The organism is Clavibacter michiganensis (assembly GCF_002151125.1).
In the GTDB taxonomy this organism is placed as follows: domain Bacteria; phylum Actinomycetota; class Actinomycetes; order Actinomycetales; family Microbacteriaceae; genus Clavibacter; species Clavibacter michiganensis_C.
In genome coordinates this window covers 1-45988 of record NZ_MDJZ01000008.1, presented here as the reverse complement: position 1 = coordinate 45988, position 45988 = coordinate 1, and the positions used below count along the sequence as shown (strand labels likewise).

Below are 45988 nucleotides of genomic sequence, written 5' to 3'. Positions count from 1 at the left end.
GAATATGGGATCCCGGCGCGCGCGGGCGCGACGGCGTCGGCGGGATCCGGGGCGCCGGCCGCGCCGCGCGTCCCGACCGCGGTCATCCGCCCGGCCGCGCGCCCGCGGCGTGGGCGCCCGTGCCGCCGGCGCTCGCCGACGGCGCCCCCGCGTGCCCGTCGCGGGGCGGCGCGGTCTCGATCAGGATCTGCGACAGCACGCTCGTGGGTGTGACGCCGTCGAACTCGGCCTCGGGATCCAGCAGCAGGCGGTGCGCGAGCACGGGCTCGGCGAGCGCCTTCACGTCGTCGGGCACCACGTAGTGCCGGCCGTCGGCGGCGGCCCAGGTGCGCGACGCGCGCACGAGCGCGAGGGCGCCGCGCACGCTCGCGCCCAGCCGCACCTCGGGCGCCGTGCGGGTGGCGTCGACGAGGCGCACCACGTAGTCGGCGACCGCGGGATCCACGTGCACGGTCCCCGCGCGCTCCTGCAGCGCCCGCACGGCGGCGGCGGACGCGACGGGCGCGAGCGTGACGTCGTGGGCGCTCACGGCGGCGCCCTGCAGGATCCGCAGCATCGACTCGTGGTCGGGGTACCCGATGGAGGTGCGCAGCAGGAACCGGTCGAGCTGCGCCTCGGGCAGCGCGTAGGTGCCGGCCTGCTCGATGGGGTTCTGCGTCGCGATGACCATGAACGGGTGCCCGACCTCGTACGGGGTGCCGTCGACCGTGACGCGGCCCTCCTCCATCACCTCGAGGAGCGCGGACTGGGTCTTCGGGCTCGCGCGGTTGATCTCGTCGGCCAGCACGATGCTCGCGAACACCGGCCCGCGGTGGAACTCGAACTCGCCCGTGCGCTGGTCGTAGACGCTGACGCCCGTGATGTCGCCCGGCAGCACGTCGGGCGTGAACTGCACGCGGCTGTGCGTGCCGTCGACGGTCTGCGCCATGGCCCGCGCGAGCGAGGTCTTGCCGGTGCCGGGCACGTCCTCGAGCAGCAGGTGCCCGCCCGTGACCATCGCGGTGAAGGCGAGGCGCACCACGTGCGACTTGCCGAGCAGCACCCTCTCGACGTTCCGCACGAGCGCGGCGAACTCCTCCTGGAAGGCGCGGGCCTCGTCTGGCGTCATGGTCATGTGCGGGTGCCTCTCGGATGCGGCATCGGGTCCGGCGTCGGGACCGCGGGAACGGCCGTCATCCGCGGTGGGCGTACGTGTACAGGGTGCCCGAGTTCGCGGTGACGCGCACGTCGAGGATCCGCTCACCGCCGGCGGCTACGCGGCAGGATCCGGCCGCGCCCGACGACGCGTCGGTCCACGCGCCCTGCCCGCCGCAGCGCCACTCGCTGCGGGCGTACCCGCCGCCGTCCGCGACCCGGGCGCCGCGACCGGCGGCCGGCGGCATCGAGGTCCACGAGAAGGTCGTGACACCGGCCGCGTCGGTCTCCGACCGCACCTCGCCCGCGCGCGCGTCCACGGCGGTGCCGGCGGAGACGGGATCCGACCAGCCGCTCGAGCGCTGGCGCCCGTCGCCCGAGTCCTCGAGGACGCGCAGCTGGATCGTCGCGCCGACTCCCGTGCGCGGCAGCGTGAGCGCCTGGCCGACGCCGATGGGGACGCCGTCGCCCTGCCCGTCGACCCGGTACAGCAGCAGCGCCGACGCGGACGGGTCACCCGGCCGGTAGCGCGCGTCGGCGAGGAACGCGCGGAAGACGCCGTCGGCCGAGCGGTCGGGGCTCGGCAGGTCGACCGTGACGACGGGCGTCGACGGCGCCGTGCGCGGCGTCAGCTGCCCGGCCTCGACGACCGTGCAGCCCTGGCTGTTGGCGGCGAGCACCGCGAAGGCGACGGGCTCGTCGATGGCGAGTCCCGTGAAGACGTGGCTGGTGGCCCCGCCCACGTCGACCGCGGGGCCGTGCTCGGCGGCCCACGGCGCGACGCCCTCGGTGGCGACGGAGCAGCCGGGCGCGGATCCAGGCGCGTACGCGGCGACGAGGTAGCGGATCCCGTCGACGCCCTGGCCCTGGAACGCCGGCCACGACACGGTGACGTTCGTCTCGTCGACCCCGTACGCGGTCGCGGTCGGCGCGCCGGTCGCGGTCGGGGCGCCCCGCGGCGTGCCGCTCGCGGTGGCGGCGAGCCACGCGGATGCGTCCTGCACCTGGGCGCTGTTGCGCGCGGCCACCGACACCGCGACGGGCACCTCGGCGACGAGCGACGGATCCCGCACCTCGACGCTCGTGGCGTCGGCCGCGACCTGCCGGGTGATGCCGCCCACCCCCACGACGTACTGCGTGACGGGGCTCGACGACGACGGCACGGCGGACGGCTGCCACGAGACGCGCAGCCCGTCGACGAGCGGCTGGATCGCGAGGCCGGCGGGGGCGGCCGGGAGCACGTCCGACCAGAGGCCCGAGATCGACACCGGATCCGAGGTGCCCACGCCGTTGACGGCCGCGACCTCGATCTGCACCGCGTTCGCCGGGCCGTTGCCGGGCGTCGGCACGGTGCACGTCGTGGACGGGCAGGTGACCGTCGCGGTCGCCGTGCCGCCGCGGAGCACGCGCACCTGGTAGCCCGTGATGGCGGATCCGTTGAAGGCGCCCGCCTCGAACGCGACCGTGAGCGAGCGGTCCTCGAAGCCCGACGCGCGGAGGGCGGAGACGGGTCCGGGCCGGTCCTGCACGCGGATCACGACGGTGCCGAACGCGGCCCGCCCCGCGTCGCCCGTGGCGTCGCGCACCTCGTACTGCACGCGCACGTCGCCGGGCTCGGCGTCGGCGGACGCGGTGACGGCGAGCGTCGCGCGGTCGTCCGACGGGGTCACGGTCACGCCCGCGGGGAGGCTCGCGCCGTCGGCGCCGCGGATGGAGGCGACCGTGAGCGGCGTGCCCGGGAAGGGGTTGCCCGCCTGGTCGTTGGCGAGCACGTCGATGGAGGTGGAGGATCCGCGGGTCACCTCGCCCTCGTCCGTCGCGGGCTGCGCGAGCGGTCGCGTCGAGGGCACCAGGCGGAGGTCCACGCGGCCGGCGCGCCCGGTCTGCGACGCGTCGCGGACGGCCACCGGGAACGACGCGGCCGCGCCCGTCTCCACGCCCTCGTCGGCGGAGATGCGGAGCGTGCCGCCGTCGATCGACGCGCGGAACCCGGCGGCGACGGATCCCTGCAGCGCGAACGCGAGCTGCCCGCGGTCGTCCGCGTACGGGTAGGTGGTGAGGCGGCCGAGGTCGACGTCCTTGGACTGCCCGGGCTCGAGGTCGATGACCGCGCCCGTGAACACGGGCGGCTGGTTGTCGGCGGGCGTCACCGTGATGGGCAGCACGAGCGCGGCCGTGCGCCCGTCCGCCCCGCGTCCGTCGGTCACCGTGAACGAGATCGCCGCCGGCCCGAAGTACCCCGGCTCGCTCCGGTACGCGATGGTGTCCTCGTCCACGAGCTCGACGGGTCCGTCGGCGTGCGTCGCGGACAGCGCGTTCGGATCCGCGATGCGCACGGCCCGGCCGCCCGCCGCGACCACCTGCCGGTCGAGGTCGACCACGAGCCGCTCGCCGCTCGCCACGGTGGGACGCGGCTCGCCGACGCGCAGCTGCGGCAGCGTGTCCTCGAAGCCGGGCACCCAGATGAAGGCCGTCGCGGAGACCGCCGGGTCGTCCGGCCGCGCGACGGTGAAGGGGACGATGCGGCGCTCGTCGCCGACCTCGACCCGGATCCGGCCGTCGTCCGTCACGCGCGCCACGTCCTCGTAGCCCGCGCCGACGCCGAGCACGAGCGACGACACGTCGCCCTCCGCGGAGAAGACGCCGCGCATCACGTCGACGTCCACGCTCGACCGGTCGAGCACGTCGGAGAGCTGGAGCACCGTGTCGCGCGCGATCGGCCGGGTGGGCGGCGCGGCGGGATCCACGATCACGGTGAGGAACGCCTCGTCGCTGCCGCCGCGCGCGTTGCGCACCCCGTAGACGTAGCCGTAGCGCCCGGCCGCGTCGGGCGCCTCGACGCGCACGGTGTCGCCGTCGAGCCCGGCGACGAGCCCCTCGGCCTGCGGCTGCACCGACACGAGCGAGAGGGCGCCTCCGTCGGGATCCGTGTCGTTCGCCAGCACCTGCACGCGCAGCACGCGGCCCGGCCGCACGGTCACGGTGTCGGCGGTCGCGACGGGGTTCCTCGCGCCCTCGACGCGCGTGCTGATGCCGACGCGGATCGTGCCGGTCGCCCGCGCGCCCAGCCCGTCGACCACCGCGTACGCGAAGGCGTCGGTGCCGGTGGAGTAGTCGCCCGCCTGGTAGTCGATCCAGTCCGGCCCGACCTCGACGACCTGCCCCCTCTCGGGCGCCGTGTCCTGCCCGAGGAGCCGCACCGAGTCGCCGTCGGGGTCGATGCCGGTGAGCGGGACGGGGATCCGCACGGTCTCCCCCGCGAGCACGCGCGCCGTCAGCGGACGCGGCACGGGCGCCGCGTTGGTCTCGACGTCGGCCTCGCGCACGGAGACGGTGAGGGTCGCGGTCGCCCACTGGCCGTCCGGCGCGACGGCCCGGTAGACGGCGGTGTAGTCGCCCGTGCGGTCGGGCGCGAGGTAGCGCAGGCGGTCCTCGCTCGCGAAGAGGAGGCCGGCGCCCTCGGGCAGGGGATCCACCAGCTCGGGGTCGAGGCGCAGCGGGTCGCCGTCGGGCTGCTCGTCGTTGGCGAGCACGGGGATGTCCACGGCGTCGCCGACGCGCACGGCCACGCGGTCGTCGGTCGCGACGGGCGGCTGGCGCACGGCGGGCTCGGGCACCTCGATCACGGTGATCACCCCGGTCGCCTCGGCCACGCCGTTGCTCACGCGGTAGGCGACGTCCACGGGCCCGTCGAGCGGCCGCGTCAGGCTGATCCGCACGAGACGCTGCCCCACGACCTCGGCGCGCACGCCGACCGCCTCGTCGGGCGAGGTCGCGTCGGTGATCACGAGCACGCCGCCCGCGGGGTCGAAGTCGGTGGCGAGCACGTCCACGTCCGTCGCCTGGAGCGCGCGCACGAACACGGTGTGCGGCACGGTCACGGGCCGGCCGTCGGACTCGGGGGCGCCGCGCACCTCGACCCGCACCACGCCCGTCGCCGTGGTCCGCCCGTCGGTGACCGTGTACTCGACGAGGTGCGTGCCGGCCTGGCCGCCCTGGAGGCGGAACGTGCCGGCCTCGAGGTCCGGCGTGATCTGCACCCCGGCCCGCGCGGGCACGGCCGCCAGCCGGATGGCCCCGCTCCCGCCGCGCGCGTGCGTCAGCGGCTCGACCGTGATCTCGCGCCCGATCGACGCCTGCACGACGAAGCCCTCGGCCACGAGCGGCACGTCGCCGGCGCGCCGCACGGTGACGACCAGCTCGCCGGATCCCTCCTCGCGCCCGTCGGACACCTGCAGCGCGACGGTCCGCGTGTCGCCGCCGGCCCCCGCGTCCGTGTAGACGACGCGGCCCTCGGGCTTCCAGCTGACGGCGTCGGGCGCGGCGACGCTCGCGCGCGTGAGGAACATCGGATCCCCGTCGGGGTCGTACCAGCCGCCCAGCACGTCGGTCTGCAGCCGGTCGCCCTCCGCCACCGTGCCGGTCGCGGGCCGCGCCTGCACGGGCGGCGCGTTCTCGTCGGCGTCGCGCACGGCGACGCGCACGTCGGCCGTCGCGGTGCCGCCGCGCCCGTCGCTCACGACGTAGGAGAGCCGCACGACCCCGGACGCGCCCGCGGCGAGCGCGAGCTGGAGGCCCTGGCCCTCGTCCACGATGTCGACGGCGCCGACCTCGGCGTCCACGGGCGTGACGGAGTCGATCACGAGCACGTCGCCGTTGGGGTCGTGGTCGTTGAGGAGCACGGGCAGGGCGGTCGTGCGGCCGGGCCGGGCGCCGAGGTCGTCGTCGACCGCGACGGGCGGCTGCTGCACGCGGTCGGTCTCGGGCGGGGTGTCGGCGGTGTTCTGCTCGACGACGGTGTCGGAGCGGTCGCGGTCGATGAGGTCCGACCAGTTGTCGATGCGGCCCGCGTCGCGCTGCACGGCCCAGGCGGTGCCGCCGCGCGTGTCGTTGAGCACCACGCGCGCGCCGTCCACGACGAAGCGGAGGGCCGCCTGCGCGGGCATCGAGCCGAGGCCGGCCGTGGCGCCCGCGGCCGTGCGGCGCGCGTCCCCGGCGCCCTCGTCGGCGATCGTCGCGGGGGCGAGGCAGCGCTGCCAGCCGGATCCGTCCGTCCAGCCCGCGTACTCGCAGCCGGCCACGCGCACCGGCCGCGCCGGGTCGCCGCGCACCGCGTCGTCCACGACGACGGGATCGCCGCCCGCGACCGGCACCTCGACGAGCCCGCCCGAGTGCGCGACGAGCACGCCCGTCCCGTCGGTCGACGCGCGCTGCAGGGCGACGCGCGCGTCGGCGGCCACGGATCCGGCGAGGTCCACCTTCCGCCCGTCCACGAGCAGGGCGCGCGCGTCGGCGTCGTAGAGCGCCCAGCGGCCGTCGACGGAGGTGAGCGCGAGGCGCTGCCCGGCGGGGCGGCCCGCGTCCCCCGCCTGCACGGTCTCGCCCGCGAGCGCGGCGGCGGGATCGGCGGCCGGGGCGTCCGCCTCCTCGGCGCGCGCGCCGACGGGACCCACGTCGACCGTCTCCTGCACCGTGTCGTCCGTGGCCGCCTGGATGCGCGACAGCGTCCCCGTGGCGGCCGAGTACACGAGCAGCGTGCCGTCGTCGCCCATGGACGCGACGGCGTCGGCGCCGAGGATGAGCGTGGGCGCGCTCGCGGCGTCGAACGCGGAGAGGCCCGCGACCGGCACGAGCCACAGCTGGCCGGTGGCGGGCACGAGGATCGCGGCGCGGGATCCGGCCAGCATGACCTCGGCGCCCGCCGGCAGGGGCGCGGTGTCGACGACCTCGCTCGTCGCGTCGTCGACCACGTCGAGGCGCGAGCTGCCGCGGTCGGCGAGCAGCACGGTGGATCCGGCCTGCAGCACGTCGATGTCCTCGCTGCGGGAGTCGACGACGCTGTCGAGCTCGAGCACCGCGGTGTTGGCGCGGCCGATGGCCTGCTGCGCGGAGTTGACGACCCACACGGATCCGTCGTCGAGGTCGACGCGCTGCGCCTGGTAGCCGTCGGAGACGAGCGCGAACCCGGTGAGGAGCGCGAGCACGACGGCGCCGCCCGTGACGGTCGTCGCGGCCTGGCGGTGGCGGCGGATCCACTCGCGGATCATCGCGGCAGCTCCGCGCACTTCTCGGTCGACGCGTCCCCGGCGACGCCGTCGCGCGTGACGGTGACGGTGATGCAGGCGCGCTCGCCCGGCCCCGCGGCGTCCGACGCACCCGCCGTCACGCGGAACGTGGTGTCGCGCTGCGTGCTCGGCAGCCCGCCGTCGCGCACCACCTGGTACGCGTCGCCGGCGCCGAGGCCGGGGTCGCTCCACGAGAACAGCACGCCCTCGGCGGTGGCGGCGGCCTGGATCTCGCCCACGACCGGGATGTCGCGCGGCGCGGTGCCGCCGCCGGATCCGCCGAGGAGCGCGCCCACGAGCACGCTGGCGGCGACCGCGCCGGCGGCGGCCGCGACGATCGCGATGCGGTGCCGGGCGAGGAACGCGCGGCGGCCGGGGACGGCGGGCCGCGCGGGGGTCGAGGCGCCGACGGGCCCGGATCCGGACCGGCCCAGGGACGTGGACGCGGATCCCGCGCGCACCGGCTCGGACGCGGCCGAGGGCGCACCGGGGCGCGGGGCGCCCGCCGTCGCGCGCACGCTCGCCGGGGCGGCCTTCCGCCGGGCACGCCGGACGCCGCCCGCGCCGCCCGGCCCGGTCGTCCCCGGATCCACCTGCACGATGCCGCGCACGCGCGTGGGGTCGTCGTCCTCGTCGACGCCCGCGGCCACCGCGGACGCCCACTCCTCGCTCGCGACCTCGAGCGGCGTCTGCGCGAGCCGCAGCTCCGCCTCCACCGCCTGCAGCTCGCGCACGAACGCGAGCGCGGACTCCGGCCGGGCCTCCGGCTGCCGGGACATCGCGCGGCGCAGCACCAGCTCGAGCCGCTCGGGCACGTCAGGGCGCCCGGTGGGCAGGGGCCTGGCCCTCTGGATCCGGGCCACGAGGTCCGCGGGCGCGTTCTGCCCGCCCGGCACCTCGAACGGGCTCCGGCCGGCGAGCAGCGAGTACACGGTGGCCGCGAGCGACCACACCTCGCTCCGCACGGTGCCGGGGCTCTCGTCCGCGAGCACCTCGGGCGCCGACCACGGGATCGACAGGCCGACGGCGTCGGTCGCGGCCGCGTCCTCGAGCGTCGAGGCGATGCCGAAGTCGCTGAGGACGGGGTGGCCGAACGCGGTCGTGAGGATGTTCGCGGGCTTGATGTCGCGGTGCAGCACGCCCGCGCGGTGGGCCGTCTCGACGGCGCTCGCGATGCGGATCCCGACGCGCAGCACCTCGGCGACGCCCAGCGGCTCGCGCCGGTACCGGTCGCTGAGGCTCGACGAGCAGAGCTCCATCACGAGGTACGGCCGGCCGTCGGCCGCGACGGACGCCTGGTGCACCGTGAGCACCGACGGGTGCGCGCTCAGCTGCGCCATGAGGTCGGCCTCGGCGCGGAACATGGCGCGGAGGCGCTCGGTCACGATCTCGGCCAGCATCACCTTCACGGCGACCTGGCGGCGCGGCATGTCCTGCTCGTAGAGGAACACGTCGGCGAAGCCCCCGGAGCCGAGGACCGTCACGTACGTGAACCCCGGCAGCACCGGCGGGGAGGACGGCAGGCGTCTGGCCATGGCCCCCTCTTCGGGTCGGGACCGACGGCAGGGGCTGTTGCGGGCGGCGGATGGATCTCTCGCTGTGAGACGAGTCTAGGTCGCCGATCCGCGCGGGAACACGGGTCGGCGGTCTCCGGACGCCCCCTCTTCGGGAGCGGTCGTGACGGCCGCGCGACCGCCCCGTGACGGCCCCTAGGGAGCGTCGCGCGGCGGCCGCAGGGCCGGTCGGGTCAGTCGCGCGGCGGCAGGTCGCGGGCGCCCTGGCCGATGTAGAGCTGCTGCGGACGGCCGATCTTCGTGGCCTGGTCCTCGTTCATCTCGCGCCAGTGCGCGATCCAGCCGGGCAGGCGCCCGATGGTGAACAGCGCCGTGAACATGCGCGTGGGGAAGCCCATCGCCTTGTAGATGACGCCCGTGTAGAAGTCCACGTTGGGGTAGAGCTTCCGCTCGATGAAGTAGTCGTCCGCGAGGGCGACCGCCTCCAGCTCCTTGGCGATGTCGAGCAGCGGGTCCTGGATGCCGAGCGCCTCGAGCACCTCGTCGGCGCTCTCCTTCACGAGGCGGGCGCGCGGATCGAAGTTCTTGTAGACGCGGTGCCCGAAGCCCATGAGGCGGACGCCGTCCTCCTTGTTCTTCACGCGCTCGACGTAGCGGTCGACGCCCTCGCCGGAGTCGCGGATGCGGCCGAGCATCGAGAGCACGGCCTCGTTCGCGCCGCCGTGCAGCGGGCCGAACAGCGCGCCGATGCCCGCGGAGACGGAGGAGAACATGTTCGCCTCGGTGGATCCGACGAGCCGCACGGTCGACGTCGACGCGTTCTGCTCGTGGTCCTCGTGCAGGATCAGCAGGCGCTCGAGCGCGCGGCTGACCACCGGGTCCACCTCGTAGGCCTCGGCGTTGTTGCCGAAGTTCAGGCGGAGGAAGTTGTCGACGAAGCTCAGCGAGTTGTCCGGATAGAGGAACGCCTGGCCGAGGCTCTTCTTGTGGGCGTACGCCGCGATGACCGGCAGCTTCGCCAGGAGGCGCAGCGTCGAGATCTCGACCTGCTCGGGATCGTGGACGCTCAGCGAGTCCTCGTAGTAGGTGGAGAGGGCGGACACCGCGCTCGAGAGCACCGACATGGGGTGCGCGTTCGTGGGCAGGGCGCGGAACAGGCCCTTGAAGTCCTCGTGCAGGAGCGTGTGGCGGCGGATGTCCTCCTCGAACCCGCCGAGCTCGTCCGCGGTGGGCAGCTCGCCGTGGATGAGGAGCCAGGCCACCTCGAGGTAGCTCGACTGGCGCGCGAGCTGCTCGATCGGGTAGCCGCGGTAGCGGAGGATCCCCTGCTCGCCGTCGATGTAGGTGATGGCCGAGCGGGTCGACGCGGTGTTGACGAAGCCGTTGTCGAGCGTCGTGAGGCCCGTCTTCTTCGTGAGCGCGGAGATGTCGATGCTGGACGCGCCGTCGACCGCGGGGAGGATGGGGAACTCCACCCGGCCGCCCGGGTACGTCAGCGTCGCCGTCGGCTTCTCGTCCGTCGTCGGCTTCTCGTCCGCCTGCTGCCCGCCATCGGTCACGGCGCCTCCTCGAGTCTGGTGTGGATGACCCGGGGGATGCGCGCCGCCGGGCGCTCGTGGCGCCGTCGCGGCGTCGGGATCCGAGCCGACTACAGCCTAAAGGGCCGACCGGGACACTGTCGCCTCCGCCAGCATCCGGCCGGATCCGTTGGAGGTCGTGCGACGCCGCGTGCTACGCGGTCGCCCCGGCGCGGAGCCGCGCGGCCGCCTCGGCGATGCGCTCGTCGGTCGCCGTGAGCGACAGGCGCACGTGATCGGGCGACGCGTCGCCGTAGAAGGGGCCGGGCCCGCCGAGGATCCCGAGGTCGGCGAGCTCGGCGATGCCCTCCCAGGCGTCGCGGCCGCGGGTCGCCCAGAGGTAGAGGCCGGCCTCGCTCGAGTCGATGCGCCAGCCGGCGTCCTCGAGCGCGGGCCGCAGGGTCGCGCGCCGGGCGCGGTACAGCTCGCGCTGGGCGTGCACGTGCTCGTCGTCGCCGAGCGCCACGGTCATGGCGTGCTGGAGCGGCGCCGGTGGCAGCAGCCCCGCGTGCTTGCGGACGCGGATCAGCCGGGCGATGAGGTCCCGGTCGCCCGCGACGAGCGCGGCCCGGTACCCCGCCAGGTTCGACTGCTTGCTGAGCGAGTAGAGCGCGAGGACGCCCGCGTGGTCGTCGCCGACGACGCGCGCGTCGAGGATCGAGGGCGTGGGGCCGTCGGCCCACTCCCCCTCCCAGCCGAGCTCGGCGTAGCACTCGTCGCTCGCGATCACGGCGCCGAGCTCGCGGGCCCGGGCCACGGCGGCGCGCAGCTCCTCGACGCCGAGCACGCGGCCGTCGGGGTTGCCGGGCGAGTTGAGCCAGACGAGGCGCGTCGTCGCGGGCCAGTCGGCCGGGTCGTCGGCGGGCACGGACTCGGCGCCCGCGAGCGCCGCGCCGATCGCGTAGGTCGGGTAGGAGACGGTCGGGTGCACGACCGCGTCGCCCTCGCCGAGGCCGAGCATGAACGGCAGCCAGGCCACCATCTCCTTGGACCCGATGGTCGGCAGCACCTGGTCGGCGCCGAGCGTCGCGTTCCGGCGCCGGGCATGCCAGTCGACCATCGCCTGCCGGAGCTCGGGCGTGCCCACCGTGGTCGGGTACGCGTGCGCGTCGGTGGCCCAGGCGAGCGCGTCGCGGATGAGGGTCGGGGTGGGATCGACCGGCGAGCCGATGCTCAGGTCGACGATGCCGCCCGGGTGCCGTCCCGCCCGCTCGGCGTAGGGGGCCATCTGGTCCCAGGGGTAGTCGGGGAGCTCGCCGAGGGCCACGCGCGTCAGCCGTTCTGGGGCGGGAGCGCGGCGATGACGGGGTGGTCGCCCGCGGTGACGCCGACCTTGGTCGCACCGCCCGGGGATCCCATCTCGGCGAAGAACTCGACGTTGGCCGTGTAGTAGTCCGACCACTTCTCGGGCAGGTCGTCCTCGTAGTAGATGGCCTCGACCGGGCACACCGGCTCGCAGGCGCCGCAGTCCACGCACTCGTCGGGGTGGATGTAGAGCGACCGCTCGCCCTCGTAGATGCAGTCCACCGGGCACTCGTCGATGCAGGCGCGGTCCTTCACGTCGACACAGGGCAGGGCGATGACGTAGGTCACTTCGGGCGGGTCCTTCCGGGAGCGGTGGGGCCCGACGAGTCTACGCGGCGCGCGAGCCCGTCCCGGCCGGGGCCGGGGCGTCGGATCCCGCGGCGACGGCGGCATCGGGCCGCGCGTCGGCGCCGGGCGCGCGCGCCGAGAACCGCGGCCAGACGACGATCGCGGCCACGAGGATCGCGGGCGCGATGGCCCAGACCTGGCTGATCCCGTCGGCGGGGAACAGGACGGATCCGCTCGGCCCGCCCGAGCCGAGCACCGCGACGGCCGCGACCGCGCCGATCCCCAGGCAGAGCGCGTGCAGGCGGTCGACGAGCAGGAGGCGGAACGCGACGAGCAGGCACGCGAGCGTCGCGAGCGCGAGCGCGAGGCCGACCGGCAGCGCGACGCCGCCCACCGGCAGGGTGGCGCGGTGGGCGGCGGTGCCGACCGCGCCGACGAGCAGGCCGAGGACGAGCGCGGCGGCCGCCGTGCCGAGGCGCTGCACGCCGCGCGGGGGCCGGGGCGTCCCGTCGTCGGGCGCGGCACCGGCGGGGCGGTGCATGCGGAACAGCTCGACGGCGGCGATGGGCGCCCCGACGCCGTGCGAGAGCGCGAACTGGTCGCCGTCGACGACGGTCTGCGTGCGGTGCGCGGCGATCGCGCGGATCTTCGCGTCGAGCACCTCGGACGCGTCCACGGCGAGGTCGACGTCCTCGTCCGGCAGCACGAGCGCGCCGGCGGGATCCGCGTCGGGCGCGGGGAACCGGCCGCGTGCCACCACGAGCTCGTGCGCCTCGCGGGCCGACGACGCGGTCGTGGTGACGAGGTACGCGGGGACCCCCGCCTCCTCCGCGGCCCAGGTCGCGATGACGTGCGTGCGCACGTGGTCCGGGTGGCCGTAGCCGCCGTGGTCGTCGTAGGTGACGACGCTCGTGGCGTCGACGTCGGCGATCACCGCGAGCACGTCGCGCGCCTCGTCGGCCTCGTCGCCCGCGCACAGCGAGTCGGGATCCAGCGGGCGCAGCGCCACGGGCACGCCGTCGTCGCCCCACTCCATGCCGGAGTCGACGTAGCGCCGGGGCTCGAGGCCCTTCCAGCGCGCGTCCGCGTCGCCGAGGAACCGGTGGTCGGTGACGCCGAGGGCGGCCATGGCGTCGGCCAGCTCGGTCTCGCGGTGGTCGGCGAGCGCGCGCGGGTCGCCCTCCAGGTGGCGGAGCTCCGCGGGGATCACCTCGCCGCGCTCCCCCCGCGTGCACGTCAGCACCGTGACGGGCACGCCGTCGCGCACGAGCTTCGCGATGGTCCCGCCCGTGACGATGCTCTCGTCGTCGGGGTGGGCGTGCACGAACAGGACGTGCTCGCGCTCGGGACGCGGGGTACGGGCAGCCCGATCGGGGCGTCGGGACGTGCCGGGGATCATCGGGCGATCCTATCCGCGCGCCGGAGGCCGCTCCCTGGGCGCCGGAGCCGGGAGGGCGACTGGACGCCCGGGTGCCCGCGCGCTACTGTGCACGAGGTAAGGCAAGCCTCACCTAAATTTCCCCATATCCCGCAATAGGGCGCGTCCCCTCGCGTCCGCCGCCCGGAGAGGCGCACGCGTGCTCGCGAACTACCTGATCGGCCTGCGCGAGGGCCTCGAGGCCGCGCTGGTTGTCACCATCCTCATCGCCTACGTCGTCAAGATCGGCCGCCGCGACGTGCTCGGCCGGCTCTGGCTCGGCGTCGGGCTCGCGGTCCTCCTCGCCCTGTCCGTCGGCGCGATCCTCACGTACGGCGCCTACGGCCTCACGTTCGAGGCGCAGGAGGCCATCGGCGGATCCCTCTCCATCGTCGCGACGGGGCTCGTGACCTGGATGGTGTTCTGGATGCTCCGCACCGCGAAGGACATGCGGTCCGAGCTGCAGGGCGCCGTCGACCGGGCCGTCGCGGGAGCCGCCTGGGGCCTGGTCGCCGTCGCCTTCCTCGCCGTCGGCCGCGAGGGGATCGAGACGGCCCTGTTCCTGTGGTCGGCCGTGCAGGCCACCGGCGCCACGACCGTGCCGCTCGTCGGCGCGGCCCTCGGGCTCCTCACCGCCGTCGCGCTCGGCTGGCTCGTGTACCGCGGGGTGCTCCGCATCGACCTCGCGCGCTTCTTCACCTGGACCGGCGCCCTCCTCATCGTCGTGGCGGCCGGCGTGCTCGCGTACGGCGTGCACGACCTCCAGGAGGCGGGGATCCTGCCCGGCCTCGGCGCGCTCGCGTTCGACGTCTCCGGGGCGGTGCCGCCCGGATCCTGGTACGGCACGCTCCTCAAGGGCACCGTCGGCTTCTCCCCCGCCACCACCTGGCTCGAGGCGACCACGTGGGTGCTGTACGTCGTGCCGACCCTCACCGCCTACCTCGTGCTGGCGCGCCGCGGTCGGCGGGCGCGGCCGGCGCCGGCCGCCACGGCCCCCTCCGCCCCGGCCGCCGCCGACCCCGCCCGCGTCGCCGACGCGACCTCCGCTCGCTGACCACGGCGCACGCCTCCCGCTCCCCCTCCCTCCCCCGCTCCATCCACCGCCCGGCACCCCGGCCCGCTCCCCCGAAGGACCCATGAAGCGCTCCACCCTCCCCGCCGCCGCCCTGCTCGCCGGCGCCGCCCTCGCCCTCTCGGGCTGCGTCGCGAACGCCCCGACCGGATCCGCCGGCGACGGCGCCTCCTCCGCGGAGTCCGGCGTCACGCAGCTCACGGTCGACAGCTCGGCCGACGCGTGCACCGTCTCGGCCACGACCGCCCCGAGCGGCACCGTGTCGTTCCACGTCACGAACTCCACCGACCAGGTGACCGAGTTCTACCTGCTCGCGGACGACGGCCTCCGCATCGTGGGCGAGGTCGAGAACGTGAGCCCCGGGATCGAGCGCGACCTCGTGCTCACCGCCCAGCCCGGCAGCTACTACACCGTGTGCAAGCCCGGCATGGTGGGCGACGGCGTGGGCCGCGCGCCCTTCACCGTCACGGGCGACCAGGTCGGGCTCGCCGGCGACGCCGAGCAGCAGGGCCAGGACGCGGCCGCCGCGTACCTCGCCTACGTCAAGGACCAGGTCGGCCGCCTCCTCCCGGCCACGCAGGGGTTCGCCGACGCGTACCTCGCGGGCGACGACGAGCGCGCGCGCTCCCTCTACCCCACGGCCCGGGCGTACTACGAGCGCGTCGAGCCCGTCGCGGAGTCGTTCGGCGACCTCGACCCGGAGATCGACTTCCGCGAGGCCGACGTCGAGCCCGGCACCGAGTGGACGGGCTGGCACCGCATCGAGAAGGACCTCTGGCAGCCCGCTCCCGCCGCGAACGGCGGTGAGGCCTACGCGCCGCTCGACCAGGCGGATCGCGCGCACTTCGCCCAGGAGCTGACCGCCGACACCCAGCGCCTCTACGACGCGGTGCACGCGGACGGCTTCGCGGTCGACATCTCCACGGTCTCCAACGGCGCGGTCGGGCTGATGGACGAGGTGGCCTCCGGCAAGATCACCGGCGAGGAGGAGATCTGGTCGCACACCGACCTCTGGGACTTCCAGGCGAACCTCGAGGGCGCGCGCGTCGCGTACGAGGGCGTGCGCGACATCGTGGAGCCGAAGGACCCGCAGCTCGTCGCCACGCTCGACGCGCGGTTCGCCTCCCTCGAGCAGGACCTCGCCGCGTACGGATCCCTCGAGGAGGGCTTCACGACCTACGACCGCCTCACCACGGACCAGGTCAAGGGCCTCGCGGACGGCGTGAACGCGCTGGCCGAGCCGCTGTCGGAGCTCACCGGCACGCTCGTCGGCTGATGACCGACGACGTGACCACGGTCCCCGCCGACCGGCCCGCTCCCGCGACGCCCCCGTCCGCGGAGCCCGGCCCCGCCGGCATCTCCCGCCGCGGCGTCCTCGGCCTCCTCGGCGCGGGCGCGCTCGGCGGCGGCCTGGTGGGCGCGGCGGGCGGCGTCGTGGCCGACCGCGCCTTCGCGGGCGCGCGCCAGGCCGCGGGCGGCGCCACGTACGCGTTCCACGGCCCGCACCAGGCCGGGATCACGACCCCCGCCCAGGACCGCCTGCACTTCGCCGCCTTCGACGTCGCCGACATCGACCGCGCCGGCCTCGTCTCGCTCCTCGAGGACTGGAGCGCCGCCGCCGCGCGCATGACGGCCGGCGAATCCGCGGGCGCGCTCGGCGCCGTCGACGGCCCGTACGACTCCCCACCGGACGACACGGGCGAGGCGCTCGACCTGCCGCCCTCGGGGCTCACCATCACGTTCGGCCTCGGCCCGTCGCTGTTCACGACCGCGGACGGCGTCGACCGCTTCGGCATCGCCGACCGCCGCCCCGCCGCGCTCGTCGACCTCCCGCGCTTCCCGGGCGAGGCGCTCGTCGCCCGGGCGACGGGCGGCGACCTCTGCGTCCAGGCATGCAGCGACGACCCGCAGGTGGCCGTGCACGCGATCCGCAACCTCTCGCGCATCGCGTTCGGCCGCGCCTCCATCCGGTGGTCGCAGCTCGGCTTCGGCCGCACCTCGTCGACGAGCCGCGCCCAGGTCACGCCGCGGAACCTCTTCGGGTTCAAGGACGGCACCGCGAACGTGAAGTCCGAGGACACGCGCCAGGTCGAGGACCACGTCTGGGCCGACGCGGGATCCACCCCCGCCGAGGCGTGGATGCGGGGCGGCTCGTACCTCGTCGCCCGCCGGATCCGCATGACCATCGAGACCTGGGACCGCTCGTCGCTCCGCGAGCAGGAGCGCGTGGTCGGCCGCACGAAGGGATCCGGCGCGCCCCTCAGCGGCGGCGACGAGCACACGGCGCCGGACTTCGCCGCCACGGGCCGCGGCGGCGCGCCGCTCATCGACCCCGCCTCGCACGTGCGCCTCGCGCACCCGGACGCGAACGACGGCGCGGTGCTCCTCCGCCGCGGCTACAACTTCGTCGACGGCAACGACGAGCTCGGGCGGCTGGACGCGGGCCTGTTCTTCCTCGCGTTCCAGCGGGATCCGCGGACGCAGTTCATCCCCGTCCAGCGGAGCCTCGCCCGCGATGCCATGAACGAGTACCTGCGCCACGTGGGCAGCGGGATCTGGGCGGTGCCGCCGGGCGCGACGCGCGACGGCTACGTCGGGGAGACGCTCTTCGCCTCCTGACCGCCCGTGCCCCGCCGCCCAGGCCGCCTGCCTCAGCGCCGGGGCAGCACCACGTAGGTGGCGACCGGCGAGCCCGGATCCGCCGACACCGTCACGATGACCGTGTAGGCGTCCGACTCGAACCGGCCGTAGCCGCTCTGCGCGTCGCTCGCCACCTCGCTCGACGCGTAGCCGGTCGCCTCCAGCCGCGCCTGCGCGTCCTGGAACCCGCCCTCGACGTCCGGCACGGCGACCTGCGCCACCCAGCCGGTGCCCTCGGGCGCCGCTCCCCCGCCGAGCAGCTTCCCCTCGGGGAAGGGCACGGCATCCGTCGGGAACGAGTCGGGCACATGGCCGTCCGTGGACACCTGCACCTTGCCGAGCGTGTCGCCGATGACGTCCTCGACGCTGTGGCGCATCTGCTCCGCGCCCTCGTGGGCGGCCTCGCGGACGACGTCGCCGACCTGGCTGCAGCCCGCGAGCCCCAGCCCGGACCCGAGGGCCGAGACGAGGACGAGCCCGGCCGCCAACCCCCCCCTGCGGAGGGACCGGACGGACGGGCTCGTCGGGGTCATGCTGCGCTACGCGTTCTGCTTCTTCAGTCGCGACGTCTTGCGCTGTCGGGCGTTCGCGTCGAGCTCGACCTTGCGGATCCGCACGAACTCGGGCGTGACCTCCACGCACTCGTCCTCGCGGGCGAACTCGAGGCACTCCTCGAGCGTCAGGTTCCGCGACGGCGTCATGCGCTCGAAGGAGTCGGAGGTGGACTGACGCATGTTGGTCAGCTGCTTCTCCTTGGTGATGTTCACGTCCATGTCGTCGGCGCGCGAGTTCTCACCCACGACCATGCCCTCGTAGACCTCCTGGGTGGGCTCCACGAAGAACGACATGCGCTCCTGCAGGGCGACCATGGCGAACGGCGTGGCGACGCCCGCGCGGTCGGCGACGATCGAGCCGTTGACGCGGGTCGTGATCTCGCCCGCCCACTGCTCGTAGCCGTGCGACACGGCGTTGGCGATGCCCGCGCCGCGCGTGATCGTGAGGAACTCGGTGCGGAAGCCGATGAGGCCGCGCGAGGGGACGACGAACTCCATGCGGACCCAGCCGGTGCCGTGGTTGCTCATGCCCTCCATGCGGCCCTTCCGGGCGGCGAGGAGCTGCGTGATCGCGCCGAGGTACTCCTCCGGCGAGTCGATGGTGAGGTGCTCGTAGGGCTCGTGCACCTTGCCGTCGACCTGCTTGACGACCACCTGCGGCTTGCCGACGGTGAGCTCGAAGCCCTCGCGGCGCATCTGCTCCACGAGGATCGCCAGCGCGAGCTCGCCACGGCCCTGGATCTCCCAGGCGTCCGGGCGGCCGATGTCGACCAGCTTGATGGAGACGTTTCCGATGAGCTCGCGGTCGAGGCGGTCCTTGACCATGCGCGCGGTGAGCTTGTGGCCCTTGACCTTGCCGATGAGCGGGCTGGTGTTGGTGCCGATGGTCATCGAGATGGCCGGGTCGTCCACCGTGATGGTGGGCAGCGGGCGGACGTCTTCCGGGTCGGCGAGCGTCTCGCCGATGGTGATGTCCTCGATGCCGGCGACGGCGACGATGTCGCCGGGGCCCGCGGACTCGGTCGGGAAGCGGTCGAGCGCCTTGGTGATCAGCAGCTCGGTGATCTTCACGTTCTTGACGGTGCCGTCGTGCTTGACCCACGCGACCTGCTGGCCCTTCTTGATCGTGCCGTTGAAGACGCGGAGGAGGGCGAGGCGGCCGAGGAACGGCGACGCGTCGAGGTTGGTGACGTGGGCCTGCAGCGGGTGCTGGTCGTCGTAGGTGGGCGCCGGGACGTGGTCGAGGATCGCCTTGAAGAGCGGCTCGAGGTCGTCGTTGTCCGGCAGCGTGCCGTTCTCGGGCTTGTTCGAGCTCGCGGCGCCGTTGCGGCCGGACGCGTAGACGACGGGCACGTCGAGGATCGCGTCGAGGTCGAGGTCCGGGTGCTCGTCCGACATGTCGGAGGCGAGGCCGAGGAGGAGGTCCTGGCTCTCGGCCACGACCTCGTCGATGCGCGCGTCGGGGCGGTCGGTCTTGTTGACCAGGAGGATCACGGGCAGCTTCGCCTCGAGCGCCTTGCGGAGCACGAAGCGCGTCTGGGGCAGCGGGCCCTCGGACGCGTCGACGAGGAGCACGACGCCGTCGACCATGGACAGGCCGCGCTCGACCTCGCCGCCGAAGTCGGCGTGGCCCGGGGTGTCGATCACGTTGATGACGATGGGCGTGCCGTCGGCGTGCTTCCCGTTGTAGAGCACCGCGGTGTTCTTCGCGAGGATCGTGATGCCCTTCTCGCGCTCGAGGTCGTTCGAGTCCATCATCCGGTCCTCGCCCTCGAAGTGGGCGTCGAACGAGTTCGTCTGCTTGAGCATGGCGTCGACCAGGGTCGTCTTGCCGTGGTCCACGTGGGCCACGATGGCCACATTGCGGAGGTCGTTGCGCGCGACTAGCGCCATAGTGCTGTCCTTCAGTGGAGAGGGTGCCGGCCTTGTCATCAAGGGAGGAGGGCGAAGAGCCGCCGTCTGCTATTCCCAGCGAGCACCAGCCTACCGTGCGGATGCAAGCCGGGCTCAGGGAGCGTCGGGGGCGAGCGTCCAGCGCCAGGCGTCGTCGAGGATCCCGGCCTGGTGCGGCGACACCTGCACGCCGCCCACGCGGGCCTGCACGCCCGCGAGCGCGGGGCGCTGGTAGAGCGGCAGGCCGGCCCGGTCGCCGTACATGCGGCGGTCCAAGCGGAGCAGCAGCTCGGCGCGCGCGTCCTCGTCCTCGGTGCGGCTGAGCGACGCGAAGAGGGACGCGACGTCGGGGTCGACCGTCGTCTCGCCGTCGCGGGCGTCCGCGCGGGCCTCGTACGCGGCGCGGATCCCCGCGACGGACGGGTACGCGTCCTCCGAGGAGAGGAGCGCGACGTCGTACGCGCCCGGCTGGTCGAGCACGTCCTCCCACTGCGGCGTCGAGCAGTCCGTGACGACGAAGCCGGCCTTCTCCGCGGAGTCGCGGATGGCGTCGAAGGCGGCCACCCGGCGGGGATCGGCCGGGTCGAAGAGCACGCAGACCTCGGGAGCCGTCTGGCCGACCGAGGCGAGGAGCTGCCGCGCCTCGTCGAGGTCCACGTCCTCGAAGCGGCTGGACCCGTTGGCGCGCACCTGGTCCGGGTACCCCTCGGTGCCGGGCGCGAGGACGAAGGAGTCGCGCGTCGTCGCGTCGGGATCCGCGGGCAGCGCGGCCTCCCGGACGATCGCGTCGCGCGGGACCGTGGAGAGGAACGCGGTGCGGACGGCGGCATCCGACATGGCGGGGTCGCGCGCGCCGAGGGTCTGCAGGTCGAGCCGCTCCCAGGTCGCCGAGGATCCCCGGACGACCTGCACGCCGTCGATCCCGGCCAGCGCGTCGGCCACCTCGCCGTCGGCCTCGGGCGCGATGACGTCGACCTCGCCCGCCGCGAGCGCGGCGACGGCGGCGTCCGGATCCTCGATGGTGGACACGACGATGCGCTCGACCGACGGCCGGTGCGTCCCCGTGTAGTAGCGGTTGGCGCGCAGCGTGATGGAGGTGCCCGGGTCGATCGACTCGATGGCGTACGGGCCCGAGCCCACGGCGCGATCGGGGTGCGCCGCGATCTCGGCCACGCCGAAGCCGCGGTTCCACGCGTCGGAGATGGGCGAGAGGAGCTCGGGCGCGCGATCCTGGACGGCGTCCACGAGCGATTGCTTGGCGCGCCCCGGGCTCGACATGTCGAGCGCGAGCTGCACCACGCTGTGCGCGGGCAGGCCCACCTCGAACGCGAGGCGCCAGTCGGGCGTGTACTCGTCGAAGACCATGGTGATCGACCGGCCGCCGTCCCCGATCTCGGGTGTGCGGGTGACGTGCGTGAGCGCCTCGTCGGCGGCCGCGTCGAAGAAGACGGTCTGCTCCGGAAGCGGCCCGGTGTAGCCGCCCGTCGCCTCGTCGACGTAGCCGGCCGGGTCGAACCCGGGGGTGTCGAGGGCGCCGGATCCGGCGGCCCACGCGAGCAGGAGGTCGGCCGCGTCGACGGGCTCGCCGTCGGACCAGCGGACGCCCTCGGCGACGGTGTACTCCACGGTGAAGGGGTCGCGCGAGACGACCTTCGCGGATCCGAACCCCGGGTCCGCCGCGACGGTGCCGTCCGCGGACACCTCGGAGAACCGCGAGTTCGTCGCATGCACGATCTCGCGGTTGCCGTCGGTGCCGCCGGTGCGCGACGTCGCGTTGTAGGAGGTGAACGACGTGGGGATGGCGGCGCGGATCTCGGTGTCGGCGACCGTCCCCGTGGTGGGCGAGCAGGCGGCGAGGCCGGCGACGAGCGCCAGGGCGACCGCGGCGGACGCGCCGCGGACGGCCCGGCGGATCCCTCGCGGGCGCCGGGCTCGAGCGGCCCCGGGGCCTCGCGTGTCGCTGTCCATCGCCGTCGATCCTACGCGAGCGCCACGACGAGGCCCGCCGCCCGCGCGCCCCCTGGAGGGGGTGCGACGGGCGGCGGGCCGGGTCGTGCGGGTGCGGATCAGGCGGCGGGCGGCTGCTCGTCGCGCAGCGCCTCGCGGAGCTGGCGGCGCTGCTGCTGCTGGTCGGGATCCGGCAGCGGCACCGCGGCGATCAGCTTCTGCGTGTACGGGTGCTGCGGGTTCCGGAGGATCGTCTCGGTCGGCCCCTGCTCCACGATCTTGCCGTGGTTCATCACGACGATGCGGTCGGCGAGGAGGTCGACCACCGCGAGGTCGTGGCTCACGAAGAGGCACGCGAACTGGAGCTCCTCCTGGATCTCCTGCAGCAGCTGGAGCACGCGGGCCTGCACCGACACGTCGAGCGCCGAGGTGGGCTCGTCGGCGACGAGCACCTTGGGCCGGAGCGCGAGCGCGCGGGCGATGCCGACGCGCTGGCGCTGGCCGCCGGAGAGCTCGTTCGGGTAGCGGTTGCGGAAGCTGCGGGGCAGCTCGACCTGCTCGAGGAGCTCCTCGACCCGGTCGCTCTGCTGCTTCTTCGAGAACTGCCCGGAGAGCTCGAGCGGCTCGCCGATGCTCTGGCCGATGGGCCAGCGCGGGTTGAGCGAGGAGCCCGGATCCTGGAACACGATGCCGATCTCGCGGCGGACGGCCCGGAGGTCCTTGGCCGAGATGCCGGTCATGCGGCGCCCGGCGACGGTGAGCTCGCCGCCCGCGACGGGCAGCAGGCCGACCGCGGCGCGCGCGATGGTGGTCTTGCCGGATCCCGACTCGCCCACGACGCCGACGACCTCGCCGGGGTGGATGTCGAACGACGCGCCCGTGACGGCCCGGAACGCCGGCACGCGGCCGAGCTTCGGGTAGTCGATGTCCACCTCCTTGAGGGAGATGGCGGGCTCCGTGGTGCGCTCGGCGATCTCGACGTGCGAGGCCTCCCCCGTGCCGAGGTGCGGCACGGACGCGAGCAGCTGCTTCGTGTACGGGTCCTTCGGCGACTGGAAGATCTCGCGCACCGATCCGCGCTCGACGATGCGGCCGCTCTTCATCACGATGACGTTGGTCGCGAGGTCGGCGACCACGCCCATGTCGTGCGTGATGATGACGATCGCGCTGTTGAGGCGCTGGTGCAGCTTCCGCAGCAGGTCGAGGATCTCCGCCTGGATCGTCACGTCGAGCGCCGTGGTCGGCTCGTCCGCGATGAGCATGTCGGGGTCGCACGAGAGCGACTGGGCGATCATCGCGCGCTGGCGCTGGCCGCCCGAGAGCTGGTGCGGGTAGGAGTCGAACGCCTTCTCCGGATCCGGCATCTCGACGAGCTTCAGCAGCTCGAGCGCGCGCACCTTGGCGACCGACGGGATGATCGAGTTGTGGACCCGCAGGGCCTCCACGATCTGGAAGCCCACCGTGTAGACGGGGTTGAGCGCGGTCATGGGCTCCTGGAAGATCACGGCGATGTCGTTGCCGCGCGCCTTCCGCAGGGTCGCCTGGTCGGCGCCGACCATCTCGACGCCCTTGAGCTTCGCGCTGCCCTGGACCCGGCCGTTCTTGGGCAGCAGGCCGAGCAGCGACATGGAGCTGACGGACTTGCCGGAGCCGGACTCGCCGACGATCGCGAGCACCTCGCCCGGGTTGACCGTGTAGTCGAGGTCGACGGCCGCGGGGATCCACTCGTCGCCGACCCAGAAGTCGACGCCGAGGCCGGTGACCTCGAGGATGGGGACGATCGGGTCCGCCCCGTTCGCGTGAGCGCTCATGCTGCGGCCTCCTGGCTGCTGGGAGTGGTGGTGTCGAGGGGCGCCCCCGCGGGCCGTGGGACGATGAGGCCATGGACCAGCCCGTCGTCATCCGCCCGTCGTTCGGACGCCTGCTGACCGTGATCGTGTCGGCGATCGCGGTCCTGGTGCTCGTCAGCACCGTGGTCGGCGGGAGGGCCGACCTCCTGCCGACGGCCGTGTGGGGCCCGGTCATGCTGGCCTACGCGTCGTGGCTCGTCTTCTGGCACCCGCGGGTGCGCATCGCGACCGAGGGCGTCGAGATCCGCAACGTCTTCCGCACGCACGAGATGTCGTGGCCCGCGATCCGCGACGTGGACACCAAGTGGGCCCTGAACATCACGACCGCGCACGAGCGCGTCACGGCGTGGGCCGCTCCGGCTCCCGGCCGCCACTCGAACGCCTACATCACGACGAAGGAGGAGCGGAACCAGCCGTACCTCAGCGCCATGATGCAGGACGCGCGACGCGGCGACCTCCCGCGCACCGACTCCGGCGACGCGGCCACGGTGATCCGGCTGCGCCTGGCCGACCTCCGCGAGGCGGGCCACCTGGGCGGCCCGGTCGAGGAGGAGGGCCGGCGCGTCCGCACGCACTGGGCGGAGATCGCCGTGCTCGCGGTGCTCGTCGCGGCCACGGTGCTGACCGGCCTGCTCTGACGCCCGACCGACCGGACGCACCCGGCTGAGCGGCCGGCGCGAGTCGGTGATCGTCATCGGCCGTCCGTGCTGTCGGGCGCCTGGCCGTCGGCGGGACCGTCGGCCTGGGCGTCCGGCCGCGCGGACCCGACGGGCGGCGGCACGCGCACGCCCTCGGCGCCGGACCCGACCTGCGGGCCCTGGTCGCGGCGGTCGCGCCCGGTGAGCATCGCGAACATCTGCTTGTACGGGCCCTGTCCGCCCGGCATGCGGCGCTGGCGCGGGTCGAACGCGTCGCGCAGGCCGTCGCCGATGAAGTTGATGGACAGCGCGATGATGATGATGAACAGTCCCGGGAACCAGAACAGCCACGGCCGGGTCGCGAAGGCGCCCTGGTACTCGTTGATGATCTGGCCGAGCGAGACGTCGGGCTTCACGATGCCGAACCCGAGGAAGGACAGCGCCGCCTCGAGCAGGATGGCCGCGCTCATCAGCAGGGTCGTGGAGACGATGACCACGCCGATGGCGTTGGGCAGGATGTGCCGGAACACGATGCGGCTGTTCGAGGCGCCGGCGACGCGCGCCGCGTCGACGAACTCGCGCTCGCGCAGGCTCAGGAACTCGCCGCGCACGAGACGGGCGAGCGACGGCCACCCGATGAGGCCGAGCACGATGCCGAGGACCACCGCGCCGAGCCCGCCGAAGGTGCGGCCGAGGACGGCCGCGATGACGATCACGGGGATCACGATGATGAGGTCCGTGAAGCGCATGAGCAGCGAGTCGATGCGGCCGCGGAAGAAGCCCGCGACGGCGCCCACGACGATGCCGATGAACGCGGCGATGATGCCGTAGAGCACCATCACGACGATGGACTGCTGCGTGCCGCGCATGACGCGGGCGAAGATGTCGCGGCCGATCTCGTCCTGGCCGAACGGGTGCGCGCCGAACTGGAAGGGCAGCACCCACGTGGGGTTGCCGCCGTTGACGATGGCCGACGCGTCCTCGTAGCCCCACATCCACCATCCGGGGATCCGGAGGCCGAAGAACTGGATGCCCACGGACGAGTACACGAGGATCACCATCAGCAGGAGGACCACGAGCGCCGTCATCGCGCCCTTGTGTCGGAGGAACCGGCGGCGGACCACGGTGCCCTGGCTGAGGCCCTCGACCTCGCGCTGCTCGATCGAGAGCTCGGAGTTCGCGCCGCCCTCGGGGAGGTGCGGGTCGTTGTGGGGGTCGTTGGGGTTCCCCATCAGCGAATTGGTCATGTGTCAGCTCACCCGGATTCGAGGATCGAGGACCGAGTACAGGATGTCGGCCAGCATGTTGAAGATGACGGTCAGGATGCTGGTGATCAGGATGAATCCCATCAGCGGGTTGAGGTCGGTCCTGGTCAGGGCGTCCTGGAACACGGACCCCATGCCCTTCCAGGCGAAGATCGTCTCCGTGATCACGGCGCCGCCGATCAGGCCTCCCACGTCGAAGGCGATGACGGTGGCGACGGGGATCATGGCGTTGCGGAACGCGTGGCGCATGATCACGGTGCGCTCGGTGAGGCCCTTGGCCCGCGCGGTGCGCACGTAGTCCTGGTTCATCACCTCGAGCAGGCTCGCCCGCGAGTAGCGCGAGTAGCTCGCGACGGAGATGAGGAGGATCGCGATGGTCGGCAGCAGGAGGTGCGTGTAGCTGTCGAGCATGCCCTGCCACACCGAGCCCTGGAGGCCGGGCGTCACGGCGCCGACGGTGGCGATGGGGCGGCCGCGGGTGTTGGTCACGTAGTCCGGCCACACCTGCATCACGCGGTCGACGATGATCAGCATCGCGACGAGGCCGCCGGTGATGCCGGCGCCGCGGGCGACGATGGGCTTGTCGTTCTGGCCGACGACGTAGCCGACGACCACGCCGACCACGATGAACCCGACGATGAGGACGATGGTGATCCACCAGGGGGCGGAGACCGTCAGCACGTACTGCAGCGGGTACCAGAGCGCGGCACCGAGGGCCGCCATCGCGAGGGCCGAGTAGAACGCCCGGCGGTTGCGCAGCCCCGTCGACAGCGACGTGATGAGCACCGCGACGAGCGCGCCGAGCGCGGCGATGAGCACGATGCCGAGACCGGGGCGCGAGAACCAGTCCGTGGCGACCAGGTAGACGAGCACGACCGCGGTGATGACCGTCGCGGAGCCGAACACGATGAGGCGCGGCTTCGGGTCGCCGCCGATGATGCTCATCCAGACGAAGCCCGACACGAGCGACAGCACCACGATCATGATCGGCGGGATCGACGGGTTCACGAGGAAGTCGTTGAAGCCGATGGCGACGTACTGCTTGAGGAGCACGGCGACGAAGAAGATCGGCAGCGAGAAGAAGAGGAACGACGCGAAGGTGACCGTGTAGTCGTAGCCGCTGTACTGGCGGAGCGCGGTCGTCATGCCGATGGAGACGCCGATGAGCACGGCGATGATGGTGGCGATCGTCACGAGCTGGATCGTCTGGCCCGCGGCGTTGGCGATGAGGTCGTTGACCTCGCGGCCGTCGATGGCCCTGCCGAGGTCGATCTGGCCGATGAAGACCTTGAACACGCCCCCCAGCCAGAGGAAGTAGCGCAACGGCGACGGGACGTCGAGGTCGAGGAGGTCGGTCCGGGCGGCGATGAGCGCGTCGCGGTTGGGCGACGGGTTCTCGCGCAGGTCGCCCAGCGGATCACCCGAGTTGGCGGCCAGGTTGTAGATGATGAAGCTGGCGCCCAGGAGGACGAAGAACGACGCGACGAGACGTCTCAAGACGAAGGTAAGCACAGGGCGACGACGTCCCTTTCTGTGTTCGGCCAGGGCTCGTGACCCGGCCCGACGAGAGCATACGCGGCCGGATCCGCGGATCACGAATCGGCAACGGACATGGAGAGGGTGCCGAGGCCAGGTGGCCTCGGCACCCTCGCACCCTCCCGTTCAGGGGACGGCGCTCACTGCTTCCGTGCTACTCGGCGGCGCTGTCCGCCGGGGCCCACTCCCAGAAGTTCCAGAAGTAGGTCGGCGACAGGAACGCCGGCTTGACGCCCGTGACGGTGTCGCTCCAGGCGGTGAGGCCCGGGAACTGGAAGATCGGCGTCGTCCAGCCCTGCTGCTGGATGATGGTCTCGGCCTGGATGACCAGCTCGCGCTGCTTGTCCTCGTCCGTCTCCGTGTCCAGCTGCTTGAACAGCGAGTCGACCTCGGGGTTCGACCAGCCGTAGTAGTTGTTGATGCCACCGGTCTGGTAGTTCGGGCCGGACTCGCCGACACCCAGGCTCACCGACTGCCATCCGAAGAGGGCGATGTCGTAGGAGTCGGGCTTGCTGGAGAGGTCGGCACCCCACGTCGCGCTGTTCACGTCGATGAGGTTGAAGCCCGCCTGCTGAGCCGACTGGCGCATGAGCTCGAACTCCTGCTGGCGGCGCGTGTTGCCCTGGCCGTAGATGACTCGGGCGTCGATCGTGCCCGTGACGCCGGCCTGCGCGAGGAGCGCCTTGGCGCCCTCGATGTCGACCGCCTGGTCCTTGTAGCCGTTCGCCTCGACCGACGCCTCGTAGTTCTCCGTGCCGGGCACGTAGACGTTCGAGTTGCGGAGCTCGGCGTCCTCCTGGAGGGGCTTGATCAGCTTGTCGAGGATCTCCTCGCGCGGAAGCGTCTTGAAGAACGCCTGGCGGACGAGCTTGGCCTTGTCGGCGTCGCCGCCGTACTGCGCGGGGTCGAACGGGCCGCCGTTGGTGACCTGCAGGTCGACGTGCTCGTACGTGCCCTCGGCCTGGCCCTTGTACTCGATGCCGCTGAGTCCCTGGACCTGCTGGAGGAGGTCGGCCGTGGGCTGGCCGGACGCGATCTGGACCTCGCCGTTGGAGAGGGCCTGGATCTGCGCCTGCGGGTCCGAGATGAAGCGGACCGTGATCTTCTCGTACTTCGGCTTGCGGTCGCCGGTGTACTCGGGGTTCGCCGTCAGGGTGATGTACTGGTCGGCCTTGAGGTCGGTGATCGTGTACGCGCCGTCGCTCAGGGTCTTCTGCGGCTCCGTCGGCATGTCCGAGTAGCGGTAGCCGTCGTTCCAGACCTTGGAGACCGGGGCGAGGACGCTGGCGTCCTTGTCCTGGATCGCCGTGATGAGCTTCTCCTTCGCGTCCTCGGGCGAGAGGTCCTCGTCGGGGAACGCGAGCTGCGTGGTGCCGTGGGCGGAGACGCCGACGCCGTTGCCGGTCGCGATCTCCCAGTCCACGTACGGCTGGTCGTACGTGTAGGTGAGGCTGCGGCCGTCGTCGCCGATCTCGGGGGTCTGGGTGACCAGTCCGAGGCGGGTGTCCGGCACGGCGCCCGAGTTGAAGAAGACCTGGTCGTCGCCGGTGGAGACCGTGCCGTCCTCGTTCGTGGTGACCTGGTCGCCGGCGGCCGTGTTCACGTTCGTCGTGTTCGCGGCCCAGTTCAGGAGCATGTCCGCGGCGTCGACGGGGGTGCCGTCGCTCCACTTGACGCCCTCGTTGATCGTGAACTTCACGACGAGCGGGTCGTCGGAGACCTTCTCGTACGTGCCGAAGTCGGTGTCCTTCTGCAGCGACGGGACGTCGTCGTAGTAGTTGAACGACCGGTTCGTCAGGTAGACGATGTTCGTGTTGGCGGTGGCGTTGCCCGTCGCCGAAGCGTTGTTGTACTCGAGGAACGGGTCGTTCCAGGCCACGGTGATCTCAGTGCCGGCGATGACCTCGGACTCCTGGGCGGGCGCAGAGCAACCGCTGAGGACGAGGGCACCGGAGACGATGACGGCACCAGCCGCTGCAAGGCGTCTGATTTTCAAGGTTCCTCCTGTGCATGGGAATGGCGCGGACCCACCGTGCGTGCGGTCGACCGCGCAGATAAGAATGACCCTAGGTACGGCTGGGAGTCTTTGCAAAAACTGGGCCCAAACGTTACATACCGGTAACTCGGACGCGCGGATCCGCGCGTCGCGGTCCGGATCCGTGCGTCTCGACGGCGGGGATCGCGCGTTACCACCGCCCTCGGCGACGGATCGCGTCGTCAGGGGCCTCACCGGCCACGTCCGGCGTCCGGGCGGCCGCTCGGCACCGCGCGCCTAGGATCGGCCCGTGCCCGACGCTCCCGCCATCCCCCGCGCTCCCCGACCGCCGCTGCGGCGGGCCCTCCGGACGCGGCTGCGGTGGGAGATCGCGATCGTGCTCGGGCTGTCGCTCGGGGCGAGCGCCGTCTACTCGGTGCTCCGGATCGTCGACCTGTCCACGCGCCCGGAGGCGCTCGGATCGCAGAGCGCCACCATCAACCGGAGCCTGAACGACCGGCAGGCGTTCGACCTGCTGTACCAGCTGCTCGACGTCGCGACCGCGCTCGTGCCGGTCGCGCTCGTCCTCTTCCTGCTCTGGCAGCCGGGGCGCAGCGCGTTCCGGCGGATCGGCCTCGACCTCGCTCGTCCGGGGCGCGACGTGGCGGCCGGGTTCGGGCTCGCGGCGCTCATCGGCGTCCCCGGGCTCGGCCTCTACTTCGCCGGACGCGCGCTCGGGATCACCGTCGACGTGGTGCCGACCGCGCTCGACTCGTACTGGTGGACCGTGCCGGTGCTCGTGCTCGTGGCCCTGCGCGCAGCGCTCCAGGAGGAGGTGATCGTGGTCGGGTACCTCTTCACCCGCCTGCGCGAGCTCGGCTGGGGGCACGGGCGGATCGGGATGTGGAGCGTCATCCTGGTGGCGGCCGTGCTGCGCGGGAGCTACCACCTCTACCAGGGCTACGGGCCGTTCCTCGGCAACGTCGTGATGGGGGTCGTGTTCGGCTGGTGCTACGTGCGCTTCGGCCGGACGGCGCCGCTCGTGGTGGCGCACCTGATCCTCGACGTCGTGAGCTTCGTGGGCTACCCGGTGGCGCTCGCGCTGCTGCCGGGGCTGTTCGGCTGACAGGTGCTCGCGCGCGGACCGGGGGCGTGGCCCTGGCGCATCACCCCCACCTGTGCCTAACCTGGGAACGCCGCACGACGAGGTGCGGCCGTATCTCGAGGAGATCACATGGGCGACGCCGCTCATCCGTCCGGGGACCCCCGGCCGGCCATCGACTACCTGGAGGTCGAGGACTCGGCCCGGTTCACGGAGCTGAAGCGCGCGCACCGCAGCTTCGTCTTCCCCCTCGCCGTGGCCTTCCTCGTCTGGTACTTCGCGTTCGTGCTGCTGTCCGACTACGCGCACGAGTTCATGTCGACCCCCGTCATCGGGAACGTGAACCTCGGGATCCTGCTCGGGCTCGGGCAGTTCGTCACGACGTTCGCGATCACCACCTGGTACGTGAGCCGCGCGAACTCGCGCTTCGACCCCATCGCCGCGGAGATCCGCGCCGACCTGGAGGAGCGCGAGCGCGTCGCACTGGAGGGGCCGCGCGGATCCACGCCGCCGAAGCGCCGGAAGGGCGGCCGGCGGTGATCGCCGCGACCGGCGCCGTGATGGCGACGACGCCCACGACCGACACGGGCGATCCCGTCCTCAACATCTCGATCTTCGGGGCGTTCGTGGTGATCACGCTCGTGATCGTCTTCCGCGCGAGCCGCAATAACTCGACCGCGGCCGACTACTACGCGGCCGGCCGCTCCTTCACCGGGCCCCAGAACGGCACCGCGATCGCGGGCGACTACCTCTCGGCGGCGTCCTTCCTCGGGATCGTCGGCGCCATCGCCATCAACGGGTACGACGGGTTCCTCTACTCGATCGGATTCCTCGTCGCGTGGCTCGTGGCGCTGCTGCTCGTGGCCGAGCTCATGCGCAACACGGGCAAGTTCACGATGGCCGACGTGCTGAGCTTCCGGCTGAAGCAGCGGCCCGTCCGGCTGGCCGCCGCGACCACCACGCTCGCGGTCTGCTTCTTCTACCTGCTCGCGCAGATGGCCGGCGCGGGCGGGCTCGTCTCGCTCCTGCTCGGGATCGACGACCGGCTCGGGCAGTCGCTCGTGATCGCGGTGGTCGGCGCGCTGATGATCGTCTACGTGCTCGTCGGCGGGATGAAGGGCACGACCTGGGTGCAGATCATCAAGGCGTGCCTGCTCATCGCGGGCGCCGCGGTCATGACCGTGTGGGTGCTGGCGATCCACGGCTTCAACGTGTCCGAGCTCCTGGGCGCGGCCGCCGCGGTGGCCGACAAGCCGGTCCTCGAGCCCGGCAACCAGTACGGCGCCACGGGGATCACGAAGCTCGACTTCCTGTCGCTCGCGCTCGCGCTGGTGCTCGGCACGGCGGGCCTCCCCCACGTGCTCATGCGCTTCTACACGGTGCCGACCGCGAAGGAGGCGCGCCGCAGCGTCGTCTGGGCGATCTGGCTCATCGGCGTCTTCTACCTCTTCACCCTGGTGCTCGGGTACGGCGCGGGAGCGCTGCTCGGGAGCGAGCGGATCCTCGCGGCCCCCGGCGGCGTGAACTCCGCGGCGCCCCTGCTGGCGCTCGAGCTCGGCGGGCCGATCCTGCTCGGGATCATCGCGGCCGTGGCGTTCGCGACGATCCTGGCGGTGGTCGCCGGGCTCACCATCACGGCGGCGGCGTCCTTCGCGCACGACGTGTACGGCAGCGTCATCAAGAAGGGGCAGGTCTCGGCGAACGGCGAGGTGCGCGTCGCGCGGATCACGGTCGTCGTCATCGGGATCGTCTCGATCATCGCGGGCATCGGCGCCAACGGGCAGAACGTGGCGTTCCTCGTGGCGCTCGCGTTCGCGGTGGCGGCGAGCGCGAACCTGCCGACGATCCTCTACTCCCTCTACTGGCGGCGCTTCTCCACGCGGGGCGCGGTGCTCAGCATGTACGGCGGGCTCGGGACGGCGCTCGTGCTGATCGCGTTCTCCCCCGTGGTGTCGGGCGCGGAGACGTCGATGATCCCGGGGGTCGACTTCTCGTGGTTCCCGCTGAGCAACCCGGGGATCGTGTCGATCCCCGTCGGGTTCCTGCTCGGCTGGATCGGGACCGTGACGTCGACGCGCAAGGAGGATCCGCTCATCGCGGCCGAGATGGACGTCCGGTCGCTCACCGGGCACGGCGCGGAGAAGGCGACCGAGCACTAGGCGCGAGCAGCGCGGGCGCCTCCGTGGGAGGCGCCCGCGCTCCGTCAGTCGCTGAGGGCGTCGCTGAGGATGGTGAGGACGCCCGCGCGGGTGTCCACCGCCGTCGCGCCGAGCCGGTCGGCGACGATCTCCACCAGCGACTCCAGCACGATCACGTGCGGGACGCGCGAGGTGTGCTCCACCTCGTGGCGGAAGCCCGCCTTCGCGGGAGCCACGACCAGGGCGACGTCGGCGAGCGCGCCGATGGGCGAGGTCGCGAACGAGGTGACGACGACGATCGCCGCGCCGGAGGCCCGGGCGGAGCGCGCGGCGCGGAGGCTCAGCTCGTTGGCGCCGCTGCCGCTGATGACGAGGACCACGTCGTCGGCGCCCAGCCGGCTGACGGCGATCTGCTGCCCGATGGGATCGGCGACGTGCTCCGCGGGGCGGCCGACGGCGGTGAGGCGCATGGAGAGGTCGAGGGCGAGCGGCGAGGACAGGCCGCTCGCGACGATGACCAGGCGGCGGGCGCCGACGACGCGGGTGACGGCGTCCTCCACCTCCGCTTCCGTGAGGACGCTCGCGACCCGGGGCAGGGCGGCGGCGAGCGCGTCGAGGTCGGAGCGGATCCGGCCGAGCGCGCTGGAGCCATGCCCGCGGTCGCCCGCGGCGGCGGACGTGCGGGCCGAGCTGCGCGCGAGCTCGCGGGTGAGCGCGACGCGCAGCTGCGGGTAGCCGCGGTAGCCGAGGCTCTGGCAGGAGCGGACGACGGTGGACCGGGCGACGCCCGCCCGGTCGGCGAGCTCCTGCGCGGTGATCTCCACCACGCCCTCCGTGTCGTCGAGGATCAGCTGCACGACCCGGCGCTCGCTCGGCTGCAGGGCGTTGACCACCGTCGCGATGCGGGTGGTGGGCCCGACGTCGTCACTCCACTGCACGGACCCTGGCCCCCTCGGTGATCCGGCGGCGGATGGCACCGGAGATCGCGTCGATCGACATGGTGACGGCGACGACCACGATGAGGAGCACGCCGACGGTGGGCCACTCCCGGTACTGAGTGTAGGAGGTGAGCATGTCGCCGATCCCGCCGACGCCGATGAGCCCGAGCACCGCCGAGGCGCGCACGTTGATCTCGAAGCGGTACAGCCAGAAGGAGAGGAACTCGCCGCTCGCCTGCGGCCAGACGCCCCAGCGGATCAGCGACCAGGCGCCGCCGCCGGCTGCGCGCACGGCCTCGAGCGGCCCGCCGTCGACGCCCTCCACGGACTCGTACCCCCACTTGCCGAGCGTGCCGACGCTCGACACGGCGAGCGCGAGCGCGCCCGTGAGCGGCGTGAGTCCGGTGACGGACAGGATGACGATCGCCGTGATGATCTCCGGCACCGCCCGGATGGCGGAGAACAGGATCCGCAGCGGCCAGCGCACGGCAGCGGGCGCGAACCCGCGGGCGGCGACGAACGCGAGCGGCACCGACACCACGATGCCGAGGACGGTGCCGACCCAGGCCATGAGCACGGAGACCCACGTCTGCGCGAGCGCCTCGGGCAGCTTCGACCAGTCGGGGCTGGCGAACATGAGCCAGAGGTAGCGGACGACCTCGGCCGGCAGGTCGCCGAGGCGGTCCCACGCGATGTCGGCCGACCAGCAGGCGACCGCCACGACGACGGTGATGCCCGCGGCGGCGATGACGCGTCCGGGACGGCGGGGGCGGGCGGGCACGGCGAGGCTCATGCGATCCTCTTCCTGATCTCGTTCGAGACGAGGTCGATCACGATGACGATCACGAGGATCTCGAGCACGATCAGCGCGAGCTGGTCGTAGCGGTAGAAGGTGCGCACGGCGTCGATGAGGAGGCCGATGCCGCCCGCGCCGACGAGGCCGAGGACGGTGGACGCGCGCACGTTGAGCTCGAGCACGTAGAGCGTCTGGCCGACGAATCCGGGGAGCACGTCCGGGAGGGCCACGGCGCGGTCGACCTGCATCCGCGTGCCGCCCGCCGCGCGACCGGCCTCGAGCGGACCCGCGTCGTTCGACTCGATGGCCTCCGACACGAGCTTGACGATGATGCCGACGTTGAAGAGGACCAGCGCGATGATGCCGGGCAGCGCGCCCACGCCCACCATCGCGACGAGCACCGAGGCGTAGAGCAGCTCGGGCACCGCGCGGACGACGTTGAGGATCGCGCGGAGGATCCCACGGCTCACCGGATGCGGGTTCGTGAGCCGCGCCGCCCGGAGGCTGAGCGGCAGCGCGACCGCGGCGCCCGCGACCGTGGCGACGACGGCCATGGCGAGCGTCTCGAGCATGGGCGCGACCGTGCGCGGGAAGAACGCCCAGTCGGGCTGGACCAGGCGCACGAGCTTGTCGGCGCCGTTCCGCCAGTTGCGCGCGATGGCGTCGAACCCGAACGCGACGCCCAGCTGCGGGCTCATCGCGACCGCGGTGATCGCGAGCACCACCGCGAGCGCGAGCCACGGCTTCCACCGGCCCGCCGGCCTGGGCGGCAGCTCCCGGACGCTCATCCGAGGGTGTCCTCGGGCCGGATCGACCGGCCGTAGATGGCCTCGAACACGTCGTCGCCCGCGGTCGCCGCCGGGCCGTCGTAGACGACCTCGCCGGCCCGGAGGCCGATCATGCGGTCGCCGTACTCGCGCGCGAGGTCGAGGAGGTGGAGGTTCGTGAGCACAGTGATCCCGAGCTCGCGGTTGATGCGACGGAGGTCGCCCATCACGCCGTGCGCGGTCGGCGGGTCGAGGCTCGCGACGGGCTCGTCGGCGAGGACGAGGCGCGGCCGCTGCGCGAGCGCCCGCGCGATGGCGACGCGCTGCTGCTGCCCGCCCGAGAGGGTGGACGCCCGGTCCCAGACCTTGGGCAGGATCCCGACGCTCTCCAGCGCCTGGAACGCGATCTCCCGGTCGGCCGCGCTGTGCAGGCCGAGGAAGGTCCGCCAGCCGGGCGTGTGCGCGAGCCGGCCGACGAGCACGTTGTGCAGCACGCTCGCGCGCTTCGCCAGGTTGAAGCCCTGGAAGATCATGCCGACGTCGCCGCGGAGGGCGCGGAGCGGGCGGCCGGCGAGCCCGTCGACGCGCGTGCCGCCGACCTCCACCTCGCCGGAGGTGACGGGGACGAGTCCGTTGATCGTGCGGATGAGGCTCGACTTGCCGGATCCGGACAGGCCGACGATGGAGACCATCTCGCCGCCGGCGATGTCGAGCGAGACGTCCTTCAGCGCGACGACGCCGTTGGGGTAGCGGACCGTGACGCCGGCGAGGCGCACGGCCCACGGCGCGGAGGCCGGCGCGAGCGCGCCGGCCTCCGCCAGGGAGCGGGTGTCGGGCACGGGCTACTGCAGACCGAGCGACTCGGCGGCGCGGGCGACGACGTCGAGCGACGACGGGTCGGCGGGCGCGAGCTTCGTGATCGAGTACACGGCGGTGAGGGCCGCGGATCCCTCGGGCGTGGCCGAGTAGTCCGCGAGCGCCGTCGTGATCTTCTCCTGGAGCGCAGGCGACAGCGAGCCGGAGACGGCGACGCCGTCGTTCGGGATCTCGTCGGTCATGGCGAAGACGACGACCTTCTGGCCGACGTCCGGCTTGTCCTTGGCGACGATGGTGCGGGCGTCCCAGAAGCTGAAGCCGACCTCGGCGTCGCCGTTGTAGACCGCGAGCACCGAGGCGTCGTTGGCGGTGACGGGGATCTGCTGGATGTCGGAGTCGATGTCGAGCCCCGCGTCCTTGAGGGCGAGCATCGGGTAGATGTAGCCGGCGGGAGAGCCCGGGCCGAGGACCGCGACCTTCGCGCCCTGCACCTTCGTGATGGAGTCGAGGCCCTGCGGGCCCGCGAGCGCGTCGGCGCCGTTGCAGAAGAGCATGCCGTCGCGCTCGACCGGGGTGTCGTCGCAGTACTTGTCGGGGTCGTTCGTCATGAACTGCGCGGGATAGGTGATGTTGCCGTTGCGCTCGGTCTGCAGCACGACCTTCGCGCCGTACATGTCGCTCGCCTGCCAGAGCTGGAGCGACGGGAGGAAGCCGATCTGCGCCTGGTCGGCGCCCATCGCCTCGACGGCCGCCTGGTAGTCCTTCGACACCACGCCGGTGACGGGGATGCCGAGCGCCTTCGTGAGCATGTCGGTGAGCGGGGCCGCCGTCTCGACGAGGCCGTCCTGGTCCTGCGACGGGACCAGCGCGAGCGTGAGGGAGGTGGGATCCGCGGCGGCCGCGGGCGTGCCGGACGCGTCGGACCCGGCACCGGCGGAGCAGCCGGTGAGCGCAAGGGCGGTCACGGCCCCGAGGACGAGGAGCGGGAGGGCGGGCTTCTTCATGCGTGCATCTGCTTTCCGTGGGGAGCGGCGAGGGAGGAGGTGGTGGTCGAGGGGGCGCCGTCGAGCCAGGCGCGGATGTCCGCGTAGAGGCCCGCGACGGTGGCGGCGCGGAAGGTGGGCCGGTCGTCCGCCGACGCGCCCGGTCCCACGAGCGCGGTGCTGAAGCCGCGGGCGTGCGCGGGCTCCAGGTCGTTGACCCAGAGGTCGCCGACGCTGAGGAGGCGGGCGGCGGGCGGACCCGCGGCGGGACCGGGATCCGCGCGGTCGAGGACCTCGCCCATCCCGGCGGGCTTGCCCGCGCCCGTGACGACCTCGTCGAAGGCGCCGGCGATGCCGAGCGCGGCGAGCGCCTCCGGGATCCGGACGGCCGGCGAGTTCGTGACGAGCACGCGCGTCGCCTGCCCCGCGAGGCCGCGGAGGAAGCGGCCGAGGCCGGCGGGGCCGACGACGGGGGCGTGCGGGCCGCCCAGCTCGGCGCGGCTCGCCAGGAACGCCGCGGAGACGAGCCGCGCCGGCACGTCGTGCTGCACGGCGAGCGCCTGCACGAGCGCGTATCCGTCGACCGCCCCGTCGGGCCCGCCGACGTCGTCGAGGCCCGCGGCCACGGCGGCGGCGAAGCGCGTGCGCGCGTCGTCGCCGGGGAGCGTCTCGGCCACGTGGTGCGCGTAGCGGAGCACCGGGCCGTCCCCGAGGGAGACGGTGCCGTCGAAGTCGAACACGAGCGTCCGGCCGGGGGTGGTCACGGGTGGCGCTCCTCTCCGCGTCCGGTCCGGTCCGGGGATCCCGCTCGGGATCCTGTGGACGCAGCGTCCACCATAGGTACGCGCTGTCGACGCTTCGACCCCAGGCGATGGACGGCGGGTGAACGCGAGCGGGCGGGCAGGGGCGGGACGCCGCGAGGGCGGCGGGACCGGGTGGTCCCGCCGCCCTCGGCGGTGGTGCGGTGGCGCGGTGGCCCGGTGGCGCGGTGCGTCGCGCTCAGGCTCCGCGGATCAGGCGAACGCCTCCGGCGGCGGGCAGGCGCAGAACAGGTTGCGGTCGCCGTAGGCCTGGTCGATGCGGCGCACGGGCGGCCAGTACTTGTCGCGCACGAGGGTCGACACCGGGTAGACGGCGCGCTCGCGCGTGTACGCGTGGTTCCACTCCCCCGCGATGACCGACTCGGCCGTGTGCGGCGCGTTCCGAAGCGGGTTGTCGTCCGCGGGCCACTCGCCCGCGGCGACGGAGTCGGCCTCCTGCTTGATGCCGATCATGGCCGCGATGAAGCGCTCGACCTCGGTGAGGTCCTCGCTCTCGGTGGGCTCGACCATGAGCGTGCCCGGGACCGGGAAGCTCATGGTGGGCGCGTGGAAGCCGTAGTCGACGAGGCGCTTGGCGACGTCGTCCACCGTGATCCCGGTCGCGGCCGTCAGCGGGCGCAGGTCGAGGATGCACTCGTGCGCGACGAGGCCGTCCTCCCCCGCGTAGAGCACCGGGTAGTGGTCGCGGAGGCGCGCGGCGATGTAGTTCGCCGAGAGCACCGCGGCGCCGGTCGCCTGCTTGAGCCCCTCGGCGCCCATCATGCGGACGTAGGCCCAGCTGATCGGGAGGATGCTCGGGGATCCGTAGGGCGCGGCCGACACGGGGGCGCCGCCGTGCTCGATGGTCGAGACGACGCCGTCCTGCACGAGGGCGTGCACGTTGCGCTGCGCCTGCGGGTGGCCGGGCAGGAAGGGCGCGAGGTGCGCCTTCGCCGCGACCGGGCCGACGCCGGGTCCGCCGCCGCCGTGCGGGATGCAGAACGTCTTGTGCAGGTTGAGGTGCGAGACGTCGCCGCCGAAGTCGCCGAACCGGGCGAAGCCGAGCAGCGCGTTGAGGTTCGCGCCGTCGACGTAGACCTGGCCGCCGGCCTGGTGCACGGCCTCGCAGATCGCGCCGACCTCGTGCTCGTAGACGCCGTGGGTGGAGGGGTACGTGATCATGAGGCCCGCGAGCTCGTCGCGGTGCGTCGCGATCTTCGCGCGCAGGTCGTCGAGGTCGACGTTGCCGAGCTCGTCGCACGCCACGACCACGACGCGCATCCCGGCGAGCACGGCGCTCGCCGCGTTCGTGCCGTGCGCGCTCTGCGGGATGAGGCAGACCGTGCGCGCGTCGTCGCCGTTCGCGAGGTGGTAGCCGCGGATGGCGAGGAGGCCCGCGAGCTCGCCCTGGCTGCCGGCGTTCGGCTGGAGGCTCACGGTGTCGTAGCCCGTGACGTCGGCGAGCCAGGTCTCCAGCTGGAGGACCAGCTCCAGGTAGCCCTCGACGTCGTCGGCCGGCGCGAAGGGGTGGATGGCCTGGAACTCGGGCCAGGTGACGGCCTCCATCTCGGTGGCCGCGTTGAGCTTCATGGTGCACGAGCCGAGCGGGATCATGCCGCGGTCGAGCGCGTAGTCCTTGTCGGAGAGGCGCTTGAGGTAGCGCATCATGCCGGTCTCGGAGCGGTGCGTGGAGAAGACGGCGTGCGTGAGGTACTCGCTCGTGCGGATCGAGCCGTGAGGGATGGACGACAGGTCGCGCGTCGCGCCCTCGTCCTCCGCGAGCTCGGCGCCGAAGGCGCGCGCGACGACCGCGAGGTCCTCGGGGCGCGTGGCCTCGTCGACGCTGAAGCCAAGGGTGTCGGCGTCCACACGGAGCAGGTTGACCCCGCCCTCCGCAGCGGACGCGAGGATCTCGTCGGCGCGGCCGGGCACGGAGACGCGCACGGTGTCGAAGTACGACGAGTGGATCGGCTCGATGCCGACCGTCGCGAGCGAGCGGACGAGGCGGCGAGCGCCCCGGTTGGCCTGACGCGCGATCACGCGGAGGCCCTTCGGCCCGTGGTACACCGCGTACATCGAGGCCATCACGGCGAGCAGCACCTGCGCCGTGCAGATGTTGCTGGTGGCCTTCTCGCGGCGGATGTGCTGCTCGCGCGTCTGCAGCGAGAGGCGGTAGGCGGGGTGGCCGGCCGCGTCCTGGCTGACGCCGACGAGGCGGCCGGGCATCTGGCGCTCGAGGCCGGCGCGCACCGCGAGGTAGCCGGCGTGCGGACCGCCGAAGCCCATGGGCACGCCGAAGCGCTGCGAGGTGCCGACCGCGATGTCCGCGCCGAGCTCGCCGGGCGACGTGATCACGGTGAGCGCGAGGAGGTCGGCCGCGACGACCGCGAGGCCGCCCGCCTCGTGCACGCGGGCGATGACCGCGCTCGGGTCGAAGACGCGGCCCGAGGCGCCGGGGTACTGGATGAAGGCGCCGAACGCGTCGGGCAGCTCCGCGGGATCCACCGTGGCGAGGTCGTGCGCGACCAGCTCGATGCCGAGCGCGGCGGCGCGGCTGTCGAGGAGCGCGCGCGTCTGCGGCAGGGCGTCGGCGTCGATGAGGAAGACGGGGGTCTTCGCCTTGGAGGCGCGGCGCGCGAGCAGCATGCCCTCGACGACGGCCGTGGCCTCGTCGAGCATGGACGCGTTCGCGGTCGCGAGCCCTGCGAGCTCCGCGACCATCGTCTGGAAGTTGATGAGCGCCTCGAGGCGGCCCTGCGAGATCTCCGGCTGGTAGGGCGTGTAGGCCGTGTACCAGCTCGGGTTCTCGAGCACGTTGCGGGTGATCACGGCGGGCGTGATCGTGTCGTGGTAGCCGAGGCCGATCATCGAGGTGCGCACGCGGTTGCGGCCCGCGATGCGGCGGAGCTCGGCGAGGGCGTCGCGCTCGGTGGCGGCCTCGGGCAGCACGGAGTCGCCCTCGGTGCGGAAGCGGTCGACCTGGATCGTCTCGGGCACGGCCTTCGCCAGCAGCGACGGGATGGAGTCGTGGCCGAGGACGCCGAGCATGGTGGCGCGGGCCTCGGAGTCGATGCCGATGTGGCGGGCGCCGAACGCGCCGGGGGCGAAGGCCGAGGACTCCTCCGCGACGTCGGGCACCGCGGCGGGGGCGGGTGTGGCCGGGCGCGTGCCGGCGTCGACGGCGGTCACTCGCCCACCAGCGCGAGGTACTCGTCGTGGCTGAGGAGCGTGGGCAGGGCCTCGAAGCGGACCCTCACGAGCCAGCCGGCGCCGAACGGGTCGCTGTTGACGAGGTCGGGCGACGCCACGACGTCGTCGTTGACCTCGGTGACGGTGCCGTCGATGGGCGCGAACAGCTCGCCGACCGACTTGGTCGACTCGATCTCGCCGACGACCTCGCCGCCCGAGAGCTCGTCGCCCACGGCGGGCAGCTCGACGAAGACAACGTCGCCGAGCTTGTCGGCGGCGTAGGCGGTGATGCCGACGGTCGCGACGTCTCCGTCGACCTGCACCCACTCGTGCTCGGCGGTGTACTGGAGGCTGGTCTGGTCGGTCATGAGGAGGCCTTTCGCGAGTAGAAGGGGAGGGTCACGACGGTGGCGGGCACGCGCGTGCCGCGGACGTCGACGGTGAGGCGCGTGCCGGGGGCGGCGAGCGAGGGATCCACGTACGCCATGGCGACGGGGTGGCCGAGCGTGGGCGACAGGGCTCCGCTCGTGACGATACCGACGGGCGGCACGGCGCCCTCGGTCGCGTCCATCACGGCCTCGAGGGCCTCGGCGGAGTCGCCCGCGGCCTCCTCGGCGTAGACGGGGTAGTCGGCGCGGGGCGCGCGGCGGCCCTCGGTGACGAGGCCGACGAGCACGCGGGAGACGGGATCCGGCCCCGCCTCGATCGCCGAGCGCCCGCGGAAGTCGCCCTCCTTGGCGAGCGCGACCACCTTGCCGAGGCCGGCCTGCACCGGGAGCGTGTGGAGGCCGAGCTCGTGGCCGTAGAGCGGCATGCCCGCCTCGAGGCGGAGCGTGTCGCGGCAGGCGAGGCCCGTGGGCAGGAGGCCGAGCGGCGTGCCGGCCGCGACGAGCGCCTCCCACAGGGCGACGGCGTCCTCGGCGGCGACGTAGAGCTCGTAGCCGTCCTCGCCCGTGTAGCCGGTGCGGGCGACGAGCACGTCCTGCCCGGCGAAGCGCGCGGCGGTGGCGCGGTAGTAGCGGAGCGCCTCGGGCGGCGTCTCGGTCTCGAGGCCCGCGGTGGCCTCGAGGATCGCGCGGGACACCGGGCCCTGGACGGCGATGAGCGCGACGTCGTCGCTCGCGTCGTCGACCGACACGTCGTCGAGGCCCGCGGCGGCCTCGGCGAGGACGGCGAGGACGGGATCGTGGTTGCCCGCGTTGGCGACGACCAGGAAGGCCTCCTCGCCGGTGCGGTAGACGATGAGGTCGTCGACGATGCCGCCCGAGGGATCCAGCAGCAGCGTGTACTTCGCCTGCCACTCGGCGATGGCGGACAGCTTCCCCGCGAGGACGGAGTCGAGGAACGCGCCGGCGCCCTCGCCCTCCACGGCGATCTCGGCCATGTGCGAGATGTCGAAGATGCCCGCGGCCTCGCGCACGGCGCGGTGCTCGGCGAGGTCGCTCGTGTAGCGCACCGGCATGAGCCACCCGGCGAAGTCGGTGAAGGAGGCGCCGGCCGCCTCGTGCACGGCGTGCAGCGGGGATCGGCGGGGCGGGGCCGAGGCGGCGGTGGCGGCGGTGGCGTCGGGTGCGTCGGGCATGGAGTCCTCCGGTCTTCTCCGACGCGGACGCCGGATGCGGGACTCCCCCTCTGTCATGGGCCTGAGAGCTTCGCGCCGTCCGAGGACGGTGCTTTCACCGTGGGCGAGCCGTGCGGGACGGCTGCTTTTCAGAGTGGCCAGTGCATCGCGGTACGTGGACCTGAGAGATTGGCGGGGAGGCTTGCTCCTTCGGTGCCCCCGGAGGAGCTCTCCCGCGATGCGTGCGCGGCCGTGTTACGCGTCCCAGCATATCGAGCGGGACGTTTCCACCGTGTGACGATTCCCGGCCGACTCCGGCGCCGGACGCGACGACGCCGCCGCATCCGGGATGCGGCGGCGTCGGGTGGTCGGGTCGACCGGCGGTGTCAGATCGCGTCGGGCGAGGGCGCGGCGGGCGCCTGGGGCGCGCCGTCCTCGTCGGTGTCGATGACGCGGCGCACGTCGTCGGCGAGCTGCGCGACGCCCTCGGGCATCATCTCGAAGCCGTCGGTGGTGCCGACGTTGATGACGAGGCCGGTGCCCTCGGGGATCGCCTGCACGAGCTCGGCGGCGGGGATCGTGGCGACGTGGTCGGCGACGCTCGTCACCTTCTCGTCGATGCGGTCCTCGTGCGTGAACGCGGCGAGCATGGGCACGCCCTCGCGGTCGAAGAGCACGGGCTGCAGCTGGTCGGTCTCGGGAGTGAGGGGCGTGGCGGTGGGCACCACGACCGTCGTGTTGATGAACTCCGTGAGGACGGCGGTCATGTCGGACTCGCCCGCCTGGCCGCGCGCGATGGCCTGCTCGAGGGGGGTGGGCTCTCGGTCCTGTGAATCGGTCATGCGTCCATCGTGCCCGATCCGGCGGTGCGGCGGCTGACCGCGTCGGGCTCGGGCGTCGGCCGGGGCCCGTCCGGTCGGCGTAGGATCGTCACCTCCATCCGCCCACCGTCCCGAGGGGAGACGCCCGTGTCGATCGGACGCCAGCGCCCCCGCGGCGAGCTCGAGGCCGCCATCATGGACGCGCTGTGGGACGCCGACGACCCGCTGACGGCCAAGGACGTGGTCGCCCGCATCCCGGATCCGCGGCCCGCGCTCACGACCGTGCTCACGGTGCTGGAGCGGCTCGGCCAGAAGGGCCTCGTCACCCGCTCGGACGAGGCGCGCGCGCTCACGTTCGCCCCCGCCCGGTCGCGCACCGACCACGCGGCATCGCTCATGTCGGGTGCGCTCGCGGCCACGAAGGACCGCGAGGCCGCGCTGCTGCGCTTCGCCGGCACGCTCGACGGCGACGACCTCACGGCGCTGCGTCGCGCGCTCGGCGGGGGCGACCGGGCCTAGCCCGATCCGCCCGCTCGGCTAGCGCGGGTCGTCGGCTCCGTCCGTCGGCCCGCCGACGCTGCGGCCGTCCTCGCCCGGGAAGCGGCGCGACGAGCGGCGCACGACGCCGAGCACCACGAGCACGGCGGCCGCGAGGATCACGAAGCCGATGAGCACGAACACCCACACGGGCGTGCTCTCGGCCGTCTCCGCGAGCGGCACGGACTCGCCGGACTGCGCGTCCGAGGTGGGCGCGGGGGCGGCGGACTCCGCGCCCTGCGTGGTCATGGTGCCCTCGGGCTCGGGCGTCGCGGTCGCCGCGCTGCCCGCCCAGGCGTCGCCGCAGGCCGGCGCCTCGAGGATCGCCGGGGTACCGGTCGTGTCGCCCGTCGGGGCGTAGGTGAAGGAGTAGGTGCCGTCGATGGGGTGGCTGTCGCTCGAGACCGCGCGCCAGGTCACCTGGTAGGTGCCGGCCGTGCCGAGCGCGATGCGGCTCGTGGCGGTGGATCCGTCGACCGTGACGCAGCCGTCCTGGTGGAAGGAGCCGTCGGTGGCGTTGACCACCTGGATCGCGAAGCCGGAGGCCTGCGCGTCGAGGGAGAGGAGGTCCTCGCTGAAGTCGAGCGCGACGGTGCCGGGCTCGTCCGTGACGGTGGCGTCGGCGGCGGGCGTGGATCCCACGAGCCGGTCGTGCGCGGACGCGGCGCCCGCCGGGATGAGCGCCCCTCCGAGCACGAGCGCGGCGGCTCCCGCGGCGAGCGCGGCACGACGGAGGAGGGACGGGGTGCGGGGGTGGAGCGGAGACGCCATGGGTCCATCATCCCCCGCGCGGAGGGGCAGGGCGATGGCGGACGGCCGCGGGGCGCCCGGCGGCGCGGCGCCCGCTAGGGTCGCTAGGGATGGCCGACACCCGGGAGAGCAGCCGCCGGCCCGGCCGGGGGATCCTCATCGCGCTCGCGGTCGTCGTCCCCGTCCTCGTGCTCCTGGCCCTCGTCCGGCTGGCCGGGCTGGCCGTGTTCGCGACCGAGGGGGACGTCCCGGCGGCCTCCTCGATCCCGTTCCCGGAGGGCAGCGCCGTAGTCGACGAGAGCGTCGACTGCGCGTCGGGGGGATGCTGGACGCTCCTGTCCGTGCGCCCGCCCGAGGGGATGACGCCCGACGAGCTCGCGGCCGAGCTGGGGGCCACGCCGCAGGCGCGCCTCCCCGGGACGCTCTGGGATCCCCGCACGATCTCGCTCACGGCGGAGGTGCAGGGGCCGCTCCTGGTCGTGCAGGCGGACCTCTGGTCGCAGGAGTACGTGCCCTGACCGCCGGACCCGCGCCCGGGTCGCCGAGGTCGGCGGGGAGGGGCAGGGTGGAGGGACGGCGGGCGCGCGAGGCCGCCCGCACCGAGCACGAGGAGGATCCGTGGCCCCCGAGGACGACATGCCCAGCACCATCCGACGCTCCCCCGAGCACGCGCAGGCGACCTGGTCGGCGGCGCACGCGGCGGCCGAGGAGCAGTACGGATCCGGCGAGCGCGCCGAGCGCACGGCCTACGCCGCGCTCAAGCACGGCTTCGAGAAGGTCGGCGACCACTGGGAGCCGAAGGACGGGAAGGGCCCGTCGGACGCGGGCGCCGAGGAGCGCGGCGCGGGCACGGCCGGCGGCGTCGACGCGAACGCGTCGAAGGCGCACCTGGTCGAGATCGCGCGCCGCCTCGACGTGCCGGGTCGCAGCCGCATGACGAAGGACGAGCTGGTGGAGGGGATCCGGAAGGCGAACGACCGCGCGACCCGGAGGGCGCGCGAACGGGACAGCTGACGCCGCCGCGCCTACGGGAGGTCGATCCGGAACAGCTCGAGCTCCTTGTCGTAGTAGCCGCGCGTGCGGCCGAGGGGACGCATGCCGATCCGACGGCACACCGCCTGCGACGGCGCGTTCGCCGGGTTCGTGACCGCGAGCACGCGCGTCAGCCCGCCCTCGGCCGCGTGGACGAGCACCCGCCGCGCCGCCTCCGTCGCGACGCCGCGGCCCCAGGCGTCCGGGTGGAGGTGCCAGCCGATCTCGGTCTCGCCCTCCTCCGGGACGTCGCGCGGGGCCGGGTCGTCGCCGGCCAGGGGCGCGGCCGACTCGGGCAGGCCCTTGAGCAGGAGGGTGCCGAGGAGGGCGCCGCCGTCGCGGTCGGTGATCGCCCAGATCCCGCGCACCGGGTGGTCGAGGGCGGCGTAGCGGGCGGCGCGGTCGACGGCCTGCGCGGTATCCGCCTGCACCGCGCCCGAGCCGATCCACCGCATCACCTCCGGCCGCGCGTGCAGGTCGAGCAGGAAGGGCGCGTCCGCCTCCGTGAAGCGGCGGAGGTGGAGCCGGTCGGTCGCGAGGTCGGGCATCGCCCCAGGCTAGGGGGACGTCGGTGGTCGCCCCTAGCGTGACGGCATGCCCGAGCCGGTGGATGCGTGGTGGGCGCGGCGCCGATGGTCGCGCGGCCTCGACGTGCCGTACCCGGTGGGCACCTACCGGGAGGCGTGGGCGTCGTTCCCCGTGCTCATCCGGCAGTACCACCCCGAGTTCAACCGCGGCATCACGCTCACGCAGGTGCCGCCCGCGGCCGACGTGCTCCTCACCTGGCAGTGCGACGTCGGGCATGTCTTCGTCGCCACGCCCGAGGAGCAGCGGAGGCGGCCGGGTCGCGAGCGCCGCCGCTCGTCGTGGTGCCCGGACTGCGCGGAGGCCGCCGCGCCGCGCACGCCCGTGCTGCCGATGGCGGACCAGGTGCGCTGGCCGGGGGCGTCGCCGCTCGTGGCGGGGCCGGTGGCGGGCGGATCGGCGCCCGATCCGGCGGGCGGATCGGCGTCCTCGACCGCCGGGCCCGCGACAGCACGTCCGCGGCGGGGTGCGCGCGACGGCCGGCGCGCGGCGAGCGGATATTC

General features: G+C 73.6%; 37 protein-coding genes and 2 riboswitches. Of the genes, 11 read left to right on the top strand and 26 right to left on the bottom strand.

Going from position 1 to position 45988, the window contains the following annotated elements:
• Nucleotides 1-82 precede the first annotated feature (82 nt).
• The 7 genes from BFL37_RS05415 to BFL37_RS05385 all read right to left on the bottom strand — a co-directional run bounded on the left by BFL37_RS05415 (nucleotide 83) and on the right by BFL37_RS05385 (nucleotide 13282).
• Nucleotides 83-1114 (bottom strand): AAA family ATPase, encoded by a 1032-nt coding sequence (locus BFL37_RS05415; protein ID WP_086514138.1) that lies wholly within the window; start codon nucleotides 1112-1114, stop codon nucleotides 83-85.
• A 58-nt stretch (nucleotides 1115-1172) separates the two neighbouring features.
• Nucleotides 1173-7181 carry an Ig-like domain-containing protein gene (locus BFL37_RS05410; protein ID WP_086514137.1) on the bottom strand — a complete coding sequence of 2003 codons (6009 nt, stop codon included), beginning with the start codon at nucleotides 7179-7181 and terminating at the stop codon, nucleotides 1173-1175.
• Nucleotides 7178-8734 (bottom strand): serine/threonine-protein kinase, encoded by a 1557-nt coding sequence (locus BFL37_RS05405; protein WP_086514136.1) that lies wholly within the window; start codon nucleotides 8732-8734, stop codon nucleotides 7178-7180. Before BFL37_RS05405 ends, BFL37_RS05410 begins: the two co-directional genes overlap by 4 nt.
• A gap of 212 nt (nucleotides 8735-8946) precedes the next feature.
• Nucleotides 8947-10272: a citrate synthase gene (locus BFL37_RS05400; protein WP_086514135.1), complete on the bottom strand. Its 1326-nt coding sequence runs from the start codon at nucleotides 10270-10272 to the stop codon at nucleotides 8947-8949.
• 172 nt (nucleotides 10273-10444) lie between these two features.
• Nucleotides 10445-11557 carry a succinyldiaminopimelate transaminase gene (gene dapC / locus BFL37_RS05395; protein ID WP_086514134.1) on the bottom strand — a complete coding sequence of 371 codons (1113 nt, stop codon included), beginning with the start codon at nucleotides 11555-11557 and terminating at the stop codon, nucleotides 10445-10447.
• A gap of 5 nt (nucleotides 11558-11562) precedes the next feature.
• Nucleotides 11563-11883: a ferredoxin gene (gene fdxA / locus BFL37_RS05390; RefSeq protein WP_086514133.1), complete on the bottom strand. Its 321-nt coding sequence runs from the start codon at nucleotides 11881-11883 to the stop codon at nucleotides 11563-11565.
• Nucleotides 11884-11923: 40 nt separating this feature from the next.
• Entirely contained in the window at nucleotides 11924-13282 is a 1359-nt protein-coding gene (locus BFL37_RS05385; protein WP_086514132.1) for a PIG-L family deacetylase, read from the bottom strand.
• 178 nt (nucleotides 13283-13460) lie between these two features.
• Here BFL37_RS05385 and efeU point away from each other — a divergent pair, with 178 nt between their 5' ends.
• The 3 genes from efeU to efeB all read left to right on the top strand — a co-directional run bounded on the left by efeU (nucleotide 13461) and on the right by efeB (nucleotide 16991).
• Nucleotides 13461-14354 (top strand): iron uptake transporter permease EfeU, encoded by an 894-nt coding sequence (efeU, locus tag BFL37_RS05380; protein ID WP_086514131.1) that lies wholly within the window; start codon nucleotides 13461-13463, stop codon nucleotides 14352-14354.
• 82 nt (nucleotides 14355-14436) lie between these two features.
• Nucleotides 14437-15648, top strand: coding sequence for an iron uptake system protein EfeO (gene efeO, locus BFL37_RS05375; protein WP_086514130.1), 1212 nt, complete (start codon nucleotides 14437-14439; stop codon nucleotides 15646-15648).
• On the top strand, nucleotides 15648-16991 hold the full coding sequence (gene efeB / locus BFL37_RS05370) for an iron uptake transporter deferrochelatase/peroxidase subunit (RefSeq protein ID WP_172403746.1): 1344 nt from the start codon (nucleotides 15648-15650) through the stop codon (nucleotides 16989-16991). Before efeO ends, efeB begins: the two co-directional genes overlap by 1 nt.
• A gap of 32 nt (nucleotides 16992-17023) precedes the next feature.
• On the opposite strand, the gene BFL37_RS05365 is transcribed toward efeB, so the two are convergent.
• The 4 genes from BFL37_RS05365 to BFL37_RS05350 all read right to left on the bottom strand — a co-directional run bounded on the left by BFL37_RS05365 (nucleotide 17024) and on the right by BFL37_RS05350 (nucleotide 23217).
• Nucleotides 17024-17500, bottom strand: coding sequence for a hypothetical protein (locus BFL37_RS05365; RefSeq protein ID WP_241533876.1), 477 nt, complete (start codon nucleotides 17498-17500; stop codon nucleotides 17024-17026).
• Between the two features lie 51 nt (nucleotides 17501-17551).
• Nucleotides 17552-19459, bottom strand: coding sequence for a translational GTPase TypA (gene typA, locus BFL37_RS05360; protein ID WP_086514128.1), 1908 nt, complete (start codon nucleotides 19457-19459; stop codon nucleotides 17552-17554).
• Nucleotides 19460-19573: 114 nt separating this feature from the next.
• Entirely contained in the window at nucleotides 19574-21427 is a 1854-nt protein-coding gene (locus BFL37_RS05355; protein ID WP_086514127.1) for an ABC transporter family substrate-binding protein, read from the bottom strand.
• Between the two features lie 98 nt (nucleotides 21428-21525).
• A complete protein-coding gene (locus tag BFL37_RS05350) occupies nucleotides 21526-23217 on the bottom strand; it encodes an ABC transporter ATP-binding protein (protein WP_086514126.1) in 1692 nt (563 codons plus the stop codon).
• A gap of 71 nt (nucleotides 23218-23288) precedes the next feature.
• Between BFL37_RS05350 and BFL37_RS05345 the strand changes: the two genes are divergently transcribed.
• Complete coding sequence (locus BFL37_RS05345; protein WP_086514125.1) at nucleotides 23289-23894, top strand: PH domain-containing protein; 606 nt, start codon at nucleotides 23289-23291, stop codon at nucleotides 23892-23894.
• A 53-nt stretch (nucleotides 23895-23947) separates the two neighbouring features.
• On the opposite strand, the gene BFL37_RS05340 is transcribed toward BFL37_RS05345, so the two are convergent.
• The 3 genes from BFL37_RS05340 to BFL37_RS05330 form a co-directional block, all read right to left on the bottom strand.
• Complete coding sequence (locus tag BFL37_RS05340) at nucleotides 23948-25141, bottom strand: ABC transporter permease (protein WP_086514124.1); 1194 nt, start codon at nucleotides 25139-25141, stop codon at nucleotides 23948-23950.
• A gap of 3 nt (nucleotides 25142-25144) precedes the next feature.
• Nucleotides 25145-26671, bottom strand: a complete 1527-nt coding sequence (locus tag BFL37_RS05335) for an ABC transporter permease (protein WP_086514123.1) — start codon at nucleotides 26669-26671, stop codon at nucleotides 25145-25147.
• 178 nt (nucleotides 26672-26849) lie between these two features.
• On the bottom strand, nucleotides 26850-28691 hold the full coding sequence (locus tag BFL37_RS05330) for an ABC transporter family substrate-binding protein (protein ID WP_086514122.1): 1842 nt from the start codon (nucleotides 28689-28691) through the stop codon (nucleotides 26850-26852).
• Between the two features lie 289 nt (nucleotides 28692-28980).
• On the opposite strand from BFL37_RS05330, the gene BFL37_RS05325 reads away from it, so the two are divergent.
• The 3 genes from BFL37_RS05325 to BFL37_RS05315 all read left to right on the top strand — a co-directional run bounded on the left by BFL37_RS05325 (nucleotide 28981) and on the right by BFL37_RS05315 (nucleotide 31931).
• The gene (locus BFL37_RS05325; RefSeq protein ID WP_086514121.1) at nucleotides 28981-29796 is read left to right on the top strand and encodes a CPBP family intramembrane glutamic endopeptidase; all 816 of its coding nucleotides are present in this window, start codon (nucleotides 28981-28983) and stop codon (nucleotides 29794-29796) included.
• 108 nt (nucleotides 29797-29904) lie between these two features.
• Complete coding sequence (locus tag BFL37_RS05320; protein ID WP_086514120.1) at nucleotides 29905-30312, top strand: DUF485 domain-containing protein; 408 nt, start codon at nucleotides 29905-29907, stop codon at nucleotides 30310-30312.
• Nucleotides 30313-30332: 20 nt separating this feature from the next.
• On the top strand, nucleotides 30333-31931 hold the full coding sequence (locus BFL37_RS05315; protein WP_172403747.1) for a solute symporter family protein: 1599 nt from the start codon (nucleotides 30333-30335) through the stop codon (nucleotides 31929-31931).
• A gap of 44 nt (nucleotides 31932-31975) precedes the next feature.
• Here the strand turns inward: BFL37_RS05315 and BFL37_RS05310 are convergent, their stop codons facing one another.
• From BFL37_RS05310 to BFL37_RS05265, 10 genes are all read right to left on the bottom strand, one after another.
• Nucleotides 31976-32848 carry a MurR/RpiR family transcriptional regulator gene (locus tag BFL37_RS05310; RefSeq protein ID WP_086514118.1) on the bottom strand — a complete coding sequence of 291 codons (873 nt, stop codon included), beginning with the start codon at nucleotides 32846-32848 and terminating at the stop codon, nucleotides 31976-31978.
• A complete protein-coding gene (gene phnE / locus BFL37_RS05305; RefSeq protein WP_086514117.1) occupies nucleotides 32835-33641 on the bottom strand; it encodes a phosphonate ABC transporter, permease protein PhnE in 807 nt (268 codons plus the stop codon). Before phnE (BFL37_RS05305) ends, BFL37_RS05310 begins: the two co-directional genes overlap by 14 nt.
• Nucleotides 33638-34432, bottom strand: a complete 795-nt coding sequence (gene phnE, locus BFL37_RS05300; protein WP_086514116.1) for a phosphonate ABC transporter, permease protein PhnE — start codon at nucleotides 34430-34432, stop codon at nucleotides 33638-33640. Before phnE (BFL37_RS05300) ends, phnE (BFL37_RS05305) begins: the two co-directional genes overlap by 4 nt.
• Complete coding sequence (gene phnC / locus BFL37_RS05295; RefSeq protein ID WP_086514115.1) at nucleotides 34429-35250, bottom strand: phosphonate ABC transporter ATP-binding protein; 822 nt, start codon at nucleotides 35248-35250, stop codon at nucleotides 34429-34431. Before phnC ends, phnE (BFL37_RS05300) begins: the two co-directional genes overlap by 4 nt.
• Nucleotides 35251-35253: 3 nt before the next feature.
• The gene (gene phnD, locus BFL37_RS05290) at nucleotides 35254-36231 is read right to left on the bottom strand and encodes a phosphate/phosphite/phosphonate ABC transporter substrate-binding protein (RefSeq protein ID WP_086514114.1); all 978 of its coding nucleotides are present in this window, start codon (nucleotides 36229-36231) and stop codon (nucleotides 35254-35256) included.
• Entirely contained in the window at nucleotides 36228-36974 is a 747-nt protein-coding gene (locus tag BFL37_RS05285) for an HAD family hydrolase (protein ID WP_086514113.1), read from the bottom strand. The genes phnD and BFL37_RS05285 overlap by 4 nt, the downstream gene beginning before the upstream one ends.
• Nucleotides 36975-37223: 249 nt before the next feature.
• On the bottom strand, nucleotides 37224-40199 hold the full coding sequence (gene gcvP / locus BFL37_RS05280; RefSeq protein WP_086514112.1) for an aminomethyl-transferring glycine dehydrogenase: 2976 nt from the start codon (nucleotides 40197-40199) through the stop codon (nucleotides 37224-37226).
• Entirely contained in the window at nucleotides 40196-40567 is a 372-nt protein-coding gene (gcvH, locus tag BFL37_RS05275; RefSeq protein WP_086514111.1) for a glycine cleavage system protein GcvH, read from the bottom strand. The genes gcvP and gcvH overlap by 4 nt, the downstream gene beginning before the upstream one ends.
• Nucleotides 40564-41781, bottom strand: coding sequence for a glycine cleavage system aminomethyltransferase GcvT (gene gcvT, locus BFL37_RS05270; RefSeq protein ID WP_086514110.1), 1218 nt, complete (start codon nucleotides 41779-41781; stop codon nucleotides 40564-40566). Before gcvT ends, gcvH begins: the two co-directional genes overlap by 4 nt.
• A gap of 43 nt (nucleotides 41782-41824) precedes the next feature.
• A riboswitch (glycine riboswitch) is annotated at nucleotides 41825-41918 on the bottom strand.
• A 1-nt stretch (nucleotide 41919) separates the two neighbouring features.
• A riboswitch (glycine riboswitch) is annotated at nucleotides 41920-42006 on the bottom strand.
• A 140-nt stretch (nucleotides 42007-42146) separates the two neighbouring features.
• A complete protein-coding gene (locus BFL37_RS05265; protein WP_086514109.1) occupies nucleotides 42147-42602 on the bottom strand; it encodes an SseB family protein in 456 nt (151 codons plus the stop codon).
• 126 nt (nucleotides 42603-42728) lie between these two features.
• Between BFL37_RS05265 and BFL37_RS05260 the strand changes: the two genes are divergently transcribed.
• Nucleotides 42729-43100, top strand: a complete 372-nt coding sequence (locus tag BFL37_RS05260) for a BlaI/MecI/CopY family transcriptional regulator (RefSeq protein WP_086514108.1) — start codon at nucleotides 42729-42731, stop codon at nucleotides 43098-43100.
• Between the two features lie 18 nt (nucleotides 43101-43118).
• Here BFL37_RS05260 and BFL37_RS05255 read toward each other — a convergent pair whose 3' ends face one another.
• Nucleotides 43119-43889 (bottom strand): copper resistance CopC family protein, encoded by a 771-nt coding sequence (locus BFL37_RS05255; protein WP_086514107.1) that lies wholly within the window; start codon nucleotides 43887-43889, stop codon nucleotides 43119-43121.
• 89 nt (nucleotides 43890-43978) lie between these two features.
• On the opposite strand from BFL37_RS05255, the gene BFL37_RS05250 reads away from it, so the two are divergent.
• A complete protein-coding gene (locus BFL37_RS05250) occupies nucleotides 43979-44386 on the top strand; it encodes a hypothetical protein (protein WP_086514106.1) in 408 nt (135 codons plus the stop codon).
• Between the two features lie 100 nt (nucleotides 44387-44486).
• Nucleotides 44487-44882: a ChaB family protein gene (locus BFL37_RS05245; protein ID WP_086514105.1), complete on the top strand. Its 396-nt coding sequence runs from the start codon at nucleotides 44487-44489 to the stop codon at nucleotides 44880-44882.
• An 11-nt stretch (nucleotides 44883-44893) separates the two neighbouring features.
• On the opposite strand, the gene BFL37_RS05240 is transcribed toward BFL37_RS05245, so the two are convergent.
• Nucleotides 44894-45448, bottom strand: coding sequence for a GNAT family N-acetyltransferase (locus tag BFL37_RS05240; protein WP_086514104.1), 555 nt, complete (start codon nucleotides 45446-45448; stop codon nucleotides 44894-44896).
• Between the two features lie 46 nt (nucleotides 45449-45494).
• On the opposite strand from BFL37_RS05240, the gene BFL37_RS14555 reads away from it, so the two are divergent.
• Nucleotides 45495-45988, top strand: a 494-nt coding sequence (locus BFL37_RS14555) for a zinc-ribbon domain-containing protein (protein WP_241533875.1), incomplete at its 3' end; no start/stop codon positions are given.

What these genes read in the sequence shown, in the direction of transcription:
- BFL37_RS05345 (WP_086514125.1), top strand. Translation starts at nt 23,289, where the DNA reads ATGGACCAGCCCGTCGTCATCCGCCCGTCGTTCGGACGCCTGCTGACC.
- BFL37_RS05320 (WP_086514120.1), top strand. Translation starts at nt 29,905, where the DNA reads ATGGGCGACGCCGCTCATCCGTCCGGGGACCCCCGGCCGGCCATCGAC.
- phnE (WP_086514117.1), bottom strand. Translation starts at nt 33,641, where the DNA reads ATGAGCCTCGCCGTGCCCGCCCGCCCCCGCCGTCCCGGACGCGTCATC.
- gcvT (WP_086514110.1), bottom strand. Translation starts at nt 41,781, where the DNA reads ATGCCCGACGCACCCGACGCCACCGCCGCCACCGCCGCCTCGGCCCCG.
- BFL37_RS05355 (WP_086514127.1), bottom strand. Translation starts at nt 21,427, where the DNA reads ATGGACAGCGACACGCGAGGCCCCGGGGCCGCTCGAGCCCGGCGCCCG.
- efeB (WP_172403746.1), top strand. Translation starts at nt 15,648, where the DNA reads ATGACCGACGACGTGACCACGGTCCCCGCCGACCGGCCCGCTCCCGCG.
- BFL37_RS05415 (WP_086514138.1), bottom strand. Translation starts at nt 1,114, where the DNA reads ATGACCATGACGCCAGACGAGGCCCGCGCCTTCCAGGAGGAGTTCGCC.
- gcvH (WP_086514111.1), bottom strand. Translation starts at nt 40,567, where the DNA reads ATGACCGACCAGACCAGCCTCCAGTACACCGCCGAGCACGAGTGGGTG.
- BFL37_RS05340 (WP_086514124.1), bottom strand. Translation starts at nt 25,141, where the DNA reads ATGACCAATTCGCTGATGGGGAACCCCAACGACCCCCACAACGACCCG.
- BFL37_RS05255 (WP_086514107.1), bottom strand. Translation starts at nt 43,889, where the DNA reads ATGGCGTCTCCGCTCCACCCCCGCACCCCGTCCCTCCTCCGTCGTGCC.
- phnE (WP_086514116.1), bottom strand. Translation starts at nt 34,432, where the DNA reads ATGAGCGTCCGGGAGCTGCCGCCCAGGCCGGCGGGCCGGTGGAAGCCG.
- BFL37_RS05240 (WP_086514104.1), bottom strand. Translation starts at nt 45,448, where the DNA reads ATGCCCGACCTCGCGACCGACCGGCTCCACCTCCGCCGCTTCACGGAG.
- BFL37_RS05265 (WP_086514109.1), bottom strand. Translation starts at nt 42,602, where the DNA reads ATGACCGATTCACAGGACCGAGAGCCCACCCCCCTCGAGCAGGCCATC.
- BFL37_RS05350 (WP_086514126.1), bottom strand. Translation starts at nt 23,217, where the DNA reads ATGAGCGCTCACGCGAACGGGGCGGACCCGATCGTCCCCATCCTCGAG.
- BFL37_RS05405 (WP_086514136.1), bottom strand. Translation starts at nt 8,734, where the DNA reads ATGGCCAGACGCCTGCCGTCCTCCCCGCCGGTGCTGCCGGGGTTCACG.
- efeO (WP_086514130.1), top strand. Translation starts at nt 14,437, where the DNA reads ATGAAGCGCTCCACCCTCCCCGCCGCCGCCCTGCTCGCCGGCGCCGCC.
- BFL37_RS05410 (WP_086514137.1), bottom strand. Translation starts at nt 7,181, where the DNA reads ATGATCCGCGAGTGGATCCGCCGCCACCGCCAGGCCGCGACGACCGTC.
- BFL37_RS05385 (WP_086514132.1), bottom strand. Translation starts at nt 13,282, where the DNA reads ATGATCCCCGGCACGTCCCGACGCCCCGATCGGGCTGCCCGTACCCCG.
- phnD (WP_086514114.1), bottom strand. Translation starts at nt 36,231, where the DNA reads ATGAAGAAGCCCGCCCTCCCGCTCCTCGTCCTCGGGGCCGTGACCGCC.
- BFL37_RS05250 (WP_086514106.1), top strand. Translation starts at nt 43,979, where the DNA reads ATGGCCGACACCCGGGAGAGCAGCCGCCGGCCCGGCCGGGGGATCCTC.
- typA (WP_086514128.1), bottom strand. Translation starts at nt 19,459, where the DNA reads ATGGCGCTAGTCGCGCGCAACGACCTCCGCAATGTGGCCATCGTGGCC.
- BFL37_RS05315 (WP_172403747.1), top strand. Translation starts at nt 30,333, where the DNA reads ATGGCGACGACGCCCACGACCGACACGGGCGATCCCGTCCTCAACATC.